Origin of the sequence: Marinomonas spartinae, assembly GCF_900089775.1 — a bacterium.
Classification (GTDB): Bacteria; Pseudomonadota; Gammaproteobacteria; order Pseudomonadales; family Marinomonadaceae; genus Marinomonas; species Marinomonas spartinae.
The window spans coordinates 1-57671 of record NZ_FLOB01000012.1; the positions used below are offsets into that span (position 1 = coordinate 1).

48 protein-coding genes are annotated in these 57671 nt (G+C 44.8%); 23 read left to right on the top strand and 25 right to left on the bottom strand.

What is annotated here, in order from left to right; translation table 11 throughout:
• Nucleotides 1–755 precede the first annotated feature (755 nt).
• Entirely contained in the window at nucleotides 756–3641 is a 2886-nt protein-coding gene (locus MSP8886_RS17825; protein ID WP_067019021.1) for a bifunctional diguanylate cyclase/phosphodiesterase, read from the top strand.
• Nucleotides 3642–3755: 114 nt separating this feature from the next.
• Here MSP8886_RS17825 and lhgD read toward each other — a convergent pair whose 3' ends face one another.
• Both lhgD and glaH read right to left on the bottom strand, forming a co-directional pair.
• Nucleotides 3756–4964 (bottom strand): L-2-hydroxyglutarate dehydrogenase, encoded by a 1209-nt coding sequence (gene lhgD / locus MSP8886_RS17830; RefSeq protein ID WP_067019023.1) that lies wholly within the window; start codon nucleotides 4962–4964, stop codon nucleotides 3756–3758.
• Nucleotides 4965–5018: 54 nt separating this feature from the next.
• Nucleotides 5019–5999 carry a glutarate dioxygenase GlaH gene (gene glaH / locus MSP8886_RS17835; protein WP_083201021.1) on the bottom strand — a complete coding sequence of 327 codons (981 nt, stop codon included), beginning with the start codon at nucleotides 5997–5999 and terminating at the stop codon, nucleotides 5019–5021.
• Between the two features lie 291 nt (nucleotides 6000–6290).
• Here glaH and csiR point away from each other — a divergent pair, with 291 nt between their 5' ends.
• Entirely contained in the window at nucleotides 6291–6992 is a 702-nt protein-coding gene (gene csiR / locus MSP8886_RS17840; protein WP_067019025.1) for a DNA-binding transcriptional regulator CsiR, read from the top strand.
• Nucleotides 6993–7079: 87 nt separating this feature from the next.
• Here csiR and yghU read toward each other — a convergent pair whose 3' ends face one another.
• Nucleotides 7080–7940, bottom strand: a complete 861-nt coding sequence (gene yghU, locus MSP8886_RS17845; protein ID WP_067019027.1) for a glutathione-dependent disulfide-bond oxidoreductase — start codon at nucleotides 7938–7940, stop codon at nucleotides 7080–7082.
• Between the two features lie 590 nt (nucleotides 7941–8530).
• On the opposite strand from yghU, the gene MSP8886_RS17850 reads away from it, so the two are divergent.
• Nucleotides 8531–9106 (top strand): porin family protein, encoded by a 576-nt coding sequence (locus tag MSP8886_RS17850; protein ID WP_067019029.1) that lies wholly within the window; start codon nucleotides 8531–8533, stop codon nucleotides 9104–9106.
• 156 nt (nucleotides 9107–9262) lie between these two features.
• Here the strand turns inward: MSP8886_RS17850 and MSP8886_RS17855 are convergent, their stop codons facing one another.
• On the bottom strand, nucleotides 9263–10039 hold the full coding sequence (locus MSP8886_RS17855) for a ferredoxin--NADP reductase (RefSeq protein ID WP_067019032.1): 777 nt from the start codon (nucleotides 10037–10039) through the stop codon (nucleotides 9263–9265).
• Between the two features lie 314 nt (nucleotides 10040–10353).
• Between MSP8886_RS17855 and nfsA the strand changes: the two genes are divergently transcribed.
• Nucleotides 10354–11091, top strand: coding sequence for an oxygen-insensitive NADPH nitroreductase (nfsA, locus tag MSP8886_RS17860; protein ID WP_067019034.1), 738 nt, complete (start codon nucleotides 10354–10356; stop codon nucleotides 11089–11091).
• Nucleotides 11092–11227: 136 nt separating this feature from the next.
• On the opposite strand, the gene MSP8886_RS17865 is transcribed toward nfsA, so the two are convergent.
• From MSP8886_RS17865 to MSP8886_RS17890, 6 genes are all read right to left on the bottom strand, one after another.
• Nucleotides 11228–11962 carry a glutamine amidotransferase-related protein gene (locus MSP8886_RS17865; protein ID WP_067019036.1) on the bottom strand — a complete coding sequence of 245 codons (735 nt, stop codon included), beginning with the start codon at nucleotides 11960–11962 and terminating at the stop codon, nucleotides 11228–11230.
• Nucleotides 11963–11982: 20 nt separating this feature from the next.
• Nucleotides 11983–12789 (bottom strand): ABC transporter permease subunit, encoded by an 807-nt coding sequence (locus MSP8886_RS17870; protein WP_067019038.1) that lies wholly within the window; start codon nucleotides 12787–12789, stop codon nucleotides 11983–11985.
• On the bottom strand, nucleotides 12789–13715 hold the full coding sequence (locus tag MSP8886_RS17875; RefSeq protein WP_067019040.1) for an ABC transporter permease subunit: 927 nt from the start codon (nucleotides 13713–13715) through the stop codon (nucleotides 12789–12791). Before MSP8886_RS17875 ends, MSP8886_RS17870 begins: the two co-directional genes overlap by 1 nt.
• Complete coding sequence (locus tag MSP8886_RS17880; RefSeq protein WP_067019042.1) at nucleotides 13712–14866, bottom strand: ABC transporter ATP-binding protein; 1155 nt, start codon at nucleotides 14864–14866, stop codon at nucleotides 13712–13714. The genes MSP8886_RS17875 and MSP8886_RS17880 overlap by 4 nt, the downstream gene beginning before the upstream one ends.
• A 72-nt stretch (nucleotides 14867–14938) precedes the next feature.
• Entirely contained in the window at nucleotides 14939–16027 is a 1089-nt protein-coding gene (locus MSP8886_RS17885) for a polyamine ABC transporter substrate-binding protein (RefSeq protein WP_067019045.1), read from the bottom strand.
• 125 nt (nucleotides 16028–16152) lie between these two features.
• Entirely contained in the window at nucleotides 16153–17487 is a 1335-nt protein-coding gene (locus MSP8886_RS17890) for a glutamine synthetase family protein (protein WP_067019048.1), read from the bottom strand.
• A gap of 434 nt (nucleotides 17488–17921) precedes the next feature.
• Here MSP8886_RS17890 and MSP8886_RS17895 point away from each other — a divergent pair, with 434 nt between their 5' ends.
• A complete protein-coding gene (locus tag MSP8886_RS17895; RefSeq protein ID WP_067019051.1) occupies nucleotides 17922–18740 on the top strand; it encodes a LuxR family transcriptional regulator in 819 nt (272 codons plus the stop codon).
• Between the two features lie 93 nt (nucleotides 18741–18833).
• Here the strand turns inward: MSP8886_RS17895 and MSP8886_RS17900 are convergent, their stop codons facing one another.
• Nucleotides 18834–19682, bottom strand: a complete 849-nt coding sequence (locus tag MSP8886_RS17900; RefSeq protein ID WP_067019053.1) for a response regulator transcription factor — start codon at nucleotides 19680–19682, stop codon at nucleotides 18834–18836.
• A 138-nt stretch (nucleotides 19683–19820) separates the two neighbouring features.
• Here MSP8886_RS17900 and MSP8886_RS17905 point away from each other — a divergent pair, with 138 nt between their 5' ends.
• The 3 genes from MSP8886_RS17905 (at nucleotide 19821) to MSP8886_RS17915 (ending at nucleotide 24868) form a co-directional block, all read left to right on the top strand.
• Nucleotides 19821–21245, top strand: coding sequence for an aldehyde dehydrogenase family protein (locus tag MSP8886_RS17905; RefSeq protein ID WP_067019057.1), 1425 nt, complete (start codon nucleotides 19821–19823; stop codon nucleotides 21243–21245).
• A 224-nt stretch (nucleotides 21246–21469) separates the two neighbouring features.
• Nucleotides 21470–22843, top strand: a complete 1374-nt coding sequence (locus tag MSP8886_RS17910) for an aminotransferase (RefSeq protein ID WP_067019060.1) — start codon at nucleotides 21470–21472, stop codon at nucleotides 22841–22843.
• A gap of 234 nt (nucleotides 22844–23077) precedes the next feature.
• Nucleotides 23078–24868, top strand: coding sequence for a glycosyl hydrolase family 28 protein (locus MSP8886_RS17915; protein ID WP_083201023.1), 1791 nt, complete (start codon nucleotides 23078–23080; stop codon nucleotides 24866–24868).
• 46 nt (nucleotides 24869–24914) lie between these two features.
• On the opposite strand, the gene MSP8886_RS17920 is transcribed toward MSP8886_RS17915, so the two are convergent.
• Complete coding sequence (locus tag MSP8886_RS17920; RefSeq protein WP_067019067.1) at nucleotides 24915–26633, bottom strand: thiamine pyrophosphate-dependent enzyme; 1719 nt, start codon at nucleotides 26631–26633, stop codon at nucleotides 24915–24917.
• A 251-nt stretch (nucleotides 26634–26884) separates the two neighbouring features.
• Between MSP8886_RS17920 and MSP8886_RS17925 the strand changes: the two genes are divergently transcribed.
• The 5 genes from MSP8886_RS17925 (at nucleotide 26885) to MSP8886_RS17945 (ending at nucleotide 33091) form a co-directional block, all read left to right on the top strand.
• On the top strand, nucleotides 26885–27556 hold the full coding sequence (locus MSP8886_RS17925; RefSeq protein ID WP_067019069.1) for a response regulator: 672 nt from the start codon (nucleotides 26885–26887) through the stop codon (nucleotides 27554–27556).
• On the top strand, nucleotides 27549–28982 hold the full coding sequence (locus tag MSP8886_RS17930) for a sensor histidine kinase (RefSeq protein WP_067019072.1): 1434 nt from the start codon (nucleotides 27549–27551) through the stop codon (nucleotides 28980–28982). The genes MSP8886_RS17925 and MSP8886_RS17930 overlap by 8 nt, the downstream gene beginning before the upstream one ends.
• Nucleotides 28979–30076: an ABC transporter substrate-binding protein gene (locus MSP8886_RS17935; protein ID WP_067019075.1), complete on the top strand. Its 1098-nt coding sequence runs from the start codon at nucleotides 28979–28981 to the stop codon at nucleotides 30074–30076. Before MSP8886_RS17930 ends, MSP8886_RS17935 begins: the two co-directional genes overlap by 4 nt.
• Before the next feature lie 98 nt (nucleotides 30077–30174).
• Entirely contained in the window at nucleotides 30175–31128 is a 954-nt protein-coding gene (locus MSP8886_RS17940; RefSeq protein ID WP_245659136.1) for a TAXI family TRAP transporter solute-binding subunit, read from the top strand.
• Between the two features lie 10 nt (nucleotides 31129–31138).
• Nucleotides 31139–33091 carry a TRAP transporter permease gene (locus MSP8886_RS17945; protein ID WP_067019078.1) on the top strand — a complete coding sequence of 651 codons (1953 nt, stop codon included), beginning with the start codon at nucleotides 31139–31141 and terminating at the stop codon, nucleotides 33089–33091.
• 154 nt (nucleotides 33092–33245) lie between these two features.
• On the opposite strand, the gene MSP8886_RS17950 is transcribed toward MSP8886_RS17945, so the two are convergent.
• Nucleotides 33246–34481, bottom strand: a complete 1236-nt coding sequence (locus MSP8886_RS17950) for an NAD(P)/FAD-dependent oxidoreductase (protein WP_067019081.1) — start codon at nucleotides 34479–34481, stop codon at nucleotides 33246–33248.
• A gap of 131 nt (nucleotides 34482–34612) precedes the next feature.
• On the opposite strand from MSP8886_RS17950, the gene MSP8886_RS17955 reads away from it, so the two are divergent.
• Nucleotides 34613–35038 carry a VOC family protein gene (locus MSP8886_RS17955; RefSeq protein WP_067019084.1) on the top strand — a complete coding sequence of 142 codons (426 nt, stop codon included), beginning with the start codon at nucleotides 34613–34615 and terminating at the stop codon, nucleotides 35036–35038.
• A 74-nt stretch (nucleotides 35039–35112) separates the two neighbouring features.
• Here the strand turns inward: MSP8886_RS17955 and MSP8886_RS17960 are convergent, their stop codons facing one another.
• Nucleotides 35113–35595, bottom strand: a complete 483-nt coding sequence (locus tag MSP8886_RS17960; RefSeq protein ID WP_067019087.1) for an Hsp20 family protein — start codon at nucleotides 35593–35595, stop codon at nucleotides 35113–35115.
• 490 nt (nucleotides 35596–36085) lie between these two features.
• Here MSP8886_RS17960 and MSP8886_RS17965 point away from each other — a divergent pair, with 490 nt between their 5' ends.
• Nucleotides 36086–36742 (top strand): nitroreductase family protein, encoded by a 657-nt coding sequence (locus MSP8886_RS17965; protein WP_067019090.1) that lies wholly within the window; start codon nucleotides 36086–36088, stop codon nucleotides 36740–36742.
• 88 nt (nucleotides 36743–36830) lie between these two features.
• Here the strand turns inward: MSP8886_RS17965 and MSP8886_RS17970 are convergent, their stop codons facing one another.
• The 6 genes from MSP8886_RS17970 to hutU form a co-directional block, all read right to left on the bottom strand.
• Nucleotides 36831–37070, bottom strand: a complete 240-nt coding sequence (locus MSP8886_RS17970; RefSeq protein ID WP_067019093.1) for a hypothetical protein — start codon at nucleotides 37068–37070, stop codon at nucleotides 36831–36833.
• Between the two features lie 495 nt (nucleotides 37071–37565).
• A complete protein-coding gene (locus tag MSP8886_RS17975; RefSeq protein ID WP_067019096.1) occupies nucleotides 37566–38102 on the bottom strand; it encodes a DUF924 family protein in 537 nt (178 codons plus the stop codon).
• Between the two features lie 27 nt (nucleotides 38103–38129).
• Nucleotides 38130–38945, bottom strand: coding sequence for an N-formylglutamate deformylase (gene hutG, locus MSP8886_RS17980; protein WP_067019099.1), 816 nt, complete (start codon nucleotides 38943–38945; stop codon nucleotides 38130–38132).
• An 18-nt stretch (nucleotides 38946–38963) separates the two neighbouring features.
• Nucleotides 38964–40235 carry an imidazolonepropionase gene (hutI, locus tag MSP8886_RS17985; RefSeq protein ID WP_245659137.1) on the bottom strand — a complete coding sequence of 424 codons (1272 nt, stop codon included), beginning with the start codon at nucleotides 40233–40235 and terminating at the stop codon, nucleotides 38964–38966.
• A gap of 27 nt (nucleotides 40236–40262) precedes the next feature.
• Nucleotides 40263–41795 (bottom strand): histidine ammonia-lyase, encoded by a 1533-nt coding sequence (hutH, locus tag MSP8886_RS17990; RefSeq protein WP_067019101.1) that lies wholly within the window; start codon nucleotides 41793–41795, stop codon nucleotides 40263–40265.
• Between the two features lie 98 nt (nucleotides 41796–41893).
• Nucleotides 41894–43579: a urocanate hydratase gene (gene hutU, locus MSP8886_RS17995; RefSeq protein WP_067019105.1), complete on the bottom strand. Its 1686-nt coding sequence runs from the start codon at nucleotides 43577–43579 to the stop codon at nucleotides 41894–41896.
• Between the two features lie 440 nt (nucleotides 43580–44019).
• Here hutU and MSP8886_RS18000 point away from each other — a divergent pair, with 440 nt between their 5' ends.
• Complete coding sequence (locus MSP8886_RS18000) at nucleotides 44020–45444, top strand: formimidoylglutamate deiminase (protein ID WP_067019108.1); 1425 nt, start codon at nucleotides 44020–44022, stop codon at nucleotides 45442–45444.
• Here the strand turns inward: MSP8886_RS18000 and hutC are convergent, their stop codons facing one another.
• Nucleotides 45445–46200, bottom strand: a complete 756-nt coding sequence (hutC, locus tag MSP8886_RS18005) for a histidine utilization transcriptional repressor HutC (RefSeq protein WP_245659138.1) — start codon at nucleotides 46198–46200, stop codon at nucleotides 45445–45447.
• Nucleotides 46201–46322: 122 nt separating this feature from the next.
• Complete coding sequence (locus MSP8886_RS18010; protein ID WP_067019111.1) at nucleotides 46323–46979, bottom strand: cytochrome b/b6 domain-containing protein; 657 nt, start codon at nucleotides 46977–46979, stop codon at nucleotides 46323–46325.
• A 257-nt stretch (nucleotides 46980–47236) separates the two neighbouring features.
• Between MSP8886_RS18010 and MSP8886_RS18015 the strand changes: the two genes are divergently transcribed.
• The 6 genes from MSP8886_RS18015 (at nucleotide 47237) to MSP8886_RS18040 (ending at nucleotide 53522) form a co-directional block, all read left to right on the top strand.
• A complete protein-coding gene (locus MSP8886_RS18015) occupies nucleotides 47237–48268 on the top strand; it encodes a GyrI-like domain-containing protein (RefSeq protein ID WP_067019114.1) in 1032 nt (343 codons plus the stop codon).
• Nucleotides 48269–48337: 69 nt separating this feature from the next.
• Nucleotides 48338–48556, top strand: a complete 219-nt coding sequence (locus MSP8886_RS18020) for a hypothetical protein (protein WP_067019117.1) — start codon at nucleotides 48338–48340, stop codon at nucleotides 48554–48556.
• A 197-nt stretch (nucleotides 48557–48753) separates the two neighbouring features.
• Nucleotides 48754–50046: a Xaa-Pro dipeptidase gene (pepQ, locus tag MSP8886_RS18025; RefSeq protein WP_067019120.1), complete on the top strand. Its 1293-nt coding sequence runs from the start codon at nucleotides 48754–48756 to the stop codon at nucleotides 50044–50046.
• A 351-nt stretch (nucleotides 50047–50397) separates the two neighbouring features.
• Entirely contained in the window at nucleotides 50398–51390 is a 993-nt protein-coding gene (locus MSP8886_RS18030) for a tripartite tricarboxylate transporter substrate binding protein (protein ID WP_067019123.1), read from the top strand.
• Nucleotides 51391–51496: 106 nt separating this feature from the next.
• Nucleotides 51497–52000: a tripartite tricarboxylate transporter TctB family protein gene (locus MSP8886_RS18035; protein WP_067019125.1), complete on the top strand. Its 504-nt coding sequence runs from the start codon at nucleotides 51497–51499 to the stop codon at nucleotides 51998–52000.
• Nucleotides 52001–52007: 7 nt separating this feature from the next.
• Nucleotides 52008–53522, top strand: coding sequence for a tripartite tricarboxylate transporter permease (locus MSP8886_RS18040; protein ID WP_067019128.1), 1515 nt, complete (start codon nucleotides 52008–52010; stop codon nucleotides 53520–53522).
• 94 nt (nucleotides 53523–53616) lie between these two features.
• Here MSP8886_RS18040 and aroQ read toward each other — a convergent pair whose 3' ends face one another.
• The 3 genes from aroQ to MSP8886_RS18055 all read right to left on the bottom strand — a co-directional run bounded on the left by aroQ (nucleotide 53617) and on the right by MSP8886_RS18055 (nucleotide 55988).
• A complete protein-coding gene (aroQ, locus tag MSP8886_RS18045; RefSeq protein WP_067019130.1) occupies nucleotides 53617–54072 on the bottom strand; it encodes a type II 3-dehydroquinate dehydratase in 456 nt (151 codons plus the stop codon).
• Between the two features lie 19 nt (nucleotides 54073–54091).
• Nucleotides 54092–55024, bottom strand: a complete 933-nt coding sequence (locus tag MSP8886_RS18050; protein ID WP_067019133.1) for an AEC family transporter — start codon at nucleotides 55022–55024, stop codon at nucleotides 54092–54094.
• A 109-nt stretch (nucleotides 55025–55133) separates the two neighbouring features.
• Nucleotides 55134–55988, bottom strand: coding sequence for a shikimate dehydrogenase family protein (locus MSP8886_RS18055; RefSeq protein ID WP_067019137.1), 855 nt, complete (start codon nucleotides 55986–55988; stop codon nucleotides 55134–55136).
• A 246-nt stretch (nucleotides 55989–56234) separates the two neighbouring features.
• Between MSP8886_RS18055 and MSP8886_RS18060 the strand changes: the two genes are divergently transcribed.
• A complete protein-coding gene (locus tag MSP8886_RS18060) occupies nucleotides 56235–57446 on the top strand; it encodes a LysR family transcriptional regulator (RefSeq protein WP_245659139.1) in 1212 nt (403 codons plus the stop codon).
• Nucleotides 57447–57671: the final 225 nt, after the last annotated feature.

The following is a 57671-nucleotide window of genomic DNA, read 5'->3' on the forward strand; positions in this document are numbered from 1 at the left end:
AAGTTTGCTCACTCAAATTCTTACACTAACAATAACTTAATCGATTCATCATCTAAAACAACAAATCAACATAAAGCGAATTGACGTGTTTGACTCTCGTAAGACTTCAATTTTTTTGATCGCTCAGCGCTCCACTCAGTAAACTAAGCAAAACCCTGTCGATCTTCTGAAGGTCTCAGCGAGCGCCCACACAAATTATCTGATTATCTATTTTAAAGAGCGTTGCTAACGTTTTTTTCGAACCTCGTCTTCACTTAGTGTGAAGCGCTGTCCGTGTCAGCGAGGGCGTATATTAAGGATTCACAGATTTTCTGCAACCCTTTTTTGATGTTTTTTAGGATTTTATTAGAAGGATAAGAAGATCTACGCAAAAAGCACATTTTTTGTACAAACATGCGCAAATGTACTTACAGTGACATCCTCGAAGTTCATCAGAGCTTGCAACTTCATCAGAAACATCTATCTTGCCTTACCATCCCCAGCATACTTATAAAACCAAATGGGGCGACAACTATTCTGACACAGGAGCAAGAGAGGGTATAAAAAGGGATAAAAGTGGAGTGAGCGCTCCTTACTGACAAATAGCGTCTATAACGTTAATAAAAACCATCATTTAGAACCTTATCTATAGCTCGTTTTTACTTTACCTATAGTTTTTTTCTGATAGATAGCGACTATGCTTAATAAATGATGACGTTCACATCATATAAAGTAATGACACCGTCTCTTACTCAACGATATTTCACGGATAGACAATGACTAGACAACTCGTCGAAACACGACAAATTACCAGCCAAGAAGCAGAGCAGTGTGCAAATGAACAGATTCAAATTATTGGCAGTATCCAACCCCATGGCTTTCAAATTGTTGTCGACTCAAAGGACCATCGAATCGTTCAGTACTCTGACAATACTTCCCACCTTATCAAAGAAGTTAGTCACGCTAAAATCAATGACCGAGCACTATTAGGTAGCCACCTGTTTAAATGGCTCACGTTTAAGGAAAGAGAAAAGCTAGACTCATTGCCAACAAAATACACCGTTGCCCTCCCTCTAACAGACGATAGCGTGATTAAAGGTTCGCAATGGGAGTGTGTTGCTCACGTTTCTCATGGCTGGATTTGCTTGGAATTTACCCCCAAGATACCGGAGTCAATCAATTCAAGCACTTTGATTTCTCAGTTAGATGATATGGTTGCGCTGTTGAAAGTGGTTCACGACGAAGCAGAACTGTTTCAAACCATTACCGCACAGCTACAAAGTTATACTCAGTATGATCGGGTCATGATGTATCGCTTCCATCCAGACTGGTCTGGAGAAGTCGTTGCTGAATCCGTATCAGAACAAGAAAGCGTTAAGTTTTTAGGGTTACGCTTTCCAGCGGAAGATATTCCTAAGCAAGCACGGGAGCTGTACAAGCTTAATATGATCCGATACTTCGCAAATGTTCTCGATACGCCAGCGAAACTCGTCCCCTCTATCCTCCCTAACGGGGAACCACTCGACCAAAGCGTCTCCTCATTACGCAACATGTCGAACGTACACCGCAGTTATTTAAAAAATATGGGGGTAAAAGCCTCGTTATCCTTATCTATTATAGAAGAGGATAAACTTTGGGGAATGGTGGTATTTCACCATAACACGTCCAAAGTGCCATCCCAGCGCGTTATCTCACAACTTCGAATTACGAGTAAGCTATTTGGTGAAATCATCAACTCTTATCTGACGCCTTCCTTCAATATAAAAGAGCTCACTTTTTTAATGAATACTCAGTCTTATATTGAAGCGGTTTTTTCTCAAGCGAAAAAAGCTGACCTGTCTCACAGCCTATTTGAAACCATCTTAGAAAAGGTCAATAGCATAATTCACTATGATTTTATTGGCATCATATATGATAAAAAGTGCTACAGCTTAAAACAAAACACCTTCTCTATTTTAGAACAAGCGACATCCGACGCGCTGGCTCAGATATTTACAGATGCAGATATGCTGCATTATGAATCAAGTCAACTATACAACGATATTGGTGCTATCCCTGGTCTAGAAGACATGTATGGACTATCCATCATGCGCACTCAAAGCCCCATCGACTTTTATGTTTTTATCGGACGAAGAGAGGTGTCTAAAACTATCCAATGGGGGGGAGTCCCCAGTACAGTAGATATTGTCCTAAAGGACAACAAACGCCAATTAGAGCCAAGGAGCTCCTTTGCTTTATGGTGTCAGCAAGTCGAAGGACAGAGCAAAGAATGGCAACCCCGTGACACCAAGTTTTTACAATGTTTTTTTAATGAGAGTAAAGAGTTCATTAGTCTAAAGCGCACCCAGCTGCTTATGAATAAACTCGAAAAAGGAGCCTATTACGATACCCTAACAGGTCTTGCTAATCGTGCTTACTTGAGGTCGTTCATCGAGAATCTTGATCCCAATAGTGATATATCATTCGTATCTTTCTTCTTTATCGACCTCGATAATTTCAAAGATGTTAATGACTTTATGGGGCACGAAACCGGTGACAAACTACTGATTAGTATTTCACAAAGACTCAACGCTTGTGTCAGACCAAATGATCTCGTGGTGCGATTAAGTGGCGATGAGTTCATTATCCTTTTCGCCCACCAAACACCACCTGAGCTGGATCTTATCCATCAACTGGCTGATAAAGTCGCCTCTCGAATAGGTGAACCCGTTCTTGATAGTGCTCATACATTAGTCATCACCTCCAGTATTGGTATTGTGACCCAAAGCACAAAAGATATTGATTTTAATGAAACACTGAAACGTGCCGACATTGCAATGTATGCGGCAAAGAATGCTGGCAAAAACCGCCATCATATTTTTAATAGTAAAGACCAAGACTCGTTTAATAAACGAACAATTCTCACGATGGACCTTCGTGAACATACTGCGAGTGGCGATATAACACTCTACTATCAAGTTAAGGTAGGAGCCAATAAACAACTCAAAGGAGCGGAAGCGCTAGCCCGCTGGAATCATCCGACTTTCGGCTTTATCAGCCCAGAAGTTTTTATCACCTTGGCAGAAAAAAATAATCTCATCTATGCTTTGGGACTCAATATCATAGATAAAGCCTGCTCCGACCTTGCCTATTGGCGCAACATCAGCCCTAATTTTGACTTGGGCGGCCCTTTATCCATCAATATCAGTCCAACTCAATTAGCTGAGCTAGCGTTTGAGGAAGATTTATTCGCTATTTTAGAACGACACAAAATCGATAAAAAATGGATTTGCCTTGAAATTACCGAGTCTGTTTTCATGAAAAACTATACGGTCTCTATCGAAGCCCTAGTTCGCCTGAGAAAAAAAGGGATTACCATTTCACTTGACGATTTTGGCACCGGCTACTCATCTCTCAATTCGTTGTGGAAATTGCCAATTGATGAGGTAAAAATAGATAAATCTTTTATTTCCACCATGAGCCAAGATCGGAATTTGTTTACCATGGTCGAAAGCATCATCCAACTGTGTCAAAAACTGAACTTACAAGTGGTTGGTGAAGGAATAGAAAGCAGCATTGAGTTCAACTTGTTAAAAGGTTTGGGTTGCGATGCTATGCAAGGCTACTACTTCAGCAAACCTCTCGACCCAGAAACCTTTCAACGAAACTACATCCAAATATAAAACACGATGGAGGAAGCATATCGTCTTAAGACGATATGCTCGGTAAAGCATTCATACTTCTTCGATATCCTACCCTAACTGTCTAAGTCCCCTAAAATAGGAGACTTAGACGACTTATTCGCACCTTTCCAGAACTTTCTCACAAATATATTGCCCAATCGGAATAGCGGATGTGGCCGCTGGGGAAGGCGCGTTACACACATGCAAACTGCGAGGACTTTCAGCAAACAAGAAGTCATGGACCAAGGTGCCGTCTTTTAGCACTGCTTGCGCACGAATACCTGCAGGATAAGGCTGTAAATCCGATAGTTCCAATTGTGGGCAGTACTTTTGCACTAGTTTAAGATAGCCCGGCTTCCAAAGAGAGTTTTTGGTTTCAACTAGTCCTGTCTTCAAGTTTTTTTTCAATACCCGCCAAAAGCCAGGAAAACGAACCATATCACCAATATCTCGAAGAGACATATTAATACGGCCATACCCTTCTCGCTTCCAGCCTTGCACAGCGTTGGGCCCAACCGTCACACTACCATCAATCATGCGTGTTAAATGCACACCTAAAAATGGCAAATCAGGATCTGGAATAGGATAAATAAGGTAGTTGACGATATTGTTATATTTCTCAGGTAACTTATAGTACTCGCCACGGAAAGGGATAATCTGAAAATCAGTAGGAATGCCTAGCATTTTTGTGGTTCTGTCTGCCATCAAACCAGAGCAAGTAATCAAAAAGCGACCTTCAAAAGTCTTGAACGCACCATAATGTGCGGCGTTTACAGTAACCTTATCAGGGGACTCTTGTAACCCCACCACTTCATGATTCAACAAGGCTTGACCACCTAACGCAACAAACTCTTCTGCCATTTTAGTGGTCACTTGCTGATAGTTCACAATGGCAGTGTCTTTTACAAAGAAACCACCCAAACCGACTACATTCGGCTCACGTTCCTTTAGCTGCTCAGCACTCAGCATTTCGACATCTAGCTCATTTTCCTGACAACGCTTGAATAACGCCTGCATTCGCTCGACTTCTAACTCAGTGGTTGCCACCAGCAATTTACCACATTGCTCATAAGGCACCTTGTGTTTATCACAAAATGCCATCGTCGCTTTGACCCCAGCCTTACAAAACTTCGCTTTTAGACTACCGGGCGCATAATAAACCCCAGCGTGGATAACTCCGCTGTTATGGCCAGTTTGGTGCTTGGAATAGACAGACTCTTTTTCAAGCAACAAGACCTTTTTTTCAGGATGGCGCTGTTGCAGCTGCCACGCGGTAGACACGCCAACAATGCCACCACCAATAACAATATAATCGTAAACCATCTTGTTCCCTATTTATTACTATTGCACATCGTTGATGGCACTCAAACACCCTATTTAATCAGTAAAATGACCACGCTGACGAAGCAATTCACGGCACAGTTCTGGGTGAGGAACAAATTGATCACGACCATGCAACCAGAAATGGTTATGCAACACCATCATCGTTCCAACTGGCATGGGAACAGACAGATAGTTCGGATCCGCTTCTAACGATTCGCCCATTTCATATAAATACTTGCCCTCTTCTTTGTTACGAGGTTCGGCAAACTGATCAATGTATAGCATTAATGGCTTGCCATTGGCATCTTCTTCGAAAAAAATAGGATGCTCTACTTTCGTTTCCACATTTTTCGATTTTGGAGCCCCCCAAAGAATGTCTTTTTTCGCGAGTGGATGATGATAAAACTTATCCAATTCAGCCCAATCGTCCAAGTGCAACATCAATGAATTACCACCCTGCATGTTTTCTTCTTTCAGTTTTTGCATCAGTACATAATCAGTGCGTTCATTGACATACGTGCCATCATTATGCAATTCCATACGACGATACGCTTTACGTAAGTAGCTATCAGAGTTATCGACATGGCGAACCGTAAAACGTGCGTAATATTGGCCGTACATGGCATCATAATTAGACAGCCCAATAATGTGAGACACAGCAGTGGACAATTTAATATCAAGCTCAGTGCGTAGTTCGCCTGTTTCGCCAATCAGTTCATCATTGTAGTTAAGAAGAAAAGCCCCCGTTTCTCGATCTCTCACGGTTGCATTAAGAAACGCACCTAAAGTGTAGTTAGTAATGGCATCCAAGCGATCCGCCACTTCAAAACGTAAAAAAGGCTTATATTCAATATTTTGGACAGACCATTCCTCTACCGCTGCTATAAAGGCAGCCATGGTCTCGGCATGCAATGTCACCACTTTTAGACGCTTACTTGTGGGATAATCCACGACTGAAAATCCTTGAAATGTATTACCAGCATGGGTTGATGCTTGATTCTCTGCGGCGCTTTTTGCTTTGATTTGAGTCTGCATATTCTCTCTCCTATTATTTTTGTTTTACTAATTCTCTAAGGTAACAACCACCCCAAAGAGAACAGAGTTAGCTTAGCGCCATTGATTGAAATGGGCACTAGGATCTTTCTATAAGAATAATCGACATTATAACAAAATGTCGACATTTTTAAATAATGTCGATTATACAGACCAACGTCAACCTTTTTAAAGAATCCTTTCTTAACTATTTCAGAGCTTTCCCTTAGAATGCAGGACGATTCCTGCAGTAACAGGAACTTAAGAGCCACCACGCAAGCGAGTGCGATAGAAATGAAACAGCCCCCCATTAAAGAAGTCGACAGCAAAGACAATTTTGCCTCTCAGGTATTGGGGAAGCTCACTAACGATATTTTAACGGGCTATTTCCAGCCAGGTGAAAAGCTGCGAATGACTCGCTTGAAAGAACGCTATCAGGTTGGTGTCGGACCATTGCGCGAAGCATTGTCGCAATTACTGGTAAAACAACTCGTCGTGGTCGAGAATCAGCGTGGATTTCGAGTGCACCCGATCTCCAAAGCTGAGCTGATTGATATCTATGAAACCCGTTCAGAAATAGAAGCACTATGTGTTGAACTTGCCATAGAACGGGGTGGCGATGAATGGGAAGCCAACATCGTCGCGTGCGCCCACAAAATGAAAATCCATAGTGACTTACTGGAAGAAGAGCCACACCGCTGGGAGCAGTACCATCACGACTTTCATTCTGCCATTGCCGAAGGATGCCAGTCACCCGCGCTACTGCGGGTACGAGACAACTTGTATGAAAAAGCGTCCCGCTATCGTAACCTTTGGCTAAAAAAGAACATGGTTGATGTAGCAGTCTTTGACGCGAATAAAAAAGAACACGAAGCCTTGATGAACGCTCTACTCAAGCGAGACGTAGAAACGGCTAAAGACCTTATTCGCAACCATATACGTAGCCCCAGTTTGACCCTTCAGGCCACCGCTGTCATCGATCACCCTTTTGACTAACCCATTAGCAACTGTGGGCTACAAAAAGGCAGTAATGCGAATACATCACTGCCTTTTCCATCATCATTTTAGCGTAAGCCGTCTCGTTTATTTTAAAACACTGTCAAAATCCGCTGCGGAATGACGTTCTTCTAAATAAGCATCGCCCCAAGTACGGTTAACAATTCGCCCTCGCTGAACCGCTGGACGCTGCTCCACCGCTTTCGCCCAACGTAAAACGTTTTTGTAGCTAGACACCTCTAGAAATTCCGCTGCATCATACAAGTTGCCGAGTACCAAGTTGCCGTACCAAGGCCAAATCGCAATATCCGCAATGGAATATTCCTCCCCGGCTATATAGGTATTGCCCGCTAGCTGTTTATCCAATACGTCTAACTGACGCTTAGTCTCCATGGTAAAACGGTCAATCGGGTACTGCATTTTGGTCGGCGCGTAAGCATAGAAGTGACCAAAGCCGCCTCCCAAATACGGTGCCGATCCCATTTGCCAGAATAACCAGTTACGACATTCGGTTTTTGCTGCATGATCTGTTGGTATCAGCGCATCAAACTTTTCAGCCAGATACTGCAAAATTGATCCAGACTCAAAAACACGGGTTGGTGGCGTTGTACTGTGATCCATCAAAGCTGGAATTTTAGAGTTCGGATTGATCTCAACAAACCCTGAAGAAAACTGATCCCCTTCTCCGATGTTGATTAAATAAGCATCGTATTCTGCTTGTGTTTTACCCAGAGCCAACAATTCTTCGAGCATAATGGTGACCTTTTGCCCATTCGGTGTTGCAAGGGAATAGACTTGAAAAGGATGTTCACCAATAGGCAGTTTCTTGTCATGGGTGGCACCAGAGATAGGTCGATTGATACTGGCAAATTTACCGCCACTTTCTGCATCCCATTTCCATACTTTGGGTGGAACATACTCTTGATTCGACTTGCTATCAGAACTCATAAGCTCTCCTACATACTGTCATCTACAAAACCAACAACCCTACTATACGTAAAAAATTGTCAGGGGATATCTTTACATGATGCGGTATTTTCGTTTTTCTTCAACCCTAGAAAATTGCAAGAAAGTAACAAGTTTTAGCGTAAGCTCTTTTTTCTCCTCTATATCAAAGTAGCTACGCCTTAGCGATTTATCTTTTCTGTTTATCTTCTTGCCTCGAATCCAAATACCCCACTCATAAACCTCAAAAACAAGATACTTAAAATCACTTTTTCTTTACACTTCCATCAATATTAAACCATCTACAAAAAGATCAGCAGCACACCCATAACCTAATGTTTTATAAGAAAATTAATTTAAAATACGCCCAAAAACCACAATTAAAAAAAGGCTATTATCTTGTAAATCATAAAGAAAGACTTAATAAACACAGTTTCCTCCAATAAAAAAGGATCAAAGATGTATTCAGCCACTAAATGCTGGAATTTCTCCCAGCATTGACTATTACTAATAGGCACAGCGATTAAGTCATTTTCTCTGTTTTTTATTAATACGCTACTTTTAGCAAAATCAATGTTACTGAGGAGTTCAAGATGAAAAAGATCCTTCCTGTTCTAGCAAGCACGGCTGCTTTAATTTCTTTCAGTGCAGCAGCTCAAGCAGAAAATACAATGACTAATGATCACGGCTTCTATGTTGGCGGCAACTACGGCTATGTTAAAATTGATGGACAAGACAGTTTTGACGATCATAACGATGTCAAAGAAGGTGTACTTGGTTACCGCCTAAATCCCTACCTTGCACTGGAAGGTAGTTATATTGACTTTGGCGACTACGGTAATAGCTTGGCAAGCGCCAGTACCGATGGTTATACAGCGGCGTTAAAAGCGATCTTACCACTGGGTGATCGCCTAGAGCTTTTCGCCAAAGGGGGTCAACTTTGGTACAAAACCGATTACAAAACCGCTGTTGGAAATAATAGCAATGATGACAAGGGCGTATTCGCAGGTGCAGGCGTAGGGTTCAAAGTAACCGAGAACTTCCTGCTGAATGCACAGTACACTTGGTATGATACTAAAATGGATGCGAAAGATATTGAACAAAATGGCACAGGCAAAACTAACACCGACTTTAAACAAGCTACAGTCGGTGCAGAGTACCGCTTCTAAGTTCAGAAGTTTACGTTAAGCGGATGTGACTTATTGTCTTTCCATAACGTACAACACCTTAGAAGAACCATGCTTTCAATGAAAAAAGCCCCCGACAATTGTCGGGGGCTTTTCTTTTCGCAGCTTATTCACAACAGACAAATTAGCAAAAGAGGCTTATCGCTCAACAAACGCTCTCTCGATAACATAATCCCCTGGCACACCAATTTTTGGAGACTCTTTTAGGCCAAGTTCATCCAATAATTCTGCGGTGTCTTTCAGCATGGCAGGGCTACCACAAATCATCGCTCTGTCCACTTCAGGATTAATTTGTGGTAAACCGATGTCTTCAGCCAATTTTCCGCTGCGAATCAAATCAGTCAAGCGGCCTTGATTACGGAAGGGTTCACGAGTAACGGTTGGATAATAAATTAGCTTTTCACGTACCTGCTCACCAAAAAACTCATTCTCTGGCAGCTCTTTTTCAATGAAATCAGCGTAAGCCAATTCACTGACGTGACGAACACCGTGAACTAGAATAATTTTTTCGTACTGCTCATAGGCTTCAAAATCTTGGATAAGGCTTAAAAAAGGTGCGAGCCCCGTGCCAGTAGACAGCAAATACAAGTGCTTGCCTGGGTGTAGATCGCGCGTCACTAGCGTACCTGTTGGCTTGCGGCTAACTAATACGTCATCTCCCACTTTTAAGTGCTGCAAGCGAGAGGTTAAGGGGCCATTAGGTACCTTGATACTGAAAAACTCTAAATGCTCTTCATAGTTTGGGCTAGCAATACTATAAGCTCGAACCAAAGGGCGAGTATCCGTTTCTAAGCCAATCATCACAAACTGGCCATTCTCAAATCTCAAGCTTGCACTTCGCGTTGTTTTAAAACTAAATAAACTTTCATTCCAATGGTGAACACTTAACACGCGTTCAGTTTCAAATGCACTCATGGGTACCTCAGTAAAATTCGCAAATAAATAAGACGGACCAATTCACTTTTGTCCGTAAAAATGTGTTTTTTATAAAAAAACAAGCATGGCAAGAATGGAGACGCATACTATAAGACAAGCTAATCATTGTTAAATTGATTATTTAGATATCGTTAATACGCTCAGTACATATAAGATCAGTATGCCATCAAAATGCACAGAGAATACGTCATTAAATAGGAATAATTCGTATAAACCACAAGCAACTTTGACCTAGGGTAGCGAACTGACTAACATCGATGCTATTCAATTCACTAAAAGAGTCTCGATATTTTATGAATCCAATTCTTGAAGCTCAGTCATCCCACCGCTCAATCCGACAGTACACAGACAAACCCATCGATGAATCGCAACTGCATCGGCTGATTCAGTGCGCTCAAGGGGCGGCGTCATCTAGCTTTATTCAAGCCTATTCTTTAGTACAAGTCACTAATAAAACAAACCGCCAAACCATTGCGGCATTAGCCGGCGGTCAAAAATGGATCGAATCCGCCGCTGAATTTTTGATTATTTGTGCCGACTTAAGCCGTGTAGAGTACGCTTGTATTGAACAAGGCTTTGGGGCATTAGAAGGCAATACCGAACATTTTATCACTTCAACAGTGGATGCGGCCTTATTTGCTCAAAACTTAATGCTTGGTGCCGAATCAGAAGGCTTAGGGGCTGTATTCATCGGTGGCATTCGTAACGATACAAACCAAATAGCCGAATTACTAAATCTGCCAGACCAGGTATACCCTGTCTTCGGCTTGTGCCTTGGCTGGCCGGATGCAGAACCCGATCTCAAACCCCGTTTACCCGTAAATGTTATTCTCCATAAAGACAGATACGACAACACTCGCTGTGAAACCGATGTCAAAGCCTACGATGCACAGATGGAAGACTACTATCAAAGTCGCAGTGGTAGCCAGAAAAACAGCAACTGGTCGGAACAAACTGCAGCAGCGGTGCAAACGAAAAAACGTGAGCACATGTTGTCGTTCCTACAAGAACGCGGCTTTCTAAAACGCTAAAGATATTAAAAAGATAGGGCGAAAACCCTATCTATCCACAGATAAAAAAACGGCAGACTCCCCAATAGCGTTCACGAAGTTCTGCCGTTTTTTATACTTTCAATCGTTGGCCTCTTATTAGAGAGTTAACACTCTTTCAGTGGAGCAATGTTTCCCCTGAGAAGCGAGTTTGTGTTAAAAATACTCCGATCCAAGCCAACATTTGACTCGATTGCAGATCTTCGCTGTATAGGCTGTCTCTTGCTTGGCTCAAGATGTCTGGTGATAACGTTTTATCGTACATATCCAGCAAGCACCCTTCAAACTTACGGGAAAATTCAGGGTGTCCTTGCACGGTAAGAATATGACTTTCATACAAAAGCCCTGCGAATTCACAAAAATCAGACCGAGCAAAAACTTTTGCCAGTGACGGCTTCTCCAATATTTGATCTTGATGGAACGCACACACAGCAAAATTTTTTTTTCCTAGCTGTACCTGAGCCATTGTATCGGTCACTTCGTAACGATGGATACCAACCCCCCAACCACCTTGGTAGCGATCCACCACTCCTCCCAACGCTTGTGCGATAATTTGATGGCCAAAACAAATACCCACTAAGGACTGTTTGTGCTCGTTTATGGTGCGTATCAGTGCCTGCAAACCTTGCATCCAGGGTGTGTTTTCATACACCGCTGATCTTGACCCAGTAATTAACCAACTATCACAAGCGGCATGGCTTTCAGGAAACTCATTGTCACGCACATCGTAGGCCTCAAAGGAAACCTCAGGATGTAAGACTTGCAATGCTTGGATAAACATATCCGCATAGGTCGAAAACTCTGAGCTCAAGTGCTCTGGCGTAGTCCCTGCCGCTAAGATTCCAATTTTCATCAACTACTCCTCTAGTCAATTTATCCCACTACACGTTTTTGACGGCGCATAATGTATAAAGCAATAAGCACAGATAGTGCCACCGCGACAATCATAAGAGTCGCTAAGGCATTTACCTCAGGAGTGATCCCCAATCGAACTTTGGAGAAAATCACCATCGGCAATGTACTGTTGCCTGGACCAGACACAAAACTGGCAATGACTAGGTCATCTAGAGACAGAGTAAAAGACAACAACCAACCTGACACAATCGCAGGCATAATCAACGGCAAGGTAATCAAAAAGAACAAGCTAGACGGTTTGGCCCCAAGATCCATCGCAGCTTCTTCTAAGGTCTCATCCAAGGTAGACAATCGCGATTGCACAACCACCGCTACATATGCCAAACAAAAGGTTGTATGAGCAATCACCACGGTTGTTGTCCCCCGCTCCGCAGGCCAACCAAACAAGCTTCCCATAGACACGAACAGCAGCAATAAAGACAACCCCGTAATAACATCGGGCATTACCAACGGAGCCATTGCCCATCCACTCAGAATGGTTTTCCCTCGGAAACGAGGTATACGGCTTAAAACAAATCCAGTCATGGTGCCTAATACCGAGGCCAAACTCGCACTAATGACAGCAATTTTAAGGCTAACCCAAGCGGCATCCATGATTTCTTGGTTACTAAATAGACTGGCATACCATTTCAGTGACCAGCCACCCCATACCGTCACTAACTTTGATTCATTAAAACTGAACACAATCAGTACAACGATGGGCAGATAAAGAAATAGGAATCCTAATGCTGCCATGATAATTAATGGCCATGATCGTTTTCTCATCACAGGGCTTCCTTATTATTTTTGCGCATTAATATAATGGGACCCACTAAGAGTAAAAGCATGACAATGGCAACGGCTGAGGCCAGAGGCCAGTCTCGGTTCAAGAAGAACTCATCCCACAAAACCCGCCCAATCATCAAGGTATTAGACCCCCCTAGCAGAGCTGGAATTACAAACTCCCCTACAGCAGGGATAAACACCAGCAAGCAGCCAGCGATGATGCCAGGCTTCGCTAAAGGTAAAGTGATATGCAAAAACGACTGATAAGGTTTTGCCCCAAGATCTTGTGCAGCTTCCACCAAACTCATGTCCATTTTTTCCAAGCAGGTATAAAGCGGCAAGATCATAAAAGGCAAATAGGTATAGACAATGCCCAGATACACAGCAAAATCCGTTTGCAACATAGTCACAGGATGCTGAACCAACCCTAAAGACACGAGTAGCTCATTAATCAAGCCATTTTTTTGCAATAGCCCCATCCAAGCATACACCCGCAACAAAAAAGATGTCCAAAAGGGCAAGATAACCAAAGCCAACAGTACTGCTCGCATGGTGCTAGAACTACGAGCAATAAAATAGGCGATGGGAAAACCAATCAACAATGTGATGAGCGTGGAAATGCCAGCGATTTTTATCGAACTTAAATACGCATCCAGATAAAAGCTGGTCTCAAACAAAAATAAATAATTGCCTAAGTTCAGCTTTAGGGTCGCGTAGGTATTAGTGGCATCCCATTGAAAAATCGACGTATAAGGAGGGACCGCAATGGCAGACTCCGTAAACGATATATTGAAAACCACTAAAAAAGGGATAAAGAAAAAAGCCGCCAACCACAACATGGGCACTAAAATCACAAAGAGACGCCCGATGTTAGACGAAGAAACGAGCTGCCAGATAGAAGATTTTCGCTTTTTTGTTGTCATCATGATGTAAGCACCACGCAGCTGTCAGGATCCCACGAGACATACACTTGATCTTCCCATGTGAGACGATCCTCAATGAACCGAGCGACATTGGGCTGGGTCACACGTATCTCTTTTTCACTGTCTAGCATCACCTTGAATATGGACTGTCCCCCCATATACGCGATGTCAGATATCTTACCTTGCGCCCTATTCTTATCCGAATCCGGCATAGTACGAGAAATACGAATTTTTTCTGGGCGAACCGCCACCGCCACCTTCTGATTCGGTACACAACTGATACCATGATTCACTTGAATTTGCCCAAGAACATCGTCTGATTGAATAATCACACAGTCTCGTTCATCCGAAAAAACATGCCCTTCAAACATGTTCACGTTGCCAATAAACTCGGCCACATAGCGATTCGATGGGAACTCATAAACCTGATGAGGCTCAGCGGTTTGCACAATCACCCCATTATCCATCACCCCAATGCGAGTCGATAAGGTCATAGCTTCTTCTTGATCATGAGTCACGACGATAAAAGTGATCCCTAACTCTTCTTGCAGGCGCATCAATTCAAATTGCGTTTCCTCCCGCAATTTTTTATCTAATGCCCCCAATGGTTCATCCAGCAACAATAGCTTAGGCCGTTTAACTAAAGCACGAGCCAAGGCCACACGCTGACGTTGTCCACCAGATAACATATGTGGTTTACGCTTCGCCAAATGCCCTAATTGAACCATATCAATAATGTCTGCAACCCGACGTTTCACCTCAACATTGGCTATTCGTTGCCGTTTTAATCCAAAGGCAACGTTCGCTTCAACAGATAAATGAGGGAACAAAGCATAAGACTGGAACATCATATTGATGGGACGTTCCCAAGGAGGAATCCCCGACATATCCACACCGTCGATGATAATTTCCCCAGAAGTGGGAGATTCAAACCCTGCGAGCATGCGCAACAAGGTACTTTTTCCGGAGCCAGACCCCCCTAATAAACAAAACAGTTCGTTTTTATAAACATCAAGAGACACATTTTTGACCGCTGCAAAGTCATCGAACTTTTTTGTCACTTGTTTGATTTCAACAAAAGGAGTGGACTCTTCTTGTCGCCACACTTTATTAGACGCAGCACTATTTACGGAAGACTCAGTAACAACCGCCATAACCTAACCTCTCTGATTTAAAAACAACGCACAAAAGCGTGGGGCTCAACGCCCCACACAACATGACAATTATTAACGCCCAGTCTTGATGTTCGTCCAAGCTCGGGTTAACAATCGGTCAAAACGCGCACTATTTGTCTTTTGCACAAAGAGTTTATCTTTTACGGATTCTGGTGGATAAATGGCCTTATTATTTTTCACATCTGGATCTAAGAAAGGTTCTGCTGCGGTATTTGGCGACGCATAAAACACGTAGTTAGACAGTGTCGCTGAATTTTTACCATTGAGAATGAAATTAATAAACTTCAACGCGGCGGCTGGATGTTGTGCATCTTTCGGAATCGCCATGGTATCAAGAAATGCCAATGTGCCTTCTTTTGGAACAACAAAATCAATTTTCACGCCTTGACCCGCTTCTTCGGCTCGCGTTTTCGCTTGTAATACATCCCCGTTATAGCCCAAAACTAGACAAACCTCACCATTGGCCAAGTCTGAAATATAACGGCTAGAGTCAAAATACTTATAGTAAGGGCGAACCGCACGGAGCACCTCAGCCGACTTTTTCAGTTCAGCTGGACTTTGCGAATTCGGATCAATGCCACGATAGTTATTTACAATATCAATCACTTCGGCAGGCGAGTCGAGTACCGTGACGCCGCAATCCTTCAACTTAGACACAATTTTAGGGTCAAACAGCACATCCAACGAATTGATGCTTGATACACCAAGACGCTTTTTAATCATATCGACATTATAACCTAGCCCAATGGTGCCCCACATATAGGGTACCGCATATTTGTTGCCGGGATCATTTGCGGCTAAACTTTTCAAAATGGCTGGATCAAGATTGCCATAATTACTCAGCTTACTTTTATCGATTGGCTGATAAATTCCCGCAGCGATTTGACGCTCTAAAAACGAATTCGAAGGCACAACAAGATCATAACCAGATCGTCCTGCCATCAACTTCGCCTCTAGCACCTCATTACTGGAGTACACATCATAATTGACCTTGATGCCTGTTTCTTTTTCAAATTGTTTGAGCGCACCTGGGGCGATATAGTCTGACCAGTTATAAACATTTAACTGCTCCTGGGCAAACGCCGTTCCCCCCATCACGCCCATCGAAATCAACATCGCTTTTATCGTTTTATGCTTCATAATCGTTCCTTTTGTGTTTTTGATATTATATGAGTGCTGAGGCAGGGCTTATCACACTGGCTCAGCACTCTTTAATTATGTAGCGTCTAATTATGTCGCGTCGTTTATTATTTTTGTGACGACGTCTATAAGTAAGACTTGTACTCAATGTCTGAGATTTGACCAAACAAACGGTTCTGCTCCTGTTCTTTAGCTGCTGAAAAAGCATTAACAAAGTCTTTGCCTAGATAATCGTTTAGAAATTGGCTGTCTTTAAAGAATTCTGTCGCATCGTCCCAGCGACTTGGTAGGCTTTCATACAAATCCACTAACGTGTAGGCATTCCCCTCAATCGGCTTAGGTGGTGACATTTTATTTTCGATACCATTTAAAGCCGCGCCCAGCACAGCAGCCAACACCAAATAGGGGTTCGCATCTGCTCCCGATACACGATGTTCAATGCGTCGAGCAGCGTTAGAGCTTTCTGGTATGCGAACTGCTACCGTACGGTTACCGTATCCCCAACCCGCGAAAGTCGGCGTATAGGCACCCGCTTGGAAGCGACGGTAAGAGTTCAGGTGGGGGGCAAATATCAACATACTGTCAGCCATGTGATTCAGTAATCCAGCAACCGCTTGCTTCAATAAAGCGGAGCCTTCATCTGTGCCATTATCAAAGACGTTTTTCCCGTCTTCATCGATCACACTAAAATGTACATGCATACCATTGCCACTTTCATTCGGATAAGGTTTCGCCATGAAAGTCGATGCCATACCATGCTTTCTAGCCACGCCACTGATTAAACGTTTAAACATACTGGCATGGTCTGCGGCAAGTAATGCATCATCTGTGTGAACCATGTTAATTTCAAACTGACCTGGCCCTAACTCAGAAATAATGGTGTCTGCTGGAATATTTTGTTGATTACAAGCCTCTCGTACATCTGCGAAGAAAACTGCTAACCCATCCATCTCCTTCACCGAGTAACAATCTGTTTCTTGTAAACGACGACCATTACCGTTGCGCACGACAGGAGGGATAGGACGCTGTGATGTTTCCGATTCACGATCTAAAAGATAGAACTCAAGCTCTGTTGCAACAACAGGAGTTAGACCCAGTTTTTTATAACGATCAACAATATTTTTCAGAATTTGACGAGGATCCAGATGACAAGGCGAACCATCTGGTTTGTGAATCATGGCGAGTATCTGCTTACGTGGTTGTGCTGCCCAAGGTACTGGCACGGCTTGATTTTGCACGGGAAGACAAAGCCCATCACTATCACCTGTTTCGAACACTAAACCATTCTTGAGAACGTCATTCCCCCAATTATCTAGAGCTACAACAGATACAGGCAACTTCATCCCTTCGCGCATAATCTCTTCCATACTTTTCGCTGGGAACCGTTTACCACGTAAGTTGCCATTAAAGTCCGTTATAAACACATCAAACTCAGTTGGCTTCTCATCATTTACTAACATATACACTACTCTCTTTTGGATTATATACTGCTATAAAGCACCTTACTCTCAACAATTATCAAGAGTAACTATCCCCTAGTGGGTATATGAATAGCGCTTTATTTCGACATTGAAAAAAAGAGCCTTGTCCTGTAGCAAAAATGATGATTAGTTTCCTATTAAAATCAATGGCATTCTTATGCTTTTAAACGTATTTTTTTAGAGGATAAAAAACACACCCTGCAACTTCAAATAATTTTCAACAGGATACATTTATTTTGGCCCAAGCTTTGCTTAAAAAATATATGATTGATTGAAAGAAAAAAGAGAAGGACGAGCAAGCACCAAAACAGGACAAAAATGGTATAGGTGCTCTATAATAAAACATCCATAAAGGGAGCAATGATCAGTATGCTTTCATCAAAAACGATGAAAGTCAGGTGAGGAATAGAGGTATGTCACAACATTACAAGAATGGCCAGATCTCCCCCTCAGACTTGATGAAAGACTTAGCCGTTGTTACTAACCATTTGCACATCCACAGTTTTCCCTGTGTCTTAGAAAGCTTCTTAAGTGGCTTATGTTATTTTGATGATATTAATCTCATCACTTATAAAAAGACGTTTAAACCCATACTTATCCACCCAAACATTACGCCAGAAGAAAACCCAACACTCCACGCTTATCTTCATAATTTTTATTTACTAGATCCGCTGTTCAATGCAATACAACAAGGCGTATCATCGGGGATTCATCGGCTAGCCGATCTAGCACCAGACTCTTTTGAGCAAACTCGTTACTATCAACAATGCTATCAAGCATTTGATTTAGTCGATGAAATCAACATTCTGATTAGTCTTAATCGCTCAACCACATTCGCTATTACCTTAGGGCGCCAAAAAACCGTTGGCTCCATATTACGCAGTGAGTTGAATAACTTAAAAATGGTCTATCCCATGATAGAATCACTGGTTCAGCAGTTTTGGCTAGCACAATCTCAAAACTATGTGGATAACGTCAGGAAAAATAGCCCTCTTAAGCAAGCACTGACCACTTTTGCCAAAGGCGCTTTAACGGATAGAGAACAAGAAGTACTTGGTCTACTGTTAAAAGGACACTCCTCAAAATCTATTGCAGACCAACTTGGCATTAGTGTTGGAACAATTAAAGTACACCGTAAAAACATCCACAGTCGCCTCAACACGAATAATCAGGCGGATATTTTTACTTTGTTTTTAAAGCACTTAGAAGGCCTAGAACCCCTCATTGCGTAACAAAAAACATTCCCACCTTCATCTTGTTTGTCTGTTCGCCTCCATGAGGGACAAGCCAGCACCAGCAGGCAGTCAAAACCGAATACTGAACTATTATGGTGCCTGAACGACGGTTTTAGCGTTCATATAGTAACTCAATGGATCGCCCTCCATATCATCTTGGATACTCATGACCGAATCTAAAAACAAGTTAAATAGCTCGCCAGCCGTCGTTACATCCAGCTTAGCGTAAGCATTTTTTCGGTGTAACTTAACGGTTTCAACAGAGATATGAAGACGCTCTGAAATGGCCTTGTTAGAGTAACCATGCAGAATCATCCCCACGGTTTGGCTTTCTCTGTCGGTTAACAAGCTTGTTCCAAAACCGTCCAAAGCAACCTCTAAACGCTGGCGCAAGTTAAACGAGGGAGGACTATGTATTTCTTTCGTCCAATGCTGTTTCATCAACCAGTCAACCATCGGGCAAATATCGTTGAGCAGAGTTAAGGTTTCGGTATCAAAAGCGGCTTTTTGATCCATTCGACTCAGTGAGATATTGACAAACGCATCATCACTCCCCACCCAAATAAGATAACCACACTCATCCTTTAAACCACTGTTTTTATAATAAGCGTGGTAATATTCGCTCATCTTAAAGCCTTCTGGGGAAAGCTCAGACAAGGCAAAAAAACCTTGTTTTTGGGCTTTTGTTGCTGCCATATAGTAAGGGTCAAGCAAAAAAGTACCGTTCAAAAACTTATCAATCGAAGTCTGCATAAGGCCATTGGGAAGTTCATTGTATTCCACTCGAGGCATGGTTTTGGATGGATAAGCTAAAATGGTGATATTGTCGACATCCACCAGCGCCTTAAACATAGAGACCATTTCAGGCAAAAATGCCTCGGTCCCCAAATAGGATGATAAGCGCGCTGAATGCTGGCTAAAAAGGGCTAAAAAAGACATAGTTCCAGTTGCTCTTATTATATGAATACAAAACAATAAGCAAATCCATTGCCAAAACGCCTCCCCCATAGGAGGTATGGTTTCCACCTAACAAGGTCGCTACAATCGATAGACACGCTACGTGAAGGAAGAGACACCATGAAACACTATAATAAATTCTATATCAATGGTACTTGGGTGCCATCCGACAGCACGTCTATTAAAGAAGTGATTAATCCCACGACGCAAGAGGTCATTGCGCAAGTCAGTTTGGGCAGCAAAAGCGATGTAGATCAAGCCGTCATCGCTGCGCGCAACGCCTTTGCCTCTTGGTCACAAACAAGCCGAGAAGAACGCTTAGCCGTTTTAGACCGTATCATCGAAGTCTATAAAACTCGCCTCGAAGACATGGCTCAAGCTATTACATCGGAAATGGGGGCGGCCATTTCCATGAGCCGTTCAGCACAGTCCCCTATTGGTATGTTACATTTTATCACCGCTCGGGATGTATTAGCCGATTTTTCCTTTGAAAATGAACAGGGCGGTAGCCACATAGTAAAAGAGCCAATTGGTGTATGTGGCTTTATCACTCCGTGGAATTGGCCGATGAATCAGATTGCTTGTAAAGTCGCACCGGCTTTGGCCTGTGGCTGTACTATCGTGCTAAAACCAAGCGAAATGACACCTCTTTCAGCTCAGTTGTTTGCTGAAATTCTCCATGAAGCAGGTGTCCCTACGGGTGTGTTTAATATGGTGTATGGGGATGGGCCAGAGGTTGGCTCAGCCATTAGCAGCCACCCTGATATTGATATGGTTTCCTTAACTGGCTCAACCCGTGCAGGGGTACAAGTCTCTAAGGCAGCGGCGGATAATATCAAACGTGTATCGCTGGAATTGGGCGGTAAATCCCCCTTTGTTATCCTAGACGATGCCGATTTCGAGGGCGCAGTTCGTTGGGGAGCCAAGCAATGCTTCCGTAACGTTGGGCAGTCATGCAACGCCCCAACACGCATGCTGGTTCCTGCCGCCCTTCACGATCAGGCAGTACAAGTCGTCAAGGAAACAGCACTAAATACTCGAGTCGGAGATCCACGATCAGAAGAGACTGACATCGGTCCCCTATCCAACGCACTGCAATTTGACAAAGTCAATGGCATGATCCAAAGCGCCATTGATGCAGGTAATGAGCTGATCGTTGGTGGTACAGGTCGTCCTGATGGCCTAGATAAAGGATACTTTATTCGTCCTACCGCGTTCGCTAACGTGCGTAACGATTCGACCATTGCCCAAGAAGAAGTTTTCGGTCCAGTACTGACTATTATTCCTTATAGCAATGAGGAAGAAGCCATTCAAATTGCCAATGATACGCCTTATGGATTGGCCGCTTATATCGAATCAGGCAGTTTAGAGCGTGCCCGTTCTGTGGCGAGAAAAATGCGCGCTGGTACCGTCTATCTAAACCGTAACGATTTCGATCCAAGAGCACCGTTTGGCGGTTACAAACAGTCTGGTAATGGTCGTGAATGGGGTGAGTTTGGCTTCCATGATTTCCTAGAAATCAAAGGCATTGTTGGTTACCAATAAGCCTTGGAAAACCACTATTACTATAGGCATACATACTCGCACTCACCATTCCAGTGAGTGCATTGCCTCCCCCTACCTAAAAGGGTAATCCCAGTCGACCCCTTTTATAGATACCATAAACGACAATGACACCTTAATAGGATCGTTATTGCATTTCACTTGTTTGCCATAAAAAAGGAGAGAACTCCTAAGCAAACGAACCTCATTGTCATAGGAGAGTATCCATGAGCAACAAACCTTTATTGCCTACTACTGAAGCTCTGCGCGCCTTAGATCAGGCCCACCACCTACACCCCTTTACCGATGTGGGAGCGTATCAAAAAAGCGGCGGCCGAATTGTCACCCGTGGTGAACATATTTATTTTTATGATTCAGAAGGCAGTAAAGTACTTGATGGCATGTCGGGTCTATGGTGTTGTAACCTTGGATACAGCCAACCCAAAATTGTTGAAGCCATTCATGAGCAACTGCAAGTGCTGCCTTTCTACAACAACTTCTTCCAATGCTCTAATGACATGGCAGTGAAGATGGCGGAAGCGATGGCACAAGTCACTCCTGAGCATTTAAACCATGTGTTTTTCACTAACTCTGGCTCAGAAGCAAACGATACCAATATTAAAATCGTCCATCGTTATTATCAGATTCTTGGCAAACCAGAGAAAAAACACTTTATCGCCCGCAATAACGCCTATCATGGAAGCACCGTTGCCGCTTCTAGCCTATCAGGCATGACCTTCATGCACGATCAATACACCGGAATTGATTATGTACATCACATCCAACAACCCTATTATTTCGGTGAAGGCGGCGACTTAACACCAGAAGAGTTCGGCCTACAAGCCGCCCGTGAGCTAGAAAAGAAAATCGAAGAGCTTGGCGAAGACAAAGTAGCGGCCTTTATTGCTGAGCCTATTCAAGGAGCAGGTGGCGTGATTATTCCACCAGACACTTACTGGCCAGAAATTCAGCGCATCTGTAACGAGCACGACATTTTATTAATCAGTGATGAAGTCATTTGTGGCTTTGGCCGCACGGGTAGCTGGTTTGGTTGTCAGACCTATGGTTTTAAACCGGACCTAATGACATTTGCCAAAGCCGTCACCAATGGTTTCCAAGCCCTAGGTGGTGTGATGATATCCGATAAAATTGCGGAAGTTCTTGCCCAAGGCAAAGGGGATTTTGCTCATGGTATGACCTATTCTGGTCACCCAGTTGCCTGTGCTGCTGGGCTCGCCACCTTGGATATACTACGAAGCCAACACACCATTGAAAACATGGCGAAAGAGATTGGTCCATATTTTGAGCAACGCTGGAAGTCCCTAGAAGATCACCCGATCGTCGGTGAAGCACGCGCGAAAAACATGGTTGCCGCCTTAGAGCTGGTCAAACACAAAGGCTCCAAGGAACGTTTAGCCCCCAACGCAGCCGCCAGTATTGTTTGCCGAGATCAAGCTATTAAAGAAGGCTTACTGGTACGAGCTGTCGGTGAAGCCATGGTTTGTGCCCCCCCAATCGTCTGTAGTAAACAAGACATTGACACCATTATTGAACGGATGTTCCGGGCACTTGACTACACAGCAAAACAATATTTGCGATAAAAAAGAAAACGAAATAAGGGCGAGAGGTAAAACTCGCTCTTATCCTTCCTCTTAGCCCCGCTATTCTCTAGCCAAATCATCTAGTTGTGATGGAAACACTTTGTTTAGAAACAGTACAATCCGTCATAAAAACGTAAACCCAATTAACAAGCATAAAAAAAAACGCAATATAGAACGCGATTATTAGCGTAGTCATAATGGACTAACCAAAGTACTCAGATGGATGATAACTAAATGACCATGAAATACATCGTATCTTTTATTAGAGCAAGCTTGGCCCTTCTAATGATTCTAGCAAGTGCGGCCCAAGCAGAAGAAAGGCTTAACCTACAATCCCCTGCTGCCAGTGCCGACGACCATAGTCTCCTATTGACTTGGACGCCTCCAGGTAAGATTACTAACATTCAGGCTTATCAGATTTTAGAAAACGGTCATGTTATCGGGCAGGCAAAAAGCCACAACATCGACTCAGCAGCCGAACCGTTTATTGATCATTTTTACAAAAACAACCCAAGTGACTTCACCCAGAAAATCGTTTGGCAAAGTGCCAAAATCAGCGATTTATCCCCTGATACAAGCTATCAATTTCAGGTTCAAGCGCTGGATAAAAACGGCCAAATACTTAACACTAGCCAAGTATTAACACTGAAAACCACCCCACGCCCTACCCAGCGAAACATTAGCGCCTTTGGAGCAAAAGGGGATGGCAAAACCGACAACACACTCGCTATTCAACAAGCCATTGCCAGCTGCCCAACGCACTGCGAACTCACCATCCCCGCAGGTACCTTTGTCACAGGAGCTATTTACTTAAAAAGCAACATGACGCTCCATCTCGCAAAAGGTGCCAAATTGCTCGGTTCAAGCCATGCTGATGACTACCCAATCATCAATAAAACCCCTTCAGCCTTAATCAATGTTTTGCAGTCTCCTGCTACCGACAGCAAAACATTCACCAATGTTCGCATTGTCGGCAATGGCATTATTGATGGAAACGGTTGGAAACAATCAGCCGATCGTTATCAAAACTATTTACAGCACTCCCAGCCACACTACTTACACGGCAGCAATAAGCTCTATAAGAACTATGGTTTACTGGCCAAATCACAAGTCGAAAGTGGTATTCAACACGGTATGTCAGCCCATAAGGCCTATGGCAGCATGCGCTCTAACCTTGTTTACCTAAGAAAAGTAACCAATCTTTATGTTGAAGGTGTCACCCTTCGAAACCCAGCAAACCATGCCATTGTCAGTAGTAGCAACAAAAATGCGACCTATAACAGCCTTAAAGTGGAAACCTATGATGTCAACAATGGTGATGGTATCGATATCAGTCGAGGCACAAACACCTTAGTGTTGAATAGCTACTTCGATGTGGGAGACGACGCCATTAACTTTGCCGCAGGAGCTGGCGCTAAAGCCGCGTCAGAACAGGGTGTAAACGGGGCTTGGCTGTTTAATAACTTTATCTATCACGCCCATGGTGGTGTTGTCTTAGGCAGTCGAACAGGCTCTGGTATCAAGCATATTGTGGCCGAAAATAATGTCATGGTGAAAACCGATATAGGCCTGCGAGCTAAAAGCAGCGATACCATTGGTGGCGGTGCCTCCGATGTAATTTTTCGCAATACGGCCCTGTCGGACTTAGAGGATCAAGCCTTTTTATTGACCCTTCAGTATGGTGATCCAAACGAAGTCACCCAGTATGAGCCCGCCGCTACCCCAGCACAGTTCTCTGACTTCAGGATTAATCATGTGTCCGTGGACGGCATCGCAGGGAAAAAGCCCTCCATTCAAATTCTTACCGGCTTTACGCATTCTTCTTATCATAAAAACATCTATTTCAATGATGTCCATCTGAAGAATGTGATGCCAACGGATATAGAAGATTTACTAGACAGCCAGTTTAATAACGTCATCTTTTCTCAATTGAAAAAAGGCACAAGCCCTTGGTATTTTCACCACGTATACGGCGTTACCGTCGATGGCAAAGCTGCTTCAACAAAGGCGCCAGACAGTGATTGACGTCTTTGTTGATGCTTGCTATTTCACACAGACAGGATAATCGACCTTAACGGACACGGACATAGTTATCACGTATCAACGAGATCAATTCATCTGTGCGACCATTGAGGACCGCTTTAATGCCAAACATGGCCGTCGACATGACCTGAGCAGCCTCAACCTTCGGCGGCATCACCAGCTCCATTCGGCTGACTCTGACATCCAATAAGGCAGGCTTATCGGTCGCTAACCATTGCTGCATGGCTTCTTCCAATTGGCTGGTTTCATCCACTCGAAATCCATCTAAACCTATCGTTTTCGCGACTTCTGAAAAGTCGGGGTTTTTCAAACCAGTAAAAGCATCCAACAAACCTTCAACACGTTGCTCCATTTCAACAAAGCCAAGTGTTTCGTTATTAAAAATCAGTAATTTAACGGGGATATTTTCCTGTACCAGTGTTAATAAATCCCCCATTAGCATGCTCATTCCCCCATCGCCACACATGGCGATCACTTGGCGGTCTGGATAGGCGTTAGCAATCCCCAGCGCTTGAGGGTAGGCATTGGCCATGGTGCCGTGGGCCAGACTGGTTAAAAAGCGGCGTTGTCCCGTCGCAGTTAAATGGCGCAATAACCACACCATAGGCGTACCGCCATCTGCGGTGAAAATAGCGTCGTCGTTTGCTAGTTTATTCAAGGTGTGAGCCACAGTTTGTGGATGGAGCAATGTTGGTCCAGATTTCGTCTCTTGAACATACTCTGCTTGGTCTTTTTTCCATTGTTTTAACGCTTTGTCTAAATGAGCTTGGTCATTTTTCGGCGAAAGTTTTGGCATCAAAGCCTGGATTGAATCGGCCACATCCCCCACCAGACCCAGATCGATTGGGCTGCGTTTGCCTAAATGTCTGGCATCAATATCGATCTGAACAATTTTCGCGTGCTCTGGGTAAAACTGGGTATAGGCAAAGTCGGTACCGAGGCAGATCAACAAATCACAATCCATGACCGCCTCCATCCCCGCACGGTTGCCTAAAATCCCCGTCATCCCCGCATGAAAAGCATTGTTCGGCTCAATAAACTCTTTCGAGCGAGTACTGTGAATAATGGGGGCTTTTAATAACTCCGCCAACTCGATCAACTCTTCACGGGCATGCTTTGCGCCAATGCCTGCGTACAAGGTCACCCGCTCAGCATGGTCAATCATGGTGGCTAACTCAGCGAGTTCAGAAGGGTTAGGACGAATGTTTGGCTTAGCGGTATGTACTCGCCAATTGACATCATTATGGACTTTTTCTTGGAACATATCGCCATTGACGATAATCACTGCCACACCGTTTTTTGACAGTGCCGCTTGCGCGGCTTGAACCGTAATGCGACGCGCTTGGTCAGGATGAGAGATGCGTTCACAAAACACAGAGCATTGTTCATAAATAGGTTTTTGATCCACTTCTTGAGGGAAGTTCAGCCCTTCTTGACGACGATCTACCTGAGAAGCAATCAACACCACAGGTGAGCCATTACGATGGCTCTCGAAAATACCATTAACGAAGTGCAAACTACCTGGTCCACAAGTGCCTGCGCACAATGACAGCTGACCTGTCATATAAGATTCACCGCCTGCGGCCATAGCCCCCACTTCTTCGTGGCGCACATGCACCCAATCAATATCAGACCGACTCAGAACGTTAGTAAAGTGGTTAATGGTATCACCAACGATGCCATAACAGCGCTTAGCACCCGCCTCACTTAGGGTATCAACAATGATATCGGAAACAGACTTGCTCATCTCTACTTACTCCTTACGGTCATGATAGATGCTTTTTATGATGGGCTATTCGCATCCAGCCTGCAATCTAAAGTTGATATTATCTACATATCTTCAAATAGGGAAAAAGTAAGAGGTGGTCAACAGACAAGCAAAGCGGTTTTTATGCGAATGTATAGGTATTAGGGCATTTTTTATCTTAAGATACGCTAAGTAACGACGAAAAATATAAAAACAAAGCCTTATGAAGGGTAAATAAAAAGTGATGAATCATGCGAATTTTAGTAGTAGAAGACGATAAAATTCTCGGTGAAGCCATTTGCCAAAGAATGAGTCGAATGGGCCACGGCATCGATCTCGCCACAACCGGTAAAACCGCCCAACAAATGCTGGATTTACAGCAATACGACTTATTGTTATTAGACCTCAACTTGCCAGATACAACGGGCAATCACATCCTGGCAAAACTCAGAAAAAAACACGCTCATACCCCCGTCATCATTCTCACGGCTCGTAACCAAGTGGAAGACAGAATTACTCTGCTCGATTTGGGGGCCGACGATTACCTGACTAAGCCCTTTGATTTTGGCGAATTAGAAGCACGTTGCCGAGCCTTACTGCGTCGAAGTCATGGACAAACCCTCAATACCATTGAATATGGCAACGTCTCGCTTGATCTGGACGCCTGTAAAGTCACCGTGAATAGCACGCCTATTGATATCAAACAGCGAGAGTTTCGTTTACTGGAAGTCTTTATGACGCATACAGGTAAAGTGCTCAGCAAAGAAGCATTGATCGAACATCTCTACAATTTTGATGATAACCCTAACACCAGCGTTATCGAAATCTACGTCGCCCGTCTTCGTAAATCGCTCCATGATAGCGACTTTAAGATTCGTACTATTAGGGGATTAGGTTACCTATTGGAAAAAAGGCATGAGTAAAACTCGATCATTGCGTCGACAATTATTAGTCATGACCTTCATCGTCTTACTCTTCATCAGTAGCCTCGCGCTCTGGGGAGCACACATTTATGCCAACCGCACCACGAAAATATCCTATGACCGGCTACTTTACGGCGCGGCATTGCAAATGGCAGAGAATATCACCTTAGTTAACGGCAAAGTCATCATCGACTTACCCATATCGGCCTTTGAGACCCTGTCGTTATCCAGCTCCGACCGAGCCTTCTATTCTATTATGAATACTCAGTACCAAGTTTTGACTGGCTATAAAGATTTACCGGATATCCCCTTTCCCCAACTCATCAGAGAGTCGCAACAGAATCAACCGATAAAGCCCCTTTATTATGAATCAAACTACCGTGGTGAGCGGGTGCGTTTTATTATTTTAAGCAAACGATTACTGGAGGCGGATAAGAGCAAAACCGTATTTGTAATCGTGGGACAAACCATGGAAGCCCGCGCAAAAGCCGCTAAAGAGTTCAACCAAATCGCCCTGCAGTTTGTTAGTGTCTTTTTCATTATCACCATGCTGTTATTACTGTTTGTGATTTGGCAAGTGTTGCGCCCTCTCCAATCCATCAAACAAGCGATAACCGAACGCTCTTCTTTAGATCTGTCGGCATTAGATATCCATGTGCCAAGCGAAATCGCACCACTAGTCGGTAGTATTAACTACTTTATGGCCCAGCTCGATAACACCTTACAGCGTTTAGAACGCTTCACGGCCGAGTCCGCCCATCAGATTAGAACGCCGCTTGCTGGGCTCATCTCACAAGCCCAAAATGCCTTAGATGAAAAAGATGCGGCCCTTAGAAAACAACAACTGGAAAACATATTAGAAAGTAGCCAATTGCTGACCCAAACCGTCAATCAATTGTTAAACAGAGCCACCCTAACACACCGCTTTCAAAGTCACCCCTTCTCACTCCTATCTTTGGATGAGTTAATCAAAGACACTTGCCGCGAACTTGTTGTCTGGGCATTAGAAAAACACGTCGAAATTGCTTACGTAGGTGACGCTAAAACCAATATTTTGGGGGATGAATTTGCCCTCAAACAAATGCTGCACAACATCATTGAAAACGCCGTTAAATACAGCCCCGAACATGGCACGGTGGAAGTGGAATTGATGACCCAATCAACAGCGTCCAATCAAGCATTGTCCAACCAAGCAACGCTGCAAATACGGGATCAGGGGGTTGGTGTCTGTGATGAGGATAAACTTCATATCTTCGAGTATTTTTACAGAAGCGCGGATAATGTGGCGGCCGGTTCGGGGATTGGTCTCTCCATTGCCAAAGAGGTAGCAGAGCACCACAAAGCCGCCTTTCACTTAAAAGATAATCAACCGACAGGGTTAATTGTTGAGATTGTGTTCCTTTGCGTTGAGGAATCAAAACAATGAAATATTACTTAGCTTTTTTGTTTTGCTGTTTTATGGCCTCTGGGGCTGACTCGCACCCGTCCACTCCCTCGCCTTCCAATACAACCAACACCTACAGCTACCCAAGTTTAGCCAAGCAAACCGTCCTTTTAACGGTTCACGGTGCACTGGATCACGCCCTAATTGCCCCTCTTTTTAGGGCATTTATAACGCAACATCCTCATACTCAGATTCAATATACCCAGTTGAATACCAATGCCCTTTACCAGACCTTTTTAGACGCCCCACAAGAACGGCCAGACATTATGATGAGTCCTGCCATGGATTTACAATTTAAACTGGTCAACGATGGCTTCGCTTTACGCAACGACTCACCGCCGCCTCAGTCTCTACCAATGGATTCACAATGGCGACAAGAACTCTTCGGCTTTACTTATGAGCCCATTGTAATGGTCATCAATACTGACATTCTTACTGGTTCCCCACTGCCCACCAGCCGCGAACAATTACTCACCTTAATACGGGACAAAGATCATCTCTTAGACGGCAAAATCGGCCTCTTTGATATCAAAAAAATTGGACTTGGCTATTTGGCCTGGTCATACGATAGCCAGCAATCTCGCACCTATGGGCGCTTATTAGAAGCGTTTGGCAATCATAAAGCGCAACTCTATACCGACACGCACACCATGCTTGAAGCCTTGTTAAAAGGTGACCTATTTATTGCCTACAATCTTGTTGGTTCTTATGCTTTTCAATGGAGCAAAAAATACCCGTGGATTGTCACCTTAATGCCCACCGACTACACAAGCATTATCATGCGGACTGCTTTTATCAACCGACAGACAACACACCCCAAAACCGCCAAATTTTTTATCGATTTTTTACTGTCTCATCAGGGGCAAAGCTTACTCGAAGCCTCTGGCATCACACCTTTAGATCGTCATATAACGGGGCAAAATAGTCGTCAGGCCTTACAAAAATTGCCTCATGGTATTTTCCGCCCAATTCCCTTAGGCCTTGAACTGTTGATCCAAACAGACTCCGCTAAAAAGCAGCTCATCTACGATGAATGGGATGAGGCTTTAGGCTCCTCCATGTCCCCGTCTCAATAATAACAAGAAACGGTCAACCCCATGAAAGGTTCGTGAAAGGTTTCTGTCATACACTGCCCTAAGGAAAATAACAATAATATCGATCCTTGGAGCATCTTATGTTTATGAAAGCATGGTTTAACAAAGCCGTTATCGTTGGTGCGCTTTGCAGCACACTGATCGCCACACCCGCCCTTGCCACAGAACGAATCTCTATTGGTACGGGTGGAACCGGTGGTCTCTTTTACGTCATGGGGGCAGGTATTTCCCAAACCATCAATAAATACATGCCTGACACCACCGCCCGCGCCGAAGTCACGGGGGCATCAATCGAAAACAACTACCGTGTGGCCGCAGGTCAAATGACGCTGGGGTTATCCTCCTCTTCCACCTTGTACGAAGCCAAACAGGGCATCGGCCCATTTAAAAAAAGCGGGAAATTGGATGTGGCGGCTATCGCCTACCTTTATCCGGCGGTCTTACAAGTCGCCACCATTCAAGGCACAGGAGTAAAAGATTTTAAAGATCTAAAAGGCAAACGTGTCAGTATGGGACCTCCAGGCAGTAACGCCGCTGTTTTAGCCACGCGCTTATTTAAAGAATATGGTGTGTTTAAAGACATTACACCACGCTTTTTATCCTATACAGAAGGAGTAAAAGCCTTGATCAATGGCCAAGTAGATGCCGCTGTCGTTTTGGCTGGTGCACCAACAGCATCATTGATTGACTTGGACTCACAACGCCACATGACACTCTTGTCAGCCAGTAAAGAAAGTATCGATGCGTTGATCAAGAAATACCCTTTCTACCAAGTTTACTCTTTACCCGCTGGCACCTACCCAGACCAGAAAAAAGCCGTCACCATGATCAATGATCCTGCGGTTCTGTTCACCAGTGGCAAAGCCGATCAAACGAAAATTTATAACATTACCAAAGCTATTTTTGATCACCTCGACATGCTAAGAAAAGTGCATCCATTGGCGAAAAAAATCTCCCTGAAAACCGCCCCCAATACGCCCATTGCACTGCACCCTGGCGCGAAAAAATACTTCGATGAAATGAATAAGCAGTAGGAGAGTCATCATGGCGAAGACCACACTCAAAGACCTATTGTTTGATACCAAGACGATTGGCAACAAAGAGCGAACGTGTCTGTCCATCCTATTCAGCGTTATCGCCGTGGTGGTCGCCGGATTGGTGCTCTATGGCGCTTACTATGGGGGGATTACGGCATTGCTATTGAGGTCGTTATTCTTCTCCCTAGTCTCCGCCTCAGCAATGCTCTTTTTTGCGTTGAAGTATCAACAAACCTGGCTTCGCCTTGGCTTTTACTTATTCGCTGTGATTGCTCTTATCCCTGGCCCCTATTTATGGCATAACTATATGGACATCATCATGCGTGGTGCCATTGCTATTCCTCAGGATACTTGGATATTTATTGGCCTTATCTGTGTTGTTTTTCTGTTTGTCAGAATGGCCGTCGGGTGGGCACTGATTGGCTTAATGACCCTTGCCTTGTTCTATGCCTACTATGGCTACTTAATACCGGGAAAATATGGTAATGGTGGTTTCGACATCAGTCGACTCACCTCGACCTTAATGCTTTCTACCGAAGGCATCTATGGCATTCCTATGGGTGTCGCGGTGGAATATATTTTCCTATTCGGTTTATTCGGCGCCATTTTAACCAAAATAGGCACAGGCGAGGTATTTGTTGATTTAGCCCGAGGCTTAACCGGACGCGTCCAAGGTGGGCCTGGGTTATCTGCGGCGTTATCCAGCGCGTTACTGGGCTCCTTAAATGGCAGCGCCGTGGCAAACGTCGTCACCACCGGCACCTTTACCATTCCATTAATGAAACGGGTAGGTTACAGTGCAAAACTCGCCGGTGCTATTGAAGCCGCCGCGTCGTCTGCTGGACAAATCATGCCTCCCGTCATGGGGGCCGCAGCCTTCTTAATGGCAGAAATCATCGGCATCCCCTATTCAGAAGTGGCACTGGCAGCGCTTATTCCTGCACTTCTTTATGTTTTAGCCTTAATGATCGCTGTCAGACTGGAAGCGGGCCGTTTAAACCTTGAAAGAGATACAGAAGCAGGCTTAAAACTCCTGCTTAGAACCCTCAAAAAGAAAAGCTACTTATTATTGCCCCTCGTCGTGCTCATTGGTCTTATGGTTTCTGGTGAGTCCCCCACACAAGCCGCTGTCATGGGGATTTTAGCGGGCTTTTTCGTCAGCCCTTGGAAAGCAGAAACACGCATCAATATTGTCGATATTATTGCCGCTTGCAAAGAAACATTGATCAATATCCTACCGATTGTCGCAGCGGTAGCATCGGCAGGCGTCATTATTGGAGTGTTAAACTTAACAGGCTTGGGATTAATGTTGTCTGGGTTGATTATTTCCTTAGGGAATGGGCATTTATGGGCCGTGTTGCTCCTCACCGCTGGCGCGTCTTTTGTGCTTGGAATGGGCTTGCCAACGTCCGCCGCTTATCTATTATTAGCGGTTCTCGTTGCTCCCGCCATGACACAAATGGGCATGGCACCATTATCAGCCCATATGTTCATCTTTTACTATGGGTTAGTGTCTGCCATCACACCACCTGTTGCCTTAGCGGCCTATGCCGCCTCCACCATTTCCGGTGCGGACCCTACCGAAACGGCCATTGAGTCCATGCGTTTGGGCTTTGTGAAACTGTTGGTTCCTTTCTTGTTTGTCACCATGCCAGGCATTCTATTGATTGGTTCAACCTCCAGCATCATTGCCGCCATTGTGATCGCCGCATTAGCGACAAGTGCCATGAGCATTGGCTTTTCAGGCTGGTTGAAAAACAACTTGAGTTGGTTCATACGAGGTTTGTACGTTATCGCAGCCATATTGATTGCATGGCCACAAGCCGCAACGGATTTTTCCCCACACATCATCGGCGCGAGACTGCTGGGGTTAGTGCTGTTCGTTATACTGCTATGTAAAGCTGCCAAAGGGCAAAGCTCGCATCCACATGAGAGCCAACTCGAAAAGTCCACCGCTTAGAGTTTGGCATCTGCGACAAAAAGCCCAACAACAGCTATAAAAAAGAGGGTGATGATATTGATCATCCGCCCTCTTTTTATCTTTCTAACGCACCTTTACCTTTCTAACGCAGCCTTATCTTTTGAATACGAGCTGCCGCCCGATTTAGCCACTCTCATAGCAATCGTTCACGAGGCGACAGTGCGGTAATCAATTCATTGAATTCACCATTCATTGCCTGCATCAGCAATGCCGACGTTGTGGGCCCCAACGTGAACCCTTGATGACCATGGCCAAAGTGAAACCACAAACCTTTATGATTTGGTGCTTCACCAACAAGGGGCAACATATCTGGCATGCAGGGTCGTGTACCAATCCATTGCGGTTCTTCTATTTGTTTTCCCACATCCATTAATTGATTGAGAGCGTTGACGCCACGCACTAATTGGCTGGTCTCCGCAGGAGAATCCATCGGTACTAAGGCCGCCCCCGTGGTAATTCTTAGCCCTTGCTTCATGGGGGCTGCTAACACACCATTTGCGGTATCTAAAAAAGGCCGATTTAAATGGGTGGGCATAGCAAAATGCCCATGGTAACCACGTTTGTACACCATTGGAATCTGATAACCAAAACGTTTCAGTAACTCTGGTGACCAAGGTCCCAAGGCAATCACCACCTGCTCCGCCTCACGTTCGCCATCACTTGTCAGCACACTCCAACCATTCACAGTATGCTGCAAAGTATTGGCGTCCCCCGAGACAAAGCTTCCGCCCCGTTCAACGAATAATTCACAATAGGCTTGAGTTAAGCCGCCAGGCGACGAACAACTCCAACTTTGCGTAAAATGCACCACACCTGCCGGTGCCGCTTTTAACGCGGACTCTTCTTGTTGATAGGCTTTGCCATCCACAATACGCGATGTCACACCATATTCCTGGCGTAAAAATTCGGCTTTTTGGGTCGCTTTTTCAAACTCATCCGATTCACGATAAAACATGGCTAGCCCATCGCGCTGGATAAGATCTTCAGAGAGAGAATCGCGAATCAACTCCTCATGGTCTGCCGTCGAACGAAACGTCAATTGAGAATAAATTTTCGAGATCTGTGCGTGTTTCTGTGGCGCAGAATGACGTAAATAAGACCATAAAGCGGGCGCCATGTTCAGTACGCCATTTAAACGCCAAGTCACATCATTACTGACTTCAAACAGATAATTGAAGAGTTTGGAGAACTCCCTAGGTAACGCGTAAGGTTCTGCTGCTTCTACTTGAATAATGCCCGCATTGCCATAACTGGTTTCCAACCCCGCACCTGTTCGGTCCACCAGTGTGACAGTATGTCCTTGAGCCTGAAGAGCCAAAGCACTGCTCACACCAACCATACCCGCACCCAAAACAAGAAATTCCGCCATATTCCTACCTCGACATCCTTTCAGTGAAAAAGCCTTTATCCTATTCACTATAGCAATATAAGTCGCCATTAGTATAAATTAGCTGTCACAATGATGTATCAGCGCATATTTTCACCATAGGAGACCCCATTATGAGTCTACAGCCCTTCCACCTTGCTATCCCCGTCTATGACGTGCCGCTGGCACGGGCTTTTTATCGCGATGTTTTTGGACTGGAAGAAGGCCGTTCTGCACCAGAATGGGTAGATTTCAACTTTTTCGGCCATCAGCTCGTCATCCATCATCACCCCAAAATGCCCTATCAAGAACATGCAGGCACCAACGCAGTAGACGGACACAATGTGCCTGTTCCACATTTTGGTGTGGTATTAACATGGGAGCAATGGGAAGCGTTGGCAGAACGTTTAACCGCTGAAAAAACCGATTTTATCATCGAACCTTATATTCGCTTTAAAGGCCAAGTGGGCGAGCAAGCCACCATGTTCTTCCTCGATCCATGCGGTAATGCCTTGGAATTTAAAGCCTTTAAAGACATGGGACAGCTGTTCGCGAAATAGTACTGGTGACAGATGAGCATAAAAAAGGGCTGCGATCGCTCACAGCCCCGTCATCGTAATAAGCAATTTATTGCTTAGGCTACTTTTACATCCTGTTGTCTTGAGTCTTCTTTTTGATGCTCAAGCACACCATCATTGGCTTGGTTAATGGCAATTTTTCTTGGTTTCATTGCCTCAGGAATTTCTTTTACCAAGCTGATGGTTAATAGCCCACTTTTTAACTCAGCATTGGTTACCTCAACGTAGTCGGCAAGATTAAACTTGCGCTCAAACGAGCGGTTTGCAATGCCTTGATGGAGATATCTGTGCTCACCAGCATCCGCTTTTTCACCACGAACGGTTAGCACATTCTTTTCCACTTTAATGTCCAGGTCGCTTTCCTCAAAACCCGCTAACGCAAGCGAAATAGCATAGCGATTATCATCAACCACTTCGATGTTGTAGGGGGGATAACCGGCAGACACATTATCGCTGGTTAGCGCATTGTCAAGTAAAGAGGCCAAACGATCAAAACCAATGCTACTGCGATAAAGTGGGGTAAAATCAATTGAGTTCATAATAAATCCTCCTATTTGAAGCAAAATACTAATCATCAAAAGACGTAACCGAGACTCTCAAGGGAGACGATTCCGTTACATTTTTCAAAATAGGTCCATCAAAGGCATTTTCAAGGCGGATTTTTAGAAAAAATCGTCATAAATATACCCTTTTTAATAATATCCTGAGACCTTTGCAAGATGTCACGAGCGATGCCAAGACGCAGCAAAAACAGACGAGAAAGCGGAGTTTATAGCTATAAATGAGCATTTTTAGTCTGTTTTTAACAAAGTAATGGCAAGCGCAGTAGGCCTACAAAAGTCTCATCCTATTATCCCATAAACCCAACCCCTCCATGGCCGACATCAAGATAAGAATCTGCACACTGATTCAAGCTATTTCGACAATAGTTCAATAATTACCATGTTTTTCTTCAATGCTTTACAAGCTAGTATAAGCGCCATTACACCCGCATAGATCTCGGGCTTTATCCTATTTACGGAGACCATCATGTCACATCAAATTATTACTGATTTAGCAAAGCGCTATACTACGAAGCATTACGACCCGACTAAGCATATTTCTCAAGAAGACCTAGACGTCATTTACGAAGCTCTTCGCCTGTCCCCTTCTTCCATTAACTCTCAGCCTTGGAAATTTATCGTAACCGAAAGCGATGAAGCCAAACAGCGTATGCACGACAGCTTTGCGAACAAATTCCAATTTAATCAGAAACATGCCAAAGCCGCGTCTCATATCATCTTATTTGCTCATAAAACTCATTATACCCTTGAGGACTTTGCCAAAGTGGTGGATAAAGGCATTCAAGATGGCCGCACCCAAGCCGAAAACCGCGAGCAAGCCTTTGGCAGCTTTGCCTTCGCAGAAATGAATACAGATAAAAACGGCGATACCAGCCACTGGACCAAGGCACAAACCTACATAGCCCTTGGCAACCTAATGCACACCCTAGCTCGCCTAGGCATCGACTCAACACCACTTGAAGGGGTTGACCATGAATTGCTAAGCGAAATATTCAAAGATGAATTGGAAGGTTACCGCTGTGACGTAGGCCTAGCCATGGGTTACCACCATAAAAATGAGGACTACAACGCCGCGTTGCCGAAATCGCGTTTGGCATTAGAAAACGTGGTAACCGTGATTTAATTCCGTTGATACACAAACAAAAAAAGAGCAAGTCGACAGACTAACTTGCTCTTTTTTTATCCAGCATAAAGAGGACGAATACGAAAACTTAACCCGTCTGTTCCAGCACCATGCCAGTGGTTGCCATTTTAAAACGCGGATGCGATAGCCCACCCACACGCTCTAAGACCTCACCATTAAAAGTTTCATAGCGGCAGCGAACCAACGTCCGTTCAGAATGATCAACATGATTCACAATACGATCAAAGTCCTTGATCTCAAGTACAAGGTATTCATCTTTAGTGGCTGGGTTTTGGTATTTTCCGAGTAGCGTCTGAGTCGTCTTCACCTTACCCTCCTGACACAAGTTTATGATTGGCAAAATGTTGGTGATATCAGACTAGAATGGATTCTGGAAAGAAGTATTGCGATAGATCAAGCAAATAGATAAATACCCTCGGTATAATGTTGTTATCTGCCCTTTATTACTTCATTTAATGAGCAAAGATTACTGATTTAAAACATGATACTTCAATATGAATTTGTTGGGGCAGCCTGACTTGTAATTATGTCTTAAACCTATATGCAAGACAGACACCAAAGTATTACATCCTTGACACGGCAAAGACTCGCGGTGTTAGGCGATGACTCCCTCCGCTAAGAGGCTGTCGCAAAAGGTAACGAGCGAAGATAAGGCAAGGCAAAAACCGCCGAAAAGGCGGAGTTTATACCTATAAATGAGCATTTTGAGACGATTTTTAACGCTGAATTATCGAGCACAGTAGTTTTGCGACAGTCTCTCTAAGAGAGGTGGAGAAAATAATATGATAGAAAGACGACTGAGCTAAAAACTAGAATTGGGCTCCTCTAAAAATGCCAATTCTTCAGGTGACGATTTTCGCCCTAAAATGGCATTTCTATGTGGATAACGACCAAAACGATCCACAATTTTTTTGTGTTTTAACTCAAAGTCCAAACTATTTACTATACCTAAGCTTTCAAACAACTTTACGGCTTCTTCATGAATCACGGCGGATTCACTGTGCATAAACGGCATATATAAAAAGCTTCGTTCTGAAAGCGATAAAGTTTGATCAAAACCGTTTTGAATGGCCACTTGAGCCAGTGCTAACGCCATCGGGTCAGCAGCAAAAGCTTCTGGTTGGTCACGGTAAATATTACGTGAAAATTGATCGAGTAAAATTATCTCAGCCAATGCGCCTTTAGGAGAATGACGCCAAGCGGACAGTTCGCCCTGAACCGCTTGTTGATGAAGTTTGCCAAATCTCGTTATGAGTTTATTATCGAAATCGGTGTCTTTCTGAAACCACAACTCTGAATCAATCTCGTTAAACCAAAAATCCAATACTTCTTGATACATAACGCTAGCCTCAAATCAACAAACCAACTAAAGCTTAATCGCCATTAACACTTCAATCAAATCTCTCAATTGTTGTGTAATAAAGGGTCGTTTCTGCTCGTCCAGTTGATATTCCGACTGTTTCGCTAGCTCATCGTTTAAGTAAGTGTCTTGGGAGAGTTCAAGCTGGATCGCGTGAACCCCATGATGTGGCTGGCCAAAATGACGAGTAATATAGCCCCCTGTAAATCGACCATTGAGTACTTGTGTGTAGTTGGGTCTTAGGATTTGCGTGGCGGCATTCGCTAACGTGCTGTCACAAGCCTTGCCTTCGTTGGTTCCCCAATTAAAGTCTGGCAAATGCCCCTCAAATAACATGGGCACTTCGGCCGCGATACTGTGTGCATCAAATAAAATCGCGTAGCCAAATTTGGCTTTTAAACGTGCTAGCTCCTGAGCAATTATATCGTGATAGGGCATCCAAATCTGCTCTTTACAGAAGGTTCGGTGCTCAGCGCTTGGCGTTTTTCCCGCTTCAAAAATAGGGCTTTCGTCAAATAAGATATCAGGAAACAAGCCCGTGGTTTTGGTCGCGTAAAGGGGCTTGTCATCATAGGGACGATTCAGGTCAATCACGTAGCGAGAGTAGTTTGCTTTAATAAAACCCACGCCTAAAGAGACAAGAAAGTCGTATAACTCAGGCATATACCAATCTGTATCCGGTAGTTTTTTCGCCTTCTCCGTCAAACCTGCTGCCACCTCTGGTGTCAAATTCAATCCGCAGTGCGGCATGCTAACCAGTAAAGGCGAGTCCCCTTGCACAAAATCAAACGCTGGGGGAGTGAGAGGGGCTGGGGTTGTCATGGTGCTTCTCCTAGATTCTTATTGTCTGAATGTGTTGCCATAGCCCTTATTTCCGTGGCTCTTGTTACCGAAGTAAATGCGTTCTTTTATTAAATTGCCACCCAACCAATAGCTGAGTTCGCCAGGGCTTTCTACGTCCCAACAGATGAAATCTGCCACTTTACCGACTTCTAAGCTACCATGAGTATCGGTCATTCCCAATGCTTTTGCGGCATAAATAGTGGCGCCAGCCAGTGTTTCTTCTGGCGTCAGCGCGAACAAGGTACAGGCCATATTCATCATAAGACGCAAAGATAACACAGGGGACGTCCCAGGGTTGGCGTCCGTAGCAATCGCCATCGGCACACCATATTGACGCAGCAAAGCAATCGGTGGGCGCTGGGTTTCTTTTAGCGTGAAAAACGCCCCCAGCAATAGCACGGCCACCGTGCCAGAATCCGCCATGGCTTTCACGTCAGCTTCTTCAATAAATTCAATATGATCCGCCGACAAAGCCTTAAACGACGATGCCATGCGAGTACCACCTAAGGAAGACAGCTGTTCTGCATGGATTTTCACGGACAAACCTAGCGACTCGGCGGTGTTAAAATAACGCGCCACTTGCTCGGTACTAAAGGCAATCCCTTCACAAAAAGCATCGACGGCATCGGCCATTCCCAGTTCAGCAACGGTTGGCAACACCGTCTCGCAAAGGTAATCGATATATTCGTCTTTATCTGTGTATTCTGGTGGCATGGCATGGGCCGCCAGACAAGTCAGTTTCACGTTAACAGACAGCTCTTGCTCTAAACGCGCGGCGACTCGCAGCATTTTCAGCTCGCTTTCAAGGGATAAACCATAGCCAGATTTGATCTCAACCGTGGTGACACCGTCTTGCATTAAGCTTTGTAAACGGCGTTTAGCACTGATGACTAAGTCGTCTTCACTGGCATCACGGGTGGCTCTTACAGAGGAGGCAATACCGCCGCCCTGCTGGGCAATCTCTTGATAGCTAACGCCATTGAGACGTTGCTCAAATTCCCCCGCCCGATTGCCGCCGAACACTAAGTGGGTATGGCAATCGACTAAACCGGGGGTGACCCAACCACCCGCCAAATCATGCTCGCCATGCGTTTGGTAATGGGGTAAGTCAGCGGCTTCGCCAATCCAAGCGATGTGACCGTCGACCACACCAATGGCCGCATTTTCAATGGAGCTGTACTTCCCTCCTTTCATCGTCGCGACATGGGCGCCACGCCATAGGCTATCAAAGACCATGGACGTTTGATAATCGGCCTTAGGTGTCGTCATTGCTTACTCCTTAATGCATTTCGACCATTAAACGCTCGGTAGCAAACCCGCTGGCATGGCTTCGTTATGAACCGCTTCCAGAAGCAATGCATTGGCTTTTTCAATGTCTGGTGCGAAGTAACGGTCTTTATCGTAGAAAGGCACGCGAGCACGTAAAGTCGCACGGGCGTTTTCTAGACGTTTACTGGATTTCAGTGGTGCACGGAAATCTAAGCCTTGTACCGCAGATAAAATTTCCACGGCTAAGATACCGCGAGTATTTTCCGCCATGTCTTTCAAACGACGTGCCGCAAAGGTTGCCATAGAAACATGGTCTTCTTGGTTGGCAGAGGTAGGTAAACTGTCTACCGACGCTGGATGGGCGTAAGTTTTGTTTTCGCTCGCAAGCGCCGCTGCGGTGACTTGGGCAATCATAAAGCCTGAGTTAACACCACCATTGTCCACAAGGAATGGCGGCAATTTGCTCAAGTTGCTGTCGATCAATAACGCCATACGACGCTCAGACAAACTGCCGATTTCGGCAATCGCTAACGCCAGATTGTCTGCGGCCATGGCAACCGGTTCTGCATGGAAGTTCCCCCCAGAGATGATGTCCCCTTCTGCCGCAAACACCAATGGATTGTCCGACACCGAGTTGGCTTCCACGCACAAGACTTTTGCTGTACTGCGGATTTGCTCAAGGCAGGCCCCCATCACTTGTGGTTGGCAACGCAGTGAATAAGGGTCTTGAACCTTCTCACAACCTTTATGGGAATCGCCAAGCTCTGACGTTTCCCCCAATAGATGACGGTAAGCCGCTGCGGCATCAATTTGAGTTTGATGACCACGTACTTCATGAATACGCGCATCAAATGGGCTGCGGCTACCCAGCGCGGCTTCCACTGACAAAGATCCGCAGACAATCGCCGATGCAAACAGATCTTCTGCTTCAAACAGACCTTCCAAGGCAAATGCCGTGGACGCTTGCGTGCCGTTTAGTAGCGCCAACCCTTCTTTGGGCGCCAAAGTAATGGGCTCTAATCCTGCAATAGACAGCGCTGCTTGACCGGAAATGACTTCACCGCGATAACGGGCTTTGCCTTCGCCTAATAATACCGTGCTCATGTGAGCCAATGGCGCCAAATCCCCCGATGCACCGACTGAACCTTTTTTCGGAATGCATGGGTAGACTTCTTTGTTGATCAAAGTCATCAAGGCTTCGATCACTTCAAGGCGAATACCAGAAAACCCACGGGCTAGACTGTTTACTTTCAGCGCCATGATGAGTTTGACGGTTTTGTCATTCATTAACTCGCCGATGCCTGCCGCATGGGACAGCACGATACTACGTTGTAGCTCTTCCAAATCTTCTGGCGCGATACGAGTATTGGCCAGCAACCCGAAGCCTGTGTTAATACCGTACACAGTGCGGTTTTCTGCAATCACATCGTTCACCACCTGTGTGCTGGCATGAATCGCAGAAATGGCACTGTCATCAAGACTTAGCTTAACGTGACGGCAGCTGATTTGGCGCAGATCGTTTAGACTCAATTGACCCGGTTTTATGGTTAATTCAAACATGATGTTTCTCTCTAATATGTTGCGGTGTTCTGCAAGACGATTTCGTAAATGTTAAGTTAGTCGGAGTTTGCAATGCTTGTTTGACGATCCACAACCCATTATTTCAGTGCCATCGGCAAATTCAGCCCCTGCTCTTTCGCACATTCAATGGCAATATCGTAACCTGCATCCGCATGACGCATCACGCCAGTTGCTGGATCATTATGAAGAACCCGCGCAATACGCTCAGCGGCATCATCGCTACCGTCACAGACAATCACCATACCTGCGTGTTGTGAAAAGCCCATACCTACGCCGCCACCATGATGCAACGACACCCAGGTCGCGCCAGACGCGGTGTTTAACAAGGCATTTAACAGCGGCCAATCGGATACTGCATCCGAACCGTCTTGCATGCCTTCGGTTTCCCGGTTTGGACTGGCCACCGAGCCGGAATCTAGATGATCACGGCCGATCACGATTGGCGCCGACAATTCACCGCTGCGCACCATTTCATTAAAGGCTAGGCCAAGTTTGGCCCGTTGACCAAGACCCACCCAACAAATACGTGCTGGCAGACCTTGGAATTGAATACGCTCACGGGCCATATCCAACCAGTGATGTAGATGCTCATCGTCTGGAATCAATTCTTTTACTTTCGCATCGGTTTTATAAATGTCTTCTGGATTACCAGACAGTGCTGCCCAACGGAAAGGGCCCACGCCACGGCAGAACAAAGGACGAATGTAAGCCGGTACGAAACCTGGGAAATCAAACGCGTTTTCGACCCCCTCTTCCATGGCCATTTGACGAATGTTGTTACCATAGTCAAAGGTGGGAATGCCCATCTTTTGGAATGCCAACATGGCTTCAACATGCTTCGCCATGGACTGTTTCGCGGCTTTAACAATTGCCTGCGGCTCAGTTTGAGATTTCTCACGGTATTCTTCCCAACTCATGCCGATTGGCAAATAGCCATTTAGCGGATCATGGGCAGAGGTTTGGTCCGTTACCATGTCGGGGCGAATGCCACGTTTTACCATTTCAGGTAGGATGTCTGCAGCATTACCACACAATGCGATTGAGACGGCTTTGCCTTCCGCTGTGTATTTCTTGATACGTGCCATGGCGTCATCAAGATCAGTGGCTTGCTCATCCACATAACGTGTACGTAGACGAAAATCGATACGACTTTGCTGACATTCGATGTTCAAAGAACAGGCACCCGCTAGGGTTGCGGCTAGTGGCTGAGCGCCCCCCATACCACCAAGACCTGCCGTTAATACCCAACGCCCCGCTAGCTTACCATCGTAATGTTGGCGACCCGCTTCGACAAAGGTTTCGTATGTCCCTTGCACAATGCCTTGGCTACCGATGTAGATCCAAGAGCCAGCGGTCATTTGTCCATACATTGCGAGGCCTTTGGCATCCAGTTCGTTGAAATGTTCCCAGTTTGCCCAATGTGGCACCAAGTTTGAGTTGGCAATCAAAACACGAGGTGCGTTGCTATGGGTTTTAAACACGCCCACAGGCTTACCAGACTGAACCAAAAGCGTCTCGTCTGCTTCTAGCTCTTTTAGGGATTCAACGATCTTGTCATAGCACTCCCAATCTCGCGCTGCACGACCAATACCGCCATAAACCACTAATTCTTCTGGGTTTTCTGCAACATCAGGATCTAGATTATTCATTAACATACGCATCGGCGCTTCGGTCAACCAAGACTTGGCGGTGAGAGTGGTACCCGTTGGCGCTTTAACAACACCTGCGCGGTAACGCTTTTGCGAAATAGTTGGCTTAGTCATGATCCGTACCTTTAAAATGATTGGTTGTTTTTAAATGTATATACAACTAAATAAAAACATAATTTTTAAAAGCGCCTGTTGCAAGCTTTTTTTCTATCTTTCGGGTTTTTTTAAAGCAATAAAGACGGTAAAAACGAATGAAAATTTAAAAAACGTCTTACTTAATAATAATTTGAGGCCTTTGCATGATGTTACGAGCGATACCAAGACGCGACAAAAACAGACGAAAAAGCGGAGTTTATAGCTATAAATGAGCATTTTGAGTCTATTTTTAACAAAGTATTGGCAAGCGCAGTAGTCGTGCAAAAGTCTCAGGTTAAAAATAGGCTTTATAAATAAACCCAAAAGAGAAGAAACGCCATCTTGTATGTACAAGTTATTTTCCATTACACTCATATTTGTCAACCACACAGCAACCCTGTCCAACTCAGGAATTGATTATGCCCAACAACAACCAGACGGATCTCTTTGATAACAAGCGCCTTCCCCAAACCTATTTTGCTAAACGGGTGCTATTGCCTTCTGGTTGGGCAAATAATGTGCTTTTTTCTATCAAAAACGGTCAATTCCTCTCATTTGAGCGAGACAGCACACCAACGACAGGCAGTCAGAGGCTGACAGGCCCCGTCCTACCAACAATCGCCAACCTGCATTCTCATGCCTTTCAGCGGGTAATGGCAGGGGCGGCGGAGGTCTGCCTCAATCCCAACGATAGTTTTTGGAGTTGGCGCGATTTAATGTACAAAATCGTGCAGAAACTGACGCCTGACGACGCGCGTGTCATCGCGACTCAGCTTTATATTGATATGCTAAAAGCGGGCTACACCCAAGTGGGCGAATTCCACTATTTACACCATGGTTTGGGTGGAAAGCACTATGATCAAGTGGGTGAGATGGCGAACCAGCTTATTGCAGCGGCGGACGACTCTGGCATGGGGTTAACGCTACTACCGGTACTCTATTCCCATTCTGGCTTTGGTGGTCAGGCGCCCAATGCAGGCCAAGCTCGGTTTATCAACTCGACAGAGTCGTACCTCAAGCTGCATCAAGCTTGCCAGTCTAAGATTAACGATCACCCACATCATAAATTGGGCGTCTGTTTTCATTCATTGCGTGCTGTGACTAAGCCTCAAATTGAGACGGTACTCAACACCCTTAATGCGTCGTATCGCGATACTTGCCTAATCCATATTCATATTGCAGAGCAACAAAAAGAAGTCCAAGACAGCTTGGCTTATAGTGGTCAGCGACCTGTGGAATGGCTACATAGCGAAATTGGTCTAAATGAGCGTTGGTGTTTGGTTCATGCCACCCATTTAACCGAGAGCGAGCGTCACGCCATTGCCAAAAGCCAAGCCGTCGTTGGATTGTGTCCGACAACGGAGGCGAATTTAGGGGATGGTATTTTTCCTGGCGTCGCCTTTGAACAAGACAATGGCCGTTGGGGCATCGGCTCTGACAGCCATGTGAGCCTATCGATTGTCGAAGAGCTGCGAACCTATGAATACGGACAACGTCTACGCGACCAACAACGCAACCGCTTGTATCGCGCAGATCAAACCCGCGTTGGCGATAACCTTTACCTACAAGCGTTACGGGGCGGCAATCAAGCCTGTGATGTGTCATTGGGATTAACGAAAGGTAACCGGGCTGACTTTATGGTACTCGACGAGTCTCACCCTTTTATGGCGGCAAGCGAACCCAAAGATCTGCTCAATCGCTGGCTGTTTGCCAGCAATGAAAACCTTGTTAAAGACGTCTTCGTAGCAGGCAACCACATCATTAAAAACTTCCACCACCAGCAAGAAGAAAACAGCCGACAGGCTTTTATTCAAGTTATTAAAAAGGTGATGTATAACACTTAATTAACGCCCAAAGTGCCCAAACAGCTGGAAGCGGGAACCCGGGTGCAGCAAGCGCGCCACGGTAATGATATCGTCTCCCGCCCAAGTACGACGATTAATCTGTAAGCATGGTTCGGTAGGCGAAATCTGCAAACGTTCGCACTCCGTTGGGGTTGGCAACACCGCTTCGACCAAATGCTCCCCTTCCGTCATGGGAGCGGTAGTCATTAGGTATTCATAGGAGGTGTGTTTGGAAAAGTCTTGCTTATCATAATCGGGTGCGCGACTGGCATTCACGATGCGCTCTTCGATTTGAATCGGCAGATCGTCTTCATAATGGATCACCACGGAACGGAAAATACCATGATTGGTGCGCACCCCCAGCATCACGGCTTCTTCTACACTGGCTTTAGCGGATTCCAGCACCAATAACTCCGAACGGTGCTGATGGCCACGAGCAATAATCTCTTCGGCAATGTTATGCACTTCAAACAAAGCAGAATGGGCTTTCTTTTCTGCCACAAATGTTCCAAGGCCCTGATGACGAACCAATATCCCTTCAGCGGTTAATTCCCGCAATGCACGATTCACTGTCATCCGGCTCACGCCGAGGGCTTTCACCCATTCCGCCTCAGATGGGACGCGCTGATTCACTTGCCACTGACCATGACTGATTTTTTGGGTGATAGCCTGCTTTAGTTTGGCATAAATGGGCTGTGACGCATCGGGCATGTCATCAAATAAATGCGCAAGCATTGATAGAGTGTCTTCTGACAATGGAATATCCGTTTGCTGATGAATGAAGTGCTATTATATCGCGACGCTCAAGCATCAAACAATAGACTTGTATAGACAACTCAAGCTAACATGCGCATTTCTTCTTGTGACAATACCGACGATTATATCGGCATCATCCATAATACAGCCAACCAAGCAAGCCCGATGACCAGTGACAGAACGATGCCCAAGCGAGGCGTCTGTACTTGTACAGGCCCCGTTAGCCCTTTCTTTTTGCCGTGCAGCATGGCGAGAAATAGCCGTTCCTTAAGATGAATTTCATGGAACAAAACTGCCAAGATGTGTAAGGCCACTAATGCCAATAAAATATTAGGTAAAGTATGGTGAATGGTTGAAATACGATCTAGCCAATCATCGGAAGCATAACCATTGAAAGGGCCGAACCAAAAGATCTGATCACTGGTAAACAGTCCCGTCAACCATTGGAGGCTCAACCCAAGAAATAATACGACCACCATTAATGCGCCAATCGGATTATGACCCGCATAGTGCTCATGATGTCCGGTAAGCAATCCTTTCACATAAGAGAAGACTACCTTAGGAGAACGTACAAACTGCCCAAAACGCGCATAATGAGACCCCCAGATGCCATATAAAACACGAGCTAGGATTAACGCGGACAAACTATACCCCATATAAAAATGGTATTTGAACCAGTCACCTCCTTCATTACCAGTTATGATCAACCCCGTAAACAAAAGCGCCATCAACCAATGACTGACTCGAATCGGCCAATCCCATACTAATTCAGATTTCATGTTTGTTTTTTCCTATGCAATAACCGCATTCGTTCGCTAAAAATATCTCATCAGACTATTTTTAACGAAGGCAGTTTAACGGGCGTATTTTGCTTGAGATATTAGCAAGCATCATCACCCTGTTAAATCTCATCATAGTAGACAAAAAACCGCCATAAGTTCATTTCACTCATGGTATTTATTTGTCTATTGAGTCTAGACGCTTTTTTTCTTTTCTTAATTAGCATAACAACGCCATATAACAAGGAGTGAACACCATGTTGCTAGGCTTTCTCTTTATTATTGTTTTAGCCTGTCTGGCCATTGGCTACAGCTATCTTTTTAAAGGCCGATTTTTTGCGAGGCAAAGCCTCGTTATTGACCTACCTTTTGACGTCGTATCAGAAAACCTAAAGGATCTAAGCAACTGGCCACAATGGATACCTTGGCTACTCTTTGAAGCGGATACAAAAGTGCATTATGACTATTCCCATGCCGGAGAAACCACTCTATTACCCTCATGTTTAAGCTGGAAAGGTAAGCTCATTAAAGAAGGGTATATCCTCATGGAGCCAGCACGTTCCAGCGCTAGCTATTGTCATGCTGTTATCGAGGCCAATGCGTTTTATCCGAGGGATGTGTTTCTTAGTATCGACCTCACCAAACAAGGCTCCCATACGGGAATTAACTTGCAACTCACAGGAAGTGTCCCTTTTCTATTGCGTTACAAAACGGCCTTACTAAAAATTCGTGCAAACAAAGACCTTGAGCTGTCCCTATTACGATTAAACGCCCATTTGGTTCAATACAGCCAACGCACGGATTACGAATTTGCCAATCCTTCCTATACATTTTTAGAGACAACGCAACTTGGCCATTTTGATGCCGTTACTCGCCCTTTTGAGGCAAAAGACCAATCGATTTCACAAAAAATGGAGCAGGGCTTTCACGATTTATTCACGGCTCTTGGCCCACAAAACCCAATCGCTGGGCACCGCTTTGCCCTCTATAGCAAAGCCGATCCGATTCATCATGACTTTGACGGAATCCTAGGGGCATTAGTACAAAATGTAGAGCCCTGCGACCTGCACCCCGAACGGATCACCCTTAACGGGACATACCTGCAATTACTCTACCATGGTAGCTATCAACACTTATCCTTGGCATGGCATGTGATCCACAACATGATGCGCTTACAAGGCCATCGACCAGATAAAAAGCACCCGAGTATAGAGATCTACGAAATGGGACCAGGCCAAACCAACAGTCCAAAAGAGTACGTTACAAAGGTATGTTTACCAATTAAGTAGCTTTTTTATTCGTCAAGAGTAAAATCAAAAATGAAGAAGTCTAATACCTACTCACTTTAAGGATGAAAAATGATGATCTCTGACCACCAGCTCTGGTTTATAGACCGCGCATTTGAGTTAATAATTACGATTGCCTTTTTCTACGTTTTTAAACATCTTTTTCATATAAATAATAGTTGGTTATTAGCTTTTTTGGCCGTTTCCTCAAGTTTTTTAATCGCTGGTGTTGTCTATAAACAGGTTGAAAAAACTAAACTGTGGGCAAAGCTTCGGTCCAATCAACAATAGAGTCCTTCCCCTGTACCATGCCCATATTCGGGACTTTTTTGCGGTTCTAGATAGAAGTGCCCTATTCCTTTAGAGTATGCTCATTACTAACGCCCCCAACACATGATGCTGAGCATTCTTGATGGATCAAGGGTCGCGAGCATTACGCTTTAAGCATACGTAGCAAATACCTTTTAAACGAATAAGAGCCGATTACGATGACAACTCTCTATCAGGACCATCTCACTGTATTACAACAACGCTATGAAGCCGCCTTAACACACTTCCAATGTGATGCCGTAGTACTGGCGTCAGGTCATAAACAATATTACTTCCAAGACGACCATACAGCGCCCTTTCATAGTTACTCTGGTGCCCAACAATGGCTTCCATTTACCTTAAGCGCGGAAACCTATCTCATTATTGAAGCAGGCAAAAAACCGCGTATTGTGTGGCCGATTCGTGATGATTTTTGGCACGCACCAAATCCCGTTCCCGCTGGTGAGTGGCAGGATAGCTGGGACATTACCCCCGCCCGTCGTGACGATAAATGGTTTCAAGGTTTACCAGAAAAATGTGCCTGGCTTGGCCCCGAACCACAAGATTTTGCTTATGTTATCCCAGGTTTTAATACCTATGTGGATTTTGCCAAAGCGGTGAAAACCCCTTATGAAATAGCCGCTATTCAACGTGCTAGCGTCCGTGGCGCAAAAGGACACCTTGCCGCAAGGGATGCCTTTTTAAATGGCTTGAGTGAATTTGAAATTCATTTGGCCTATTTACAAGCCAGCCAACAAACCGCCAACCAAGAACCTTACCCTAGCATTATAGGCGTCAACGAACATGCTTCGGTGCTGCATTATGAACACAAAGACTTTGATCGTAGCGCCAATCCACTAACCTTGCTGATTGATGCTGGTGCCACGGAGCATGGTTATGCCAGTGATATAACGCGCACCTTTACCAAACAAGACGATGAGTTCCGAGCTTTGGTCAAAAGTCTGGACAGTGCCGAGCAAGAAATGGCAAAAAAAGCCTTGTCTGGCATGTCCTATCCTGAACTCCACCAAGAGGCTCTGCGAACCATTGCTGGTATTCTCCAGGACCATAAAATTTGCTCGTTGAGTGTGGATGAACAAATTTCAAAAGGTATTACACAAACCTTCTTCCCCCATGGCCTTGGACATTTGTTAGGGTTGCAGGTGCACGATGTAGGCGGCTTTCATCAGGATGTGTTAGGCACTCGCCGTGAGCCTGATGCGAATGCGCCTTTCTTACGACTGACCCGTACATTAGAAGAAAACATGGTGCTCACCATCGAACCCGGCCTATATTTTATCCCCATGCTGTTGGACAAAATGCAGGCTGAGATACCACAACACGGGTGTAATATGGCACTCATTAAGCAACTTATCCCCTATGGCGGTATTCGTATTGAGGACAATATCGTTGTAAAAGACGAAGCGCCAGTTAACTTAACCCGACAAGCCTTCTCTGAGTGCGAAGCGTAAACCATTAAGTCTTATAAACCACAAGCGATGCGATTTTGGAGCATAAGTAAAATAATCGCGCTTGTGGTCGTTAGCCAAAGGGATTGGAACCACGGCAAATCACAGTAAATGATATCTTCTGATGCGATTATGATGAATTTTATCCTAAAAATATGGCTACTAATCGATTATCCATCACTAAAATAGTATAAAATTTGCTGGATTTGGAATAGATAAACTCTTTTATCATTCACGAATCATAAGCTAAAGTAATCGCCTTTACCGTTTATTTGCCCCATTTGGGTAAATGAAAATAATAATAAACGTTTGACCTTAGCTCATTTATTTTGCATAAGGCTAACCGGAGACTCCATGAAAAAAACAGTACTAACACTACTCACGGCCCTGTCACTATCCTCAACAGCAAGCTTTGCTGCCTACCCTGACAAGGACATTCAAGGCATTATCCAATGGGGAGCTGGCGGCTCAACGGATACGGTCATGCGTTCCATCGCGCCTCATGTCGAAAAGCTTCTCGGTACAGACATTATTCTCACTAACAAAACAGGTGGCGTGGGGGCGATTGCCACCAAGTATGTTTATGCTAAACGCGCCGACGGTTACACCCTGCTCATGGGAGCAGAAAACCCACAGATGTATAAAGTCTTAGGCTTAGGGAAGATCGATTACAGCGATATGATCCCCATTGATATCTTAGCCCGTGGCACGCCAATCATTGTTGCTAATAGCAACGCGCCTTATAACAACATGGAAGAGTTTCTAGACTATCTTCATAACCATCCAGACCAAGTAAAAATAGGCTCAACAGGCAAAGGCGGGATGACCTCACTGGTGCTTGCCATGCTTAAGTCTCAAACTAAGATGAATTACATCAGTATTCCTTACAATGGTGACGGCCCAGCGTTAACCGCGATTCAAAGTGGTGCTATAGATGTCATGCCTGCCGTATTAGGCGCGGCCATTGAGCAAGTGAAAGCGGGTCGTATGAAGGTCATTGGACTGATCGACAACGAGCCCAATAAATTACTTCCCAACATAAAACCAGTAACAGACACCTTGCCGGGGATGAAAAAGTATCTGCCATGGGGGCCTTTTTTTGGTGTGTTCGTGAAAAAAGGCACGCCTAAGGTAGCAGTTGAAAAACTACAAACCGCATTCCACAAAGCCGCGTTGAACCCTGACTTTATTAAACTTATGGATAAACGTGGTTACAGCATTTTGAATATCAGTGGTAAAAAGGCAAGAAACTTCTTGGACTCCTATCGCTCAACTTCTTCTTGGTTAGCATACGAAGGCGGAGTCGCGAAAATATCCCCTGCTAAATTCGGCATTCCAAAACCTTAATACTGCGAACGATGTGGGATCTCATGCTGACGATCTCACTCATCATCAAACAGGAGAGTCGCACTTGCCTGCGGCTCTCCTTGTATTGGCATAACCTGGAGTCTATATGTCCAGCCCATCCCTACGTAAGCCAGGCGAAGTAGTTTTTTCTTTGCTATTGGTTGTATTTAGTCTTTTTGTCTTTTGGCAGGCTTACAAAATCGCAGGCTTCTCCTCCATGAGCTCTGCTGGGGCATTCCCTATGGCCGCGTCTTTCGCGATGCTGTTGTCTTCTTGTTTTATTTTTGTGAAGACGCTAAGAACCCCTAAAGCGCAAGGGATGCGCTTTTTTTATCACTGCTTACCACCCGTTGTTGCCTTTATTATGGCCATTATCCTGATATACGCCGTTTTACTGAATAGTGTCGGCTTTACCTTAACCAGTTTTGCTTTTCTGTTTATTTGTATACAAACGTTGCATCGACGGAGCCCTTTCTACACCTTTGCTCTGTCTCTTATTACGCTCATCGTGGTGTATATTGTATTCCGACTGATTTTCCAAGTCGTTCTTCCCGAAGGTATTGTCCCAGAAGATCGAGTCATCGCTGTCATCAAGTCACTGTGGAGCTAATTACACAATGGATGCTTTAAGCTATTTCGCTACCTCATGGGTATCGCCTGAATTATTTGGACTCACAGCATTAGGGACATTTTTAGGGATTTATATTGGTGCCATTCCAGGTCTTTCTGTGACCATGGCTGTCTCCATTCTTATCTCTTTTACCTTTTCATGGGACGTGAATAATGCCCTTTGCCTAATGGTCGGTGTGTATATGGGGGGCGTGTACGGCGGTTCCCGAACGGCTATTTTGCTGAATATTCCAGGCGCCCCTTCCGCTATTGCAACCGCACTGGATGGCTACCCGCTTGCTCAAAAAGGTCTGGCTGGTGAAGCCATAGGTCTATCGACTGTCATGTCAGTTATCGGTGGCTTTGTTGGCATCATTGTGCTTGCCCTTGCTGCACCAACGGTCAGTAAGTTTGCCATCACCTTCCAACCTCGGGATTATATGATGCTGGGCATTCTCGGGATCACTTTGGTTGGCTCATTATCTGGTGGCAGTTTAGCCAAGGGAATTTTTGCTGGTGCACTTGGCCTGTTGGTCGGTACTGTTGGCCTTGATCCGATGACCGCACAAGAGCGTTTTACTTTTGGTGATGTGAACCTCTGGAATGGCATCAATCCTGTGGCGGTGATGATCGGCATGTTTGGTGTAGGCGAAGCACTGCATCAACTGCACTATATGGACAAGACAGTGGTCAAACAAAAAATTAACCGTATCCTGCCAAAATTATCAGACCTTAAAAAGTACTTACCTTTGAGCTTACAAAGCTCTCTGTTAGGGGTCATTATTGGTGCTTTGCCTGGCACTGGCGGTGATATTGCCGCATTAATGGCCTATGACCATGCAAAACGCATTACTAAAAACCCCAAAGTGCCCTTTGGGGAAGGAGCAAAAGAGGGATTAATCGCGCCGGAATCGGCAAACAACGCCGCCGTCGGCGGGGCCTATATTCCCATGCTGACATTAGGTATCCCAGGAGATGCCGTAACAGCGGTCTTTATCGGCGCCCTATTTATCCACGGTTTAAACCCTGGCCCATTATTGTTGACTGAACAGCCCCATATGTTTTGGTTCACCGTGGGCAATTTAACCCTATCGAATATATTTGTACTGATCTTTGGCCTAACAGGCATTAAGATTTTTTCTAAGATTGTCGAGTGCCCGAAAGGTATTTTAATTCCGATTATTTTCTTACTGTCGATCGTTGGGTCTTACGCCATCAACAACTCGATTGTCGATATCTGGTGGATGCTGGCCTTCGGTATATTAGGCTACTTTATGCGCCTTTACCGTTTCCCTGTAGGCCCAGTGATTCTAGGGGTGATTTTGAGTTCACTAACCGATCAAAACTGGCGGCGCGCCATCTTAAGTGAGCGTGGAGATTTGGGCCCATTCTTTGCTCATATTTTCACAAGCCCATTGTCTACCGTTCTTTTCTTAGCCATTGTGTGGATTTTCTTCACGCAAACGCCGATTTGGACAAAAATGCTCAAGCCAAGGTTATTTCGTAAAAAATCATCAACCTGATTATCGGCTATTTGGACGTACCTGCACTTATATTCAGAACCACTAGTGCACGGTACGTCTCTTCTAATCATTCGCAGTTTAAACAAACCAAGCCTCAGGCTTGCTTCATCTTATGAACCAGCCCTTGGATACCCAAAACATACCCCTGCACACCCATACCAACGACAATGCCTGCTGCCACGGAAGAAATATAAGAATGATGACGAAATGCTTCCCGTGCATGCACATTGGATATATGCACTTCAATCACAGGTACCTCTGCGCCTTTGATCGCATCATGTAAGGCAATAGAAGTATGAGTATAAGCACCAGGGTTAAACACGACGCCTAGCATCTCGCCTTCTTTAATACGTCGTCCCGCCTCATGAATATAGTCAATCAAAATCCCTTCATGGTTCGATTGACGAAAATCGATGTCATGACCTAATGCGCTCGCCGCATCTCGACACATGACTTCCACATCAGTCAAGGTTTCATAGCCATATTGCGCTGGCTCACGGCTGCCTAACAGATTCAAATTTGGTCCATTCAATACCATGATGGTCGACATCGCTGTTACTCCCGATAAATTAAACAAAATAACGTAAGATAATACTTAATGTGAAAAAGGAAGCCACCGTCGTGATCAATAAAGTACTGGCGCAAAAACTACGCTCACCGTATTTGTCGCCAATAATAGGATAAATGCTAAACATAGGGACGGCTGAAAATACAATCACGGCGGCTTTCAATTCGCTCGGTAAGTTCGGGGTCAGTGACAGCAACATCATCACCACCAATGGAAAAAAGATCAATTTCCCCGTTGCCACCAAGGTAATTTGCTTAAGACTCCCCTTGATCGATACCCCAACTAAAGAACCGCCAATCACAATCAACGCCACAGGCGCAGAAGCAAGCGCCAGCATATCTAGCCCTCGAGACAAAAATACCGGCAAAGAAAAGCCAATCGATGAACCAATCAGTCCGGCACACACCGATAAGATAATCGGATTCGATATTACCCGTTTAAGTATGGGGAACACGACACGATCACCGCCCGCACTATTTTTACCATACATCGCTTCAACAAAAATCAGCCCCAATGGCATCAAGATAATGTTTTCCACCATAATGCTCATGGCAAAGGCTTGTGTCGGCGGATGATGAAAAAATTGCAATAATACAGGAAAGCCAATAAAGGCACTGTTTGGCATGGTCGCTCCCAGTCCTCTTACTCCAGATGCGACCCAGTTGTCCTTAAAAAACCAACGACAGACAAAAACAGTCGTGGTTAGCGTGATCAAACCACTCCCTGCGTACACTGCCATATAACTAATATTAATGGACTTCGCCAGATCCATATTTAATAGCTTAGTAAACACTAACGCCGGTAATGCCAAGTACAAAACAAAGCGACTCAAGCCGGGCAGCGACATAGCGGGCAATAGTTCAAAGCGCACCACAAGATAGCCAAGCAAGATCAAAAAGAAAATTGGCGCAGTAATGTTTAACACAGCATCCATAGTCCACATTCCTTATAGGCAGGTGGCACAATCATAAAGGCAAGCATAATAACCAATTCCTCACCTGCTTGATAAGAAGGCGGTGATGATGGCCTGATTGTTAGGCTATTTAAATTAACTCGCTGGTAACATTGAAGGTTTCTCTAAACTGATGCCATACGGGCATCACATCTGTCACCTTTATACCAGTGAAGATTTCAAATGCATCAATTCCTTGATAAAAAAACAAATCAAAACCCGAGACGATCTCTAACCCATTACGATGAGCTTCGACTAAAAACGCGGTATCCATTGGAGTGTAAACGGCATCAAACGCCCACTTCTGCCCACCAATAAACTTAGCCTCAAGCGGTAAGCCTGGAGTCTTATGGTGGCCAACTGGCGTACAGTTCACCAAGCCATCCACTTGCGCTGCAGCAGCAGGAACGTCCTCTGTAGCAACATAACGAGCTTGATAACCAGCCTCATTAAGCGCCTTTACCAAGGAGCGAGCACTTTCTTCACTTAAATCGGTCACCAGCAACTCTGTGGCCCCCACATCAAACAAGGCAAAGCCAATTGCTCGCCCAACGCCTCCTGCGCCAATCATCAATACTTGACCTGCAGGCAGCGCTCCTAAACGTCCTTTATAACCGCGAATAAACCCAGTGTAATCGGTATTAAAAGCACATACCCTGCCACCTTTTAGTAATAGCGTGTTGCTCGCGCCCACTTTTCTTACCGCTTCATTGACTTCGTCGGCACTGTCGATGGCAATTTGCTTGTAAGGAAAAGTCACATTGGTTCCGACAAAGCCCTTCGCTTGAATTTCAGCCAGTTTTGCCCGAAAAGATTCTGCGGTACTGTCTTCTGGCACCTGTAATTGATAATCAACCGGTAGCTGGTGCAATTCCCCCAGCATCATGTGTAAAGAGGGAGCACGAGAGGCCGCAATAGCTTGCCCAATGAGAGCTAGATTTATCATATACCTACCTTAATAAAGCGATTCTACAAAGAGAAAGAGAGTCGTTCTCTGACCATCCATAATAATAGTAAAATCATATACTAAGCAGCACTTGAGAATCCTAAAAATTTCGCAATAGATGAGAATAAAAAGCTTATCGGCAAAATTCCGACATAGTGTAAGGCTATTGATCTTTGTGTATCTTTGCTATTCATTTTTGATATAGTAATTATATCAGTCCTTATAGCATGCGATGAAAGAATGGAAATGCCTATCCCAAATTTACGACACCTGCGTGTCTTCCTGGCGGTGACCGAGTACAAAAGCATCACCCGTGCCTCTGATTACATTTTTTTATCCCAACCTGCGATAACCCAAGCCATCGCGAAACTCGAGAGTCAACTGGGGGCCGCGTTATTCGAGCGTCACTCTGATGGCATGTATCCGACTGATTGTGGCAAAGTTTGGAACGACCGAGTATCAAGAGCCGTGGATCACATACTCATAGCTTTGATTGATATCGCAAAAGAAAACAATATCAAAGAAGCCGATCCAAAGCACATGCTGGCGCTAATAAGCACGACTCAACTAAAAGCACTGGTTGCCGTTTGCGAAGCGCAAAACTTTAGTATTGCCAGCCGTAACCTAGGGGTCTCTCAATCTTCCGTGCACCGGGCCGCACGAGATTTAGAGCGATTGCTAACGGTTATTTTATTTGAGAGAAACAGCCTAGGCATCCATGCCACTCGAGCGGCACGCCATTTATCTAAAGCGAGCAAACTGGCGTTCAGTGAATTACGTCAAGGTATATATGAAATCAACACCATACAATGCCGAGATGTTAGCACCATTGCCGTTGGTAGTATGCCATTAGCGAGAACTACCATCTTGCCAAAGTCCATTTTGCGTTTTAATGAGCGCCACCCAGATGTGAACGTCAACATTACCGAAGGCCCCTATTACGACTTACTGCACCATCTTCGTCAGGGAGACATCGATATGATTTTGGGGGCGCTACGTTACCCGCTTCCTGCTGACGATGTGGTTCAAGAGGAACTATGGTCACCTCCCCTGTCCATTATTGCCAAACACGATCATCCATTATTTGGCCGTGACAACCAAGTCACAGCCGAAGAGTTAGCACAGTATGCTTGGGTAGTACCAGCACAAGGCACACCGACAAGACAAGCGTTTGAACATATTTTTCAAGACGCTAATGTGGCCCTTCCCACTCGCTTTGTTGAGTCCAGTTCGCAGATTTTAACCCGCGAGGTACTGCTTGAAAGTGATCGATTAACACTTATTTCTGCCCATCAGATGGAGCGAGAAATCAATATTGGTTTATTAAAAATCCTGCCCTATCCACTAGAGCATACGCGCCGCCCCATTGGCCTTTGCCTTAGAAAAAACTGGCTTCCCACCACAACCCAGTCACACTTTCTAAGTATGTTGAGAGACGTGTGTGAAACATTTCGCTAATATTTTCTAATAGTGTATTGCAAAAATCGAATACCTCATGCGGTTATTTGATTATCCCATCACAACGCTGGATGCTAAATTGATTGGGATAAGTAAAAGAGACGGAGTTTTACTCTGAAATCATTGCCTGATAGCGCAAGCAAAGTCAGACAAGGCAAAAAACTAACGAAACAGCTGATCTCCAAATCGTCTCTTTTTTAATATACGGAGACCTTTACACGATCG

What these genes read in the sequence shown, in the direction of transcription:
- MSP8886_RS17910 (WP_067019060.1), top strand. Translation starts at nt 21,470, where the DNA reads ATGAGCAACAAACCTTTATTGCCTACTACTGAAGCTCTGCGCGCCTTA.
- hutH (WP_067019101.1), bottom strand. Translation starts at nt 41,795, where the DNA reads ATGTTTGAATTAACCATAAAACCGGGTCAATTGAGTCTAAACGATCTG.
- MSP8886_RS17895 (WP_067019051.1), top strand. Translation starts at nt 17,922, where the DNA reads ATGTCACAACATTACAAGAATGGCCAGATCTCCCCCTCAGACTTGATG.
- MSP8886_RS18015 (WP_067019114.1), top strand. Translation starts at nt 47,237, where the DNA reads ATGTTGCTAGGCTTTCTCTTTATTATTGTTTTAGCCTGTCTGGCCATT.
- MSP8886_RS17930 (WP_067019072.1), top strand. Translation starts at nt 27,549, where the DNA reads ATGAGTAAAACTCGATCATTGCGTCGACAATTATTAGTCATGACCTTC.
- MSP8886_RS17920 (WP_067019067.1), bottom strand. Translation starts at nt 26,633, where the DNA reads ATGAGCAAGTCTGTTTCCGATATCATTGTTGATACCCTAAGTGAGGCG.
- MSP8886_RS17915 (WP_083201023.1), top strand. Translation starts at nt 23,078, where the DNA reads ATGACCATGAAATACATCGTATCTTTTATTAGAGCAAGCTTGGCCCTT.
- MSP8886_RS17875 (WP_067019040.1), bottom strand. Translation starts at nt 13,715, where the DNA reads ATGATGACAACAAAAAAGCGAAAATCTTCTATCTGGCAGCTCGTTTCT.
- MSP8886_RS17890 (WP_067019048.1), bottom strand. Translation starts at nt 17,487, where the DNA reads ATGTTAGTAAATGATGAGAAGCCAACTGAGTTTGATGTGTTTATAACG.
- MSP8886_RS17975 (WP_067019096.1), bottom strand. Translation starts at nt 38,102, where the DNA reads ATGTATCAAGAAGTATTGGATTTTTGGTTTAACGAGATTGATTCAGAG.
- MSP8886_RS17955 (WP_067019084.1), top strand. Translation starts at nt 34,613, where the DNA reads ATGAGTCTACAGCCCTTCCACCTTGCTATCCCCGTCTATGACGTGCCG.
- MSP8886_RS17945 (WP_067019078.1), top strand. Translation starts at nt 31,139, where the DNA reads ATGGCGAAGACCACACTCAAAGACCTATTGTTTGATACCAAGACGATT.
- MSP8886_RS17905 (WP_067019057.1), top strand. Translation starts at nt 19,821, where the DNA reads ATGAAACACTATAATAAATTCTATATCAATGGTACTTGGGTGCCATCC.
- lhgD (WP_067019023.1), bottom strand. Translation starts at nt 4,964, where the DNA reads ATGGTTTACGATTATATTGTTATTGGTGGTGGCATTGTTGGCGTGTCT.
- MSP8886_RS17950 (WP_067019081.1), bottom strand. Translation starts at nt 34,481, where the DNA reads ATGGCGGAATTTCTTGTTTTGGGTGCGGGTATGGTTGGTGTGAGCAGT.
- MSP8886_RS17885 (WP_067019045.1), bottom strand. Translation starts at nt 16,027, where the DNA reads ATGAAGCATAAAACGATAAAAGCGATGTTGATTTCGATGGGCGTGATG.
- hutG (WP_067019099.1), bottom strand. Translation starts at nt 38,945, where the DNA reads ATGACAACCCCAGCCCCTCTCACTCCCCCAGCGTTTGATTTTGTGCAA.
- glaH (WP_083201021.1), bottom strand. Translation starts at nt 5,999, where the DNA reads ATGCAGACTCAAATCAAAGCAAAAAGCGCCGCAGAGAATCAAGCATCA.
- MSP8886_RS18000 (WP_067019108.1), top strand. Translation starts at nt 44,020, where the DNA reads ATGCCCAACAACAACCAGACGGATCTCTTTGATAACAAGCGCCTTCCC.
- pepQ (WP_067019120.1), top strand. Translation starts at nt 48,754, where the DNA reads ATGACAACTCTCTATCAGGACCATCTCACTGTATTACAACAACGCTAT.
- MSP8886_RS17965 (WP_067019090.1), top strand. Translation starts at nt 36,086, where the DNA reads ATGTCACATCAAATTATTACTGATTTAGCAAAGCGCTATACTACGAAG.
- csiR (WP_067019025.1), top strand. Translation starts at nt 6,291, where the DNA reads ATGAAACAGCCCCCCATTAAAGAAGTCGACAGCAAAGACAATTTTGCC.
- MSP8886_RS18030 (WP_067019123.1), top strand. Translation starts at nt 50,398, where the DNA reads ATGAAAAAAACAGTACTAACACTACTCACGGCCCTGTCACTATCCTCA.
- MSP8886_RS17850 (WP_067019029.1), top strand. Translation starts at nt 8,531, where the DNA reads ATGAAAAAGATCCTTCCTGTTCTAGCAAGCACGGCTGCTTTAATTTCT.
- MSP8886_RS17825 (WP_067019021.1), top strand. Translation starts at nt 756, where the DNA reads ATGACTAGACAACTCGTCGAAACACGACAAATTACCAGCCAAGAAGCA.
- MSP8886_RS17925 (WP_067019069.1), top strand. Translation starts at nt 26,885, where the DNA reads ATGCGAATTTTAGTAGTAGAAGACGATAAAATTCTCGGTGAAGCCATT.
- MSP8886_RS17960 (WP_067019087.1), bottom strand. Translation starts at nt 35,595, where the DNA reads ATGAACTCAATTGATTTTACCCCACTTTATCGCAGTAGCATTGGTTTT.
- aroQ (WP_067019130.1), bottom strand. Translation starts at nt 54,072, where the DNA reads ATGTCGACCATCATGGTATTGAATGGACCAAATTTGAATCTGTTAGGC.
- hutI (WP_245659137.1), bottom strand. Translation starts at nt 40,235, where the DNA reads ATGACGACACCTAAGGCCGATTATCAAACGTCCATGGTCTTTGATAGC.
- MSP8886_RS18035 (WP_067019125.1), top strand. Translation starts at nt 51,497, where the DNA reads ATGTCCAGCCCATCCCTACGTAAGCCAGGCGAAGTAGTTTTTTCTTTG.
- MSP8886_RS18020 (WP_067019117.1), top strand. Translation starts at nt 48,338, where the DNA reads ATGATGATCTCTGACCACCAGCTCTGGTTTATAGACCGCGCATTTGAG.
- yghU (WP_067019027.1), bottom strand. Translation starts at nt 7,940, where the DNA reads ATGAGTTCTGATAGCAAGTCGAATCAAGAGTATGTTCCACCCAAAGTA.
- MSP8886_RS17900 (WP_067019053.1), bottom strand. Translation starts at nt 19,682, where the DNA reads ATGTCTTTTTTAGCCCTTTTTAGCCAGCATTCAGCGCGCTTATCATCC.
- MSP8886_RS18055 (WP_067019137.1), bottom strand. Translation starts at nt 55,988, where the DNA reads ATGATAAATCTAGCTCTCATTGGGCAAGCTATTGCGGCCTCTCGTGCT.
- MSP8886_RS18010 (WP_067019111.1), bottom strand. Translation starts at nt 46,979, where the DNA reads ATGAAATCTGAATTAGTATGGGATTGGCCGATTCGAGTCAGTCATTGG.
- MSP8886_RS17935 (WP_067019075.1), top strand. Translation starts at nt 28,979, where the DNA reads ATGAAATATTACTTAGCTTTTTTGTTTTGCTGTTTTATGGCCTCTGGG.
- hutU (WP_067019105.1), bottom strand. Translation starts at nt 43,579, where the DNA reads ATGACTAAGCCAACTATTTCGCAAAAGCGTTACCGCGCAGGTGTTGTT.
- MSP8886_RS18040 (WP_067019128.1), top strand. Translation starts at nt 52,008, where the DNA reads ATGGATGCTTTAAGCTATTTCGCTACCTCATGGGTATCGCCTGAATTA.
- MSP8886_RS17940 (WP_245659136.1), top strand. Translation starts at nt 30,175, where the DNA reads ATGTTTATGAAAGCATGGTTTAACAAAGCCGTTATCGTTGGTGCGCTT.
- nfsA (WP_067019034.1), top strand. Translation starts at nt 10,354, where the DNA reads ATGAATCCAATTCTTGAAGCTCAGTCATCCCACCGCTCAATCCGACAG.
- MSP8886_RS17880 (WP_067019042.1), bottom strand. Translation starts at nt 14,866, where the DNA reads ATGGCGGTTGTTACTGAGTCTTCCGTAAATAGTGCTGCGTCTAATAAA.
- MSP8886_RS17865 (WP_067019036.1), bottom strand. Translation starts at nt 11,962, where the DNA reads ATGAAAATTGGAATCTTAGCGGCAGGGACTACGCCAGAGCACTTGAGC.
- MSP8886_RS17855 (WP_067019032.1), bottom strand. Translation starts at nt 10,039, where the DNA reads ATGAGTGCATTTGAAACTGAACGCGTGTTAAGTGTTCACCATTGGAAT.
- MSP8886_RS18050 (WP_067019133.1), bottom strand. Translation starts at nt 55,024, where the DNA reads ATGGATGCTGTGTTAAACATTACTGCGCCAATTTTCTTTTTGATCTTG.
- MSP8886_RS17870 (WP_067019038.1), bottom strand. Translation starts at nt 12,789, where the DNA reads ATGAGAAAACGATCATGGCCATTAATTATCATGGCAGCATTAGGATTC.
- MSP8886_RS18060 (WP_245659139.1), top strand. Translation starts at nt 56,235, where the DNA reads ATGCCTATCCCAAATTTACGACACCTGCGTGTCTTCCTGGCGGTGACC.